Raw genomic sequence first — 57,671 nt, forward strand, 5'->3', positions numbered from 1 at the left:
GGCGCAGCGGGCGCGGCGTCGGCCGGCGGGCGGCGGGCGGGGCGCGAGGCATCGGGGGGGCGGCGGGAGCGATCCATGCGCGACTGTTCGCCGATCGCGCGGGCGCGGTCAACTGCGCGTGCGGGGATGCCGAATCTCTTCCGCCCGTCACAGCTTCGCCCTAGTGTGGTGGCTCCTGCCCCGCGGTGGGGCGAAAGCCGCGCGACGACCGCTCGTTCGATCCGGCCCGGTGATCGGGATCCCGCGTCACGCCCTCCCCACCCCATGCACCCCGCCGCTCGAGGCTCCTCGATGTTCGAATTCCGCCGCAACCTGTCGCCGCTGCTCGCCGCCCGTCTGGAGCGCGTCGCCCGCTTCGCGATGACCGGCGGCATCGGCTTCGTCGTCGATGTCGGCCTGTTGTCCTTCCTCACCGTGGTCTTCGACGTGAACCCCTATGTGGCGCGGGTGTTCGCGATCCTGGTGGCCATGACCACCACCTGGGTGATCAACCGCCGCTACACGTTCAAGGTCCACGACCGGGTCACCGAGACCCGCGACGTGGTCGCCGAGGGCGGGCGCTACGGGCTGGTGGCGGTGGCCGCGGCGCTGGTCAACTACGCGGTCTATGCCGCGACGCTCTATTCGCTGCCCGAATACATCCTCGGCACCGACGATCTGTCGCCGCCGCTCGCCGCGGTGGTCGGATCGGGCGTGGCGATGTTCTTCTCCTATTACGGTTACTCGCGCTTCGCCTTCCGCGCCGGCGCCGTGACCGCGACCCGCGATCCCGCCTGAGCCGGTCGGCACGGGAAATCTCGAAACCGGCCTCCTCACCGTCGTTTCGGCACCGTCCCCACCGTCGTCCTCGGCGAGCCCGAAGGGCGAGGGAAGAGGACCCACGGTTCCTCGGGAGACGCCGGAGGCTCACGAGCATGTTTCCTCGATCCCCTTCCCCTCCGCCGGCTGACGCCGGCTCCGGCCGGGGATGACGGCCGAGGGTCGGTCGGGGTCGAGGGCGCCCCCGCCTGAGCCCGTTCGACGCATGCCTTGACGCCCCGCGCCGCACCCTCGAGGATCGGCGGCGAATCGGGAGCGGAGACATGCGCATCGCCGGACTGTTCGCCGGGATCGGCGGCCTCGAGCGGGGGCTGGCGGAAGCCGGCCACGAGGCTCGCGCCTTCGCGGAAGTGTGGGCGCCGGCGGCGGCGGTGCTCGCCCGGCGCTTTGCCGACGTCCCCAACCTCGGCGACGTGCGCGAGGTTGCGGCACTGCCCGCCCACGACCTGCTCACCGCCGGCTTTCCCTGCCAGGACCTCAGCCAGGCCGGACGCACCGCCGGCATCGGCGGCGCCAAGTCGGGGCTGGTCGATCACGTCTTCCGCCTGACCGACGCCGGCCGCCCGGCCCATGTGCTGCTTGAGAACGTCTCGTTCATGCTCAGCCTCGACCGCGGCGCGGCGATGGCCCGGCTGGTCGCGGCCTTCGAGGAGCGCGGCTATCGCTGGGCCTACCGGATCGTCGATACGCAGGCCTTCCTGCCGCAGCGGCGGCGGCGGGTGTTCTTCCTGGCCAGTCGCAGCCTCGATCCGGCCGAGGTGCTGTTCGCCGACGCGGTCGAGCCACCGGCCGAGCGGCCGGGCGATCTCGCGGGGCGAGCCCACGGCTTCTATTGGACCGAGGGCATCCGCGGCCTCGGCTGGGGCATCGACTGCATTCCGACGCTGAAGAACGGCTCGACCATCGGCATTCCCTCGCCGCCGGCGATCCTGCGGCCGGACGGCACGGTGGTGACCCCGGACATCCGCGACGCCGAGCGGCTGCAGGGCTTTCCCGCCGACTGGACCGCCCCGGCGACCGCGACGTCCCCGGCGGCACGCCTGCGCTGGACGCTGGTCGGCAACGCCGTCAGCGTGCCGGTGGCGGCGTGGATCGGCGCGCGGCTGGAGCGGCCGGGCGCCCACGACGCGACCCGCGACCGGCCCTTCGACGGCGACGGCCGTTGGCCACCGGCGGCGCGCTCGATCGGCACCGGCGCTGCGGTCCGGCGGGTCGCGGTGGAGATCTCGCAGTGGCCCGGGCATCACCCGCGGGCGCCCCTCGACGCCTTCCTGGAGCACCCCGGCAAACCGTTGTCGCTGCGCGCCACCTCGGGCTTCCTGGAGCGCCTGGGGCGCACCCGCCTGCGCCTGCCGCCGGGCTTCGCCGATCGCATCGCCGATCACCTCGCCCGGATGCGCGGCCTCGCCGAGGCCCCCGCCGCCGCCGCGGAGTGAGCGCCATGGCGCCGCCGATCCCTCGCCCCGTCGCCCCGTCGCCCGAGCGCTCGCGCCTGCTCGGCCGGGTGCGCCAACGCGGTACGGCGCCGGAAGAAGCGGTGGCCGCGGCGCTGCGGGCGGCCGGGCTCGCCTATCGCCGCAACGTGCGGGCGCTGCCGGGCTCGCCCGACTTCGCCAATCGGCAGCGCGGCTTCGCGATCTTCGTCAACGGCTGTTTCTGGCACGCCCACCGCGGCTGCCGCCGGGCGACCGTGCCGAAGAACAATCGGGACTTCTGGGTCGCCAAGTTCGCCGCCAACCGCCGCCGCGACGCCGCCGCGATCCGAGCCCTGCGTCGCCTGGGGTTCCGGGTCCTGGTGATCTGGGAATGCGAGGTCGCGACCTGCGGCCCGCGGCTCGGGCGACTGGCGTCGCGTCTACCGAAGGCCGGCGCCCGCCGCAGTCAGCGGAAGCCCCAGCCGCGATTGGGAATCTCGTCGCAGTAGCCCCAGTCGCCGGAGATCCGCCGGGTGCCGATGTCATAGATCACGAAACGCCCCCAGGCGTAGCTGCCGCCGCGCGGGCGCACACAGGGGTGATCGCTGCGCGGTTGGGTCCAGAGGCCGGTGGCGGTGCCTTCCGGCCCCACCCGGCCGCGGATCACGCCCTCCTGCTTGGGATAATGGCCGGACACCTCGCCGTCGCCGCGCAGCGAATAATAGAGCACGCCGCAGCAGCTCGAATCGACCGCGAAGTCGCGCGCCGCGGCTTCGCCGGCGACGACGGTGGCGGCCGCGATCAGGCCCGCCCGCATCCATGTGGCGATCATCGTCTGTCCTCCCTCGACCCGTCGGATCCCGACGGTCTCGTGCTCTGCGGCACGATCGCGGCTCGCCGGGGCCGCGCCGAGGCGCCGACGCCCGGCGATCCGCGCCGATGATGCGTCGTCTCGGGGGCGATTCCCAGTTGGCCGCTCGGCGGAGACGACGCGGCGAATCGCCGTCGTCCGCGTCAGCTGCCGCGGCGATCGGGTGGGCCGGGCGACGGGATCGGGTGACGTCGCGGCGACGATGACCGAGGCGCGACCTCCAACCTCGGAAGAGTGGCGATGTCTTCGGGGAAGCCCAGAAACGACGAAGCCGCCCGAAGGCGGCTCGCGTGACTCGTCGGTCAGAGGAGAGATGGTGGAGCCAATCGGAATCGAACCGACGACCTCTTGAATGCCATTCAAGCGCTCTCCCAACTGAGCTATGGCCCCACGCTGCTCTCACCGGAGGTTTGGGTTCCCCCGGCCGACGGCGGCGAGACTTAAGGCCTCCTCGCCGTTCGATCAAGCCCCTTTCTGTCGACACCGTCTTTTTTCCGAGCCGGCGAAAGGAGATGTGGAAAACTTCTCGTTCGCGCGGCCGAATTCGGTCGCGCGAATCGGCGCCTTTCAGCGCTCTTCGTCCTCGCCGGCGACATCGATGTCGATGCCGTCGATGTCCTCGTCGTCGTCTTCCGGCTCGAGGAAGGTGTCGTCGTCGGGGACCTCGATGTCGGCGATCTCCTCGTCCTCGATCTCCGGCACTTCCTCGCCGCCGGCCACTTCGGCATCGGCCTCTTCGAGGGAGACGAAATCGACGGCGGGGGCTTCTTCGACCTCGACCTCGTCCTCTTCCACCGGCGCCACCGCCTTGGCCCGCAGCTGCACGGCCGCAGCCGTGAAGGCGGTGCCGCACTTGGGGCACAGGATCGGATCACGATCGAGATCGTAGTACTTGGTGCCACAGTTCGGGCAGAGGCGTTTGGTGCCGAGTTCGGGTTTCACCACGGAGCGTCTCGCGAAGATGAGGAAAACGGTGTTCCCCTCTAGTCCGAAGCGGAGCCTCTGTCAAAACCGAATCGGCATCGATCGCAAGACGATCCACGGACCGGCGCAACGACGCCACGCTTCGACCCTCGCGCCGCCGGTCGCGTCGCCCGAGATGACGGCCGCCGCGCATCCGTGATAGGAGAGGCGCCTCGCTCGTCCCCGCCCCCTCGTCGGTCCGGATCCGTCATGGCGCACGCCCTCCCGCCTTCCCCGCTCGCCGCCCGCGCCGGCCGTCCGCTCGTCGGCCGGATCCGCGTGCCCGGCGACAAGTCGATCTCCCATCGTTCGCTGATGTTCGGCGCCGTCACCGTCGGCGAGACGCGAATCGACGGCCTGCTCGAGGCCGAGGACGTGCTCGGCACCGCGACCGCGATGCGGGCGCTCGGCGCGACCGTGACCCGCGACGGCGACGGGCGCTGGCGCGTCACGGGCCTCGGAGTCGGCGGCCTGTTGGAGCCCGAGGGCGTACTCGACTTCGGCAATGCCGGTACCGGCTCGCGCCTGGCGATGGGCCTGATCGGCGGTCATGCCGTCGCCGCGACCTTCGTCGGCGACGCCTCGCTGTCGCGCCGGCCGATGGGGCGGGTGCTCGATCCCTTGCGCCAGATGGGGGTGGCGGTGATCGCCCGGGCCGGCGACCGCCTGCCCTTGACCCTGAAGGGGCCGCAGACGGCCTTGCCGATCACCTACCGGGTGCCGATGCCCTCGGCGCAGGTCAAGTCGGCGGTGCTGCTGGCGGGCCTGAACGCGCCCGGCGTGACCACGGTGATCGAGCCGGTCGCCACCCGCGACCATACCGAACGCATGCTGCTCGGCTTCGGCGCCGACCTCACGGTCGAGATCGGCGCGGCCGGCGAACGCATCATCCGTCTGACCGGCCGGCCCGAGCTGAAGCCGCAGACCATCGTGGTGCCGGGCGATCCGTCGTCGGCGGCCTTCGCGGTGGTCGCCGGGCTGATCGTGCCGGGCTCCGACGTGACCATCGAGAACGTCCTGCTCAATCCCTTGCGCACCGGCCTGTTCACCACCCTGATCGAAATGGGCGCGGACCTGACCATCGAGAACCCCCGCCGCTCGGGCGGCGAGGAAGTCGGCGACGTGCGCGTCCGGGCCTCGCGCCTGACCGGCGTGGTGGTGCCGCCGGAGCGGGCGCCGAGCATGATCGACGAATATCCGATCCTCGCCGTGGCCGCCGCCTTCGCGCAGGGGCCGACGGTGATGGAAGGGCTCGAGGAGTTGCGCGTCAAGGAGAGCGACCGGCTCGCCGCGGTGGCGCGGGGGCTGGCCGCCAACGGCGTCGAGGCCCGCGAGGGCGAATCGAGCCTGACGGTCCTGGGCCGCGGCACGGGGCCGATCGGTGGCGGCACGGTGGTCACCGACCTCGACCATCGCATCGCCATGGCCTTCCTGGTGCTGGGACTGGCCGCCGACCGGCCGGTGACCATCGACGACTCCGCGGTGATGGCGACCTCGTTCCCGTCGTTCCGGAGTCTGATGGAAGGGCTGGGCGGGGAGTTCGCCGACGCCTGACGCGGACGCGGCGCCGCCCGGCGTCGTGACGCGCAAAAGCTTCCGGATTCCGGTCGAGCGGCGGAGTTGGTCGGTGATCGGCGGCCGCGCCCACCCCGAAGGGCGGCGCGGCGGCGCCTCAGACGCGCATCGGCATCAGCACATAGAGCGCGTTGGTCTGGCCGAGATCGTGGATCAGCGTCGGCGAGCCGGAATCGGCGAGGCGGAACACCGCCGTCTCGGTCTCGAGCTGCGAGGCGATGTCGAGCAGGTAGCGGCTGTTGAATCCGATGTCGAGCGTGTCGTCGTCGTACTCGACCGCCAGTTCCTCGCTCGCCGAGCCGCTGTCGGGGTTGGTCACCGACAGGATCAGCCGGCCGTCGCCGACCGTCAGCTTGACCGCCCGGCCGCGCTCCGAGGAGATCGTCGAGACGCGGTCGACGGCGGTGGCGAAGTCGCGGCAGTCGACCTTCAGTTCCTTGTCGTTGCCCTGCGGGATGACGCGGCCATAGTCCGGGAAGGTGCCGTCGATCAGCTTCGAGGTCAGCACGATTCCGGCCGAGGCGTCGTCGCGCTCGGCGGCGGGGGCGAAGGTCAGGCGGATCTTGCTGTCGGAGAGCTCGACCCGGACCACCGCGCCGGGGTCCTCGACCAGCTTCTGGATCTCGCCGACGGTCTTGCGCGGCACGATCACGCCGGGCATGCCCTCGGATCCGTGCGGCGCCACCACCTCGGCCTGGGCGAGGCGGTGCCCGTCGGTGGCGACGGCGCGGAAGCGCAGGTCGCCGCCGACCTCGACGGTGTGGAAGAAGATGCCGTTGAGATAGTAGCGCGTCTCCTCGGTGGAGATGGCGAACCAGGTGCGGTCGACCAGGCGCTTCAGATCGGCGGCGGGCAGCGTGAAGCTGTGGCTGAAGGTCCCGGCGGTGAGATCGGGGAAGTCCGATTCGGGCAGGATCTGCAGCGCGAACTTCGAACGGCCGGAACGGATGTCGAGCGTCGCACCGTCGGGACGGGTGGCGAGTTCCACCTGGGCGCCGTCGGGCAGCTTGCGCACGATGTCGTGGATCATGTGGGCCGGCACCGTGGTGGCGCCCGGCTCTTCGACCATCGCCGGCACCGATTCGGAGATCTCGATGTCGAGATCGGTGGCCTTGAGCTTGAGCTCGCCGCCTTCGGCCCGAATCAGCACGTTGGAAAGGATCGGAATGGTGTTGCGCCGTTCCACGACCCGATGCACATGGGCCAGGGACTTGACGAGTTGCGCCCGCTCGACTGTCACTCTCATCGATCTTTTCCGAAGGCTGTTCACGTTGGGGCGCCGCTGTATACGCGACGGCCCAGACTTGCGGAAGGTCACCTGGACCGGGGCAGAAGACCTTGGCCTCTCCGGCGATCGGACGCAAGTCCCGCTTTCGACCACACGTGCTTTTCCTCGGGTCTCGCGGCCCCGCTCAGTGGGCGATGCCGGAGGAGGCGTCGTGGGTGACCTCGCGGGGAATGGTGTGGCCGGCGGCGGCCATCGCGTCGAGCAGCACGTACATCTCGGCGGCGGTCAGCGCGTCGTTGAAGGCGTCGTGCAGCGGCAACTGGCGCAGGCCCAGATCGCGGGAAATGGCGGCGAAGGTCAGGTCTATCTGCGTGCCGGGCGGCGCGCCGCGATACTTCAGATCGTAGTACAGGCTCGACACTTCGATCCGCCGGTTGGGCAGGCCGAAACCGTAGGCCGCGCGGACGGAACGATCGAGCATCGTCACGTCGTAGTCGATCCAGTAGCCGACCAGCGGCCGGCCGCCGACGAAGTCGAGGAACTCCGGCAGCACCTCGGCCATCGGCCGGCCGGCCTCGACGTCGACGGCGCGCAGCTGGTGGACGCGGATAGCGTCGGCGCGCATCGCCGCTTCCGGGCGCACCACCGCCTCGAAGGCGGAGGAGGTGACGATGCGGTTGGCAGCGATGCGAATCGCCGCGATCGAGATGACGTCGTCCTTGCGGGTGTCGAAGCCGGTGGTCTCGCAGTCGACCGACACCACCTCGCCCGACGGGTGCTCTTCGAACATCGACGCCCAGCGCGGGTCCTTCAGACGCCAACGGTCGAGGCGGCGGCGCAGCCATCGGTGCATCGGGACTCTTCTCCTCCGGCGGGCCTCAGAACATGCCGAGCTTGTAGTGGTTGCGGACGATGTCGCGGAAGCGCTTGACCACCCGCAGGGCGTCGCGCAGCAGGTCGCGGTCGAGGGTCGAGAGATCGGACAGGCGGACCAGGCTCTCGCCCTCGGTGGTGCCGGCGAGATGGGCGCGGATCTGCGACTTCAGCCGCAAACCGACGAACCAGCCGAAGGCCCCTTCCAATTCGCGGGCGAAGGCCTCGTCGAAGAATCCCTGTTCGCGCAGCCGCTCGATGCGGTCGACCGTGCCGGTCTCCGACAGGCTCTTCTCGATCGCCAGCGACCGGATGCCGTGGACGATCGGGAAGATCCCCGATTTCTTGATGTCGATCGGCTCTTCGCGACCGACCGTCGCCAGGATCGTGCCGAACACCCCGCCGGGACCGGGGAACTGGTCGATCGCCTGGGCGAAATGGGCGAGCGCCGCGGTCTCCCCGGCCATCAGGTCGATGAATTCCGCCTTGGCGCGGGCGAGCAGCTCCGGGTTGCCGGCGACCGACACCGCGTCGAAGAAGATGCCGAGATGCATCGGGCTCTCGGCGTCGGGCATCCGGACCCAGCGGCGCAGCTGGGCGACGAAGTCGTCGACCGGCTGCGACCAGATCGGATTGGACACCATCACGTTGCCCGGGCAGGGCGGGAAGCCGAAGCCGGCGAGCGCCCCCTGGAACTCGCGGCGGAACCGCTCGAGATCGGCCGCCGGTACCGGCCCGGCCAGCAGCAGCCCGTTGTCCTGGTCGGTGCGGATGGTCTGTTCGCCGCGGCCTTCCGAGCCCATGACGATCAGGCAGCCGCTCGACCGGATCGACTCCGGGGCGATCATCGCGAACAGCTTGGCGAACAGGTGGCGGTTGAGATCGGAGGTGATCGCGGCGATGTCGCGCACCCGCACCCCCTGACGATGCAGGCGCTCGACCTGGGACTGGATGTCGGCCGCTGCGGCGGTGAGATCGTCGAGCCCGCGCGCCCGGTCGATCCGCCCGGGGATCAGCTGCGAATTGCCGGCGAACAATCCGAGGATGTCGATGTCCTCGAGGATGCCGCTCGGCTCGCCGTCGCGGGTCACCATCAGCCGGCGCTTGTTGTGACGGGTCATGGCGATCAGCGCGTCGAAGACGAAGTCCTGCTCGTCGACCGCGACGATCTCGTAATGGGCGACGTCGCGCACCGCCATGTCGAGCGGCTTGGCGTCGAGGATCACCGCCTTGGCGAGGTTCATGCCGGTGACGATACCGACCCGCTCGCCGTCGTGCACGAACAGCGCGTTGGAATCGACCTCGGCCATGCGCCGGCCGGCCTCGCGGATGGTCGCCGCGGCCGAGATGAACGAGGGCGGGCGCAGACGCGCCTCGGCGATGCGGGCGCGCAGCACGCCGTCGATGCCCTGCCCGTGGTCGGCGCGGGCCACTTCGGCGAGCTTGCGCGACAGATCGGAATAGAAGAACGCCGCGAAACCCGGGTTCTTGTGCATCAGCGCGAGCAGTGTGGCGCGCGGGATCAGATAGGTCAGCGTCTCTTCGACCGCGACATAGCGGGCGCCGGCGCCGCCGTGGACCACCGCGCGGCTGCCGAAGGCCTCCTTGGGGCCGAGCACTGCGACGGCATGGCCGTCGTCGTCGAGCTCCTCGACCTGACCCTTGAGGACGACGTGGAAATGCTCGGACGCCGCGCCGCGCTCCAGGATCACTTCGGCCGCGCGGAAATAGCCGATGTCGAGGGCGGCGACGAGTTCGGCGGCTTCCGCCTCGCCGAGGCGATCGAAGGGCGGGCTGCGGGTATCGAAGGATCTCGGCATGGCGGCACCCGGTTCGGCGATCGTCCGGCTCGGACGCCCCGGTGGGATCGGTCGGCGGCGGGTCTCGCGTCGGACGCGGACCGCGCGCGGGGAGACGGCGGGAAGGACGGCCCGGCGGCGGTCGGTGGGCCGACGCGGGCCCCGATGGACGAACGGCCGGACGGCTCACGACGGAGCGGCCCGGCCGATCGAGGCAGGAGACGCGGCGGGCGGGCCGCCGCGTCCGATCGAGGTCGCTCAGTGCGCGGACGCACCCGAGGCGCCGATGCCGGTCTGGCAGCGGATGTACTGGGCCTCGAAGCCGTCCTTGTCGACCTGCGCGCGGGCCGAGTTGTCGAGCAGCGAGAAGATCCAGATGCCGATGAAGGCGATCGGCATCGAGAAGATCGCGACGTTGTCGTAGGGGAACGGGTTGGAGCCCTTGGCGTTGCCGAGCACCGCCACCCACACCGTCGGACCCATCACCACCATGGCCACGGCGGCGATCAGGCCGATGAAGCCGCCGATGAAGGCGCCGCGGGTGGTCATGCCCTTCCAGTAGATCGACATCAGCAGGACCGGGAAGTTGCACGACGCCGCGATGGCGAAGGCGAGACCGACCATGTAGGCGACGTTCTGGTTCTCGAAGGCGATGCCGAGGCCGACGGCGAGGATGCCGAGGCCGACGGAGGCGATCTTCGAGACGCGCATCTCGTCGATCTCGTTGACCCGGCCGCGGCGGAACACCGAGGCGTAGAGGTCGTGGCTGATCGCCGAGGCGCCGGCCAGCGCCAGACCCGAGACCACCGCGAGGATGGTGGCGAAGGCGATCGCGGCGATGAAGCCGAGGAAGTATTCGCCGCCGACCGCGTTGGCCAGATGCATGACCGCCATGTTGGAGCCGCCGCGGATGGCCGTGATCACGTCCTTGCCGGCCGCCACCAGCGACTGGTCGAGGAACGGATTGTCGGCCGGGGAGGCGGTGTTGCCGGCGATCAGGGCGATCGCGCCGAAGCCCATGATGAAGGTCAGGATGTAGAAGTAGCCGATGAAGCCGGTGGCGTAGAACACCGACTTACGCGCCGCCTTGGCGTCCTTCACGGTGAAGAAGCGCATCAGAATGTGCGGCAGACCGGCGGTTCCGAACATCAGCGCCATGCCGAGAGAGATCGCCGAGACCGGATCGGTGACCAGCGAACCCGGCCCCATGATCGCCACGTGCTTGGGATGGATCTCGACGGCGCGCTTGAACAACGCCTCCGGCGAGAAGCCGTACTGCAGCATGACCATGAAGGCCATGAACGAGGCGCCGCCGAGCAGCAGGCAGGCCTTGATGATCTGCACCCAGGTGGTGGCGGTCATCCCGCCGAAGGTGACGTAGACGATCATCAGCACGCCGACGATCAACACCGCCCAGAGGTAGGGCAGGCCGAACAGGATCTGGATCAGCTTGCCGGCGCCGACCATCTGCGCGATCAGATAGAAGGCCACCGTGACCAGCGAGCCGCAGGCCGCCAGCGTCCGGATCGGGGTCTGGGCGAAGCGGAACGAGGCGACGTCGGCGAAGGTGAACTTGCCGAGGTTGCGGAGCTGTTCGGCGACCAGGAAGGTGACGATCGGCCAGCCGACCAGCCAGCCCACCGAGAAGATCAGACCGTCGTAGCCGGAGCCGTAGACCAGGCCGGTGATGCCGAGGAAGGACGCCGCCGACATGTAGTCGCCGGCGATGGCCAGACCGTTCTGACCGGCGGTGATGCCGCCGCCGGCGGTGTAGAAGGACGCCGCCGACTTGGTGCGCTTGGCGGCCCAGTAGGTGATGCCCAGCGTGATGCCGACGAAGATCACGAACATGATGATCGCCGGGAAGTTGGTGGCTTGGCGCTTGATGTCCGAGGCGTCGACACCGGCCGCGAAGGCGAGCGTCGGGAGGGCGGTGACCACCGCCGTGGTGAGGAGGGTGAGAATACGGCTCATCACTTCATCTCCTCGACGATCTCTTTGGTCAGGGTGTCGAACTCGGCGTTCGCCTTGGTGACGTAGATGCCGGTCAGCACGAAGGCGGCGAGGATCACGCCGATGCCGAGCGGAACACCGAGGGTCATCAGGTTCGCGCCGAGCGGCGTCGCCAGCAGGCTCTTGTCGAAAGCGACGAGAATAATGAAGCCGTAATAGATCACCAGGATGGCGATCGTCAGGGTCAGGGCGAGGCTGTTGCGCTTCCTGACCAACTCGGCGAATTTCGGATTGGCTCTCACTTGTGAAATGACGGTACTCACCTGCATTCCTCCCCTGAACGTTCTGCAAAATGGGTCGGGTCCCGGCGCACGATCGACACGGCGCCGCAGTGCGGTCACTCGAAGTGTCCGCACCACGGTCGGCTCGTCTCTTCGCGTCGTGTGCCGGTCTCCCCCCAGACACGAGCGGGTTCGCTCTCCCGAAGCGAACCGCGATGGCAGAAATGTGCCCCGGACCGGAAGGCCGCGATAGCCCGCCCTTCGTATAGCTACTTAAGACGCAGGGATTGAACCACAATTTGTCTGTGCTGCACTGCAGCTGAAACTCTATTGCGCTGCTTTATGAATGGGCGACTTCTCTCGATCAGCGTTTTTCACATGCCTCGGCGAGGTCGGCGACGATCGCCACCGCCGCGGCGCGACGGTCGGGGGCGGCGAGGATCGGTCGACCGACCACCACCAGGTCGGCGCCGGCGCGGATCGCCTCGCCGGGGGTGGTCACCCGCTTCTGATCGCCGGCCGGCGACCCCGCCGGACGCACCCCCGGCGTGACCAGGACCAGATCGGGGCCGACCGCGGCGCGCAGCCTTGCGGCTTCCGCCGCCGAGCAGACGATGCCGTCCATGCCGGCGGCGACGGCGTCGCGGGCGCGGGCGAGGACCAGATCGTCGACCCGACCGGTGTAGCCGGCGGCGGCGAGGTCGGCGTCGTCCATCGAGGTCAGCACGGTGACGCCGAGCAGTCGGGTGCGGGCCGCCGGCATCGCGGCCTTGGCGGCGACCGCGGCGCGCATCGCCTTGGGATAGGCGTGCAGCGTCACCCAATCGACGCCGGTGGCGAGGATCGAGGCGATGCCCTCGGCGACGGTATTGTCGATGTCGAGCAGCTTGACGTCGAGGAACACCTTCTCGCCTTCGGCCACCAGCCGCTCGGCCAGCGCCAGACCGCCGGCGAACACCAGGCGATAGCCGATCTTCCACACGCCGACCGTGCCGCGCAGCTCGGCGATCAGGCGTTCGGCTTCCGCGACCGTCGCCACGTCGAGGGCGAGGATCAGGCGGTCGCGGGGGTGGGCGGCGACGAAGGGCATGGCGGGTCTCCTCGGATCTCGGCGCGACCGTCATAAGCGGTTCGCGGCGATTCGGCACGTCCGAAGCGACGGTGACGATCGCGCCGTGAGCGGCGCCCGGTCGGCGGGCTCACCGCGGGGTCAGGCCGGACGGCGATAGATCCACACCCGGGCCGGCGGCAGATTGCGCACCACCCACGAGCTGCGTTCGATCTCGAATCGCGCCGCGCCCTTGGGCACCGGCGGCACCAGGGCATAGGAGAACTGGATGAACGGCGCGCCGGGCGGCATCAGCGCGAAGGAGTCCTCGAGCAGCCGCAGGCGCTCCGGCAGGGGCCGGGTGAACAGCGGCAGGCTCGACACCACCGCCGCCAGCGGATGAGCGAGCGTCGGGTCGAGCCACGGCGCGATGCCCTGGCGCAGCCGATAGGCGTCGCCGTGGACGAAATGCACGCCGGGAAAGCGCTGGTGGAGGACATGGTAGAAGTCGCCGTCGAACTCGATCGAGGCGATGCGCGACGGCGCGACCCCGCGCTCGATCAGCGCCTGGGTCACCACGCCGGTGCCCGGTCCGAGCTCGGCGACCAGTCCCGGGCGGGCGGGATCGACGTAGGAGGCCATCAGCTTGGCCAGTTGCGGGCTCGACGGCGCCACCGCGCCGACCATCAGCGGCCGGTCGATCCAACTCCTCAGAAACCGGACCTCGTCGAGAACCTTGTGGCGCATGACGGCGACGGCGCTGCGCTTCTTCGCATGATCCATGAGAGGCTCCGGGAACGGGCGGGAGGAGGGATGCCGACACTGCCCGAGGGAGACGACATTAACATGGCAGCGGCCGTGCCACACCCCTCGCCGATCCCCGGCGGGACGCGCGTCACCCGCCGAGATTGTCGAAGAAATCCTTGACCTTGGCGAAGAAGCCGGTCGATTCCGGATGGGTCTCGCCGGAGGCCGAGGCTTCGAACTCCTCGAGCAGCTCCCGCTGGCGCTTGGTCAGGTTGCGCGGAATCTCGACGGTCACCTGGATGTACATGTCGCCGTGACCGCGGGTGCGCATCACCGGCATGCCCTTGCCCTTGAGATGGATCTGGCGGCCGGTCTGGGTGCCGGCCGGCACCGGCACCTTGGTCTTGACGCCCTCGAGGGTCGGCACCTCGAACTGGCCGCCGAGCGCCGCGGTGGTCATCGAGATCGGCACGCGGCAGAACACGTCGGCGCCGTCGCGCTGGAAGAAGGCGTGCGGGCGGATCGAGATGAAGATGTAGAGGTCGCCCGGCGGGCCGCCGCGGGTGCCGGCCTCGCCCTCGTTGGCCAGCCGAATGCGGTTGCCGTCCTCGATGCCGGCGGGGATCGACACCGCCAGGGTCTTCTCGGTCGAGGTCTGGCCGGAGCCGCCGCACTTCTTGCAAGGGTCGGGGATCACCTGACCGCGACCCTGACAGGTCGGGCAGGTCCGCTCGATGGTGAAGAAGCCCTGGACCGCCCGCACGCGGCCGTGGCCGCCGCAGGTGCGACAGGCCTGGGCCGAGGTGCCGGGCTTGGCGCCGGTGCCCGAACAGGCGTCGCAGGTGATCGAGGTCGGCACCCGGATCTCGACCTGTTTGCCGGCATAGGCCTCCTCGAGGGAGATCTCCATGTTGTAGCGCAGGTCGGCGCCGCGTTCGCGCCCGCCCGCCCCACGCCCGCCGCCGCGCCCGCCGAATTCACCCCCGAAGAAGTTCTCGAAGATGTCCGACATGGTCTGGGCGAAGTCGCCGTTGAAGCCGGGGCCGCCCGGGCCCCCGCCACCGCCGCCGTTCTCGAAGGCGGCATGGCCGAAGCGGTCGTAGGCGGCGCGCTTCTGGCCGTCCTTCAGACAGTCGTAGGCCTCGTTGATCTCTTTGAACTTCGACTCGGCCTCGGAATCGCCGGGGTTGCGGTCCGGGTGGAACTGCATGGCGAGCTTGCGGAAGGCGCCCTTGAGCTCCTTCTCGTCGGCCGTCTTGCCCACTCCGAGGACTTCGTAATAGTCGCGCTTGGCCATGTCGGGTCCGTATCCGGCGGAAGGTGGGGGCGGGCCCCGGCATGCGGTGCGACCCGACGCGTCTCCACGTCGGGTCGCCTGCGATCAGGATGCGAGTCCGAGGATCAATGGCGCTTCTTGTCGTCCTTGACCTCTTCGAAGTCGGCGTCGACCACGTCCTCGCGATGCGGCTTGGCCTCCGCTCCGGGAGCATCTCCGGGCGCGGCGCCATCGGCCTGACCCGCGGCGTACATGGCTTCGCCGAGCTTCATCTGGGCCTCGGCGAGCTTGTCGGCGGCGGCCTTGATCGCCGCCACGTCCTCGCTCTCGAGGGTCTTGCGGGTATCGACGATCGCCGCCTCGATCACCGAACGATCGGCGGCCGAGACCTTCTCGCCATAGTCCTTCAGGGCCTTCTCGGCGGAATGGGCGAGGCCTTCGGCATGGTTCTTGGCCTCGACCAGCTCACGCCGCTTCTTGTCTTCCGCGGCATGGGCCTCGGCGTCCTTGACCATCTTCTCGATGTCGGCGTCGGAGAGACCACCGGAGGCCTGGATGCGGATCTGCTGCTCCTTGCCGGTGCCCTTGTCCTTGGCGTGGACGTTGACGATGCCGTTGGCGTCGATGTCGAAGGTCACTTCGATCTGCGGCACGCCGCGCGGCGCCGGCGGGATGCCGACGAGATCGAACTGGCCGAGCACCTTGTTGTCGGCGGCCATCTCGCGCTCGCCCTGGAACACCCGGATGGTGACCGCGGTCTGGCCGTCTTCGGCCGTCGAGAACACCTGGCTCTTCTTGGTCGGGATGGTGGTGTTGCGGTCGATCAGGCGGGTGAACACGCCGCCCAGCGTCTCGATGCCCAGCGACAGCGGGGTCACGTCGAGCAGCAGCACGTCCTTGACGTCGCCCTGGAGCACGCCGCCCTGGATCGCGGCGCCGATGGCGACCACCTCGTCCGGGTTGACGCCCTTGTGCGGCTCGCGGCCGAAGAACTGCTTGACGATCTCCTGGACCTTGGGCATGCGCGTCATGCCGCCGACCAGCACCACTTCGTCGATCTGACCGGCGGTGAGGCCGGCATCCTTGAGCGCCGCCTTGCAGGGCTCGACGGTGCGCTGGATCAGATCGTCGACCAGCGCCTCGAACTTCGAGCGGGTCAGCTTGATGTTGAGATGCTTCGGCCCACTGGCGTCCATGGTGATGAACGGCAGGTTGATCTCGGTCTGGGTGGCGCTCGACAGCTCGATCTTGGCCTTTTCCGCGGCTTCCTTCAGCCGCTGCAGCGCGAGCTTGTCGTTGCGCAGGTCGATGCCGGACTCCTTCTTGAACTCGTCGGCGAGATAGCCGACCAGCCGCATGTCGAAGTCCTCGCCGCCGAGGAAGGTGTCGCCGTTGGTCGACTTCACCTCGAACACGCCGTCGCCGATCTCCAGGATCGACACGTCGAAGGTGCCGCCGCCGAGGTCGTAGACGGCGATGGTGCCGGCGGCCTTCTTGTCGAGGCCGTAGGCGAGCGCCGCGGCGGTCGGCTCGTTGATGATGCGCAGGACTTCCAGGCCGGCGATGCGGCCGGCGTCCTTGGTGGCCTGACGCTGGGCGTCGTTGAAGTAGGCCGGCACCGTGATCACCGCCTGGGTGACCGGCTGGCCGAGATAGGCTTCCGCCGTCTCTTTCATCTTGCCAAGGGTGAAGGCCGAGATCTGAGAGGGCGAATAGGGCTTGCCGTCGGCCTCGACCCAGGCGTCGCCGTTGGACGCGCGGCTGATCGTATAGGGGACGAGCTTCTTGTCCTTCTCGACCATCGGGTCTTCGTAGCGGCGGCCGATCAGGCGCTTGACCGCGAAGAAGGTGCGCTCGGGGTTGGTCACCGCCTGACGCTTGGCGGCGACGCCGACCAGCCGCTCGCCGTCGTCGTTCATCGCGACGATCGACGGCGTGGTGCGCGCGCCTTCGGAATTCTCGATGACCTTGGCGGTCTTGCCGTCCATCACGGCGACGCACGAGTTGGTCGTGCCGAGGTCGATACCGATCACCTTACCCATCATGCTTCTCCTCTGCGGCAGGCCGTCCGGACCCCTGCACGGGCGTTCCGACGGGCGCGTCACCGCGCCACGGCCCCCAATCGCCGATGTCCGTCGCGTGGACGCCGGCCGTTGATCTGCGGGACTTCGTATGGTCGACCCCGAAACTCGGAACCACCACACGCTTCGTCGGGGTATATAAGTGGGGCGATCCGGGGCCGCAAGGCCGGGAAAGCCGCCGCCGTCGCGCGACTTCACCCGGGCCGACCGCGTCACGCCGGCGCGCGGCGCCGATGCGGCGGGCCGCGGCGACGCGGCAGGGACCGATCGATGCCCTCGACCGGCCGGCGATCATCGGCGAAGATCGGCTCTCCGCGGATCCGGACACTCGAGGTCGCCATGCCGTCGCCGCTGCGTCGCCCCGCCCCCGAGGCTCCGCTCCCCCCCACCCGCCCGTTCGGGCGGGTGTTCATTCTGTCGCTGTTCGCGCTCTACGTCGCGGTGATGGCGACGCGGGCGCTCGATCTGCCGCGCCTGTTCGAGGTCCGCCTCCCCGACCTCGCCGGCACGGCGGTGCGGATCGCCGAAGGCGCGGCGATCTTCCTCGCCTTCCTGGCGTTGCTGTTGGCGATCGACGACCGGGTCGGCGACCGCACCGGCGGCGACGGGGGCGGCGGCGACCTCGGCTTCGACTGGGGCGGGGACTCGAGCGACGGTGGCGACGGCGGAGGGGACGGCGGCGGCGACTGATGCCGCGCCGCCGCGCCCACGGCCCGTCGTGGCCTCACATCGGCAGCGGCTTCATCAGGCCGATCACCGCGCCGACCGGATCGGCGACGATGGCGAAGGTGCCGACTCCGGCGATGTCGAACACGTCGCGATGGACGGTGCCGCCGGCGGCCCGCACCGCCGCGACCGCCGCGGCGACGTCGTCGACGCCGGCATAGGCGAACCAGTCCTCGGCGCCGGGCGTGGCCGCGGCCCAGGGCATGAAGCCGGCGACCGGGCGGGGCTCGCCGGGGCGGCGGGCGAGGGTGTAGGGTCCGACCGCGCTGTCGACGGTCTCGAAGGTCCAGCCGAGGACGGCGCCGTAGAAGGCCTTGGCCGCCTCGACGTCCGAGGTCATCAGTTCGTTCCAGATGATGGTGCCATGAAAGTGCATGACGTCTCCTCCCGTTCGGTCCTGCCGACGGCGTCAGGATACATCGCCGTGGGGATCGGAACATGACTACGGAGGCCGATTTTGCGCGCACGCAGCTGCTCCCCGGCCTCGTGCTCTACCCCGGCCGGCTGGCGCGCGACGAGCAGGTCGCGCTGCTCACCGAGATCCGGGCGGTGATCGCCGCCGCCCCGCCGTTCACCCCGGTGATGCCGCGGACCGGCAAGCCCTTCTCGGTGGCCATGACCAATTGCGGGCCGCTCGGCTGGGTGTCGGATCGCGCCGGCTATCGCTATCAGCCGACCCACCCGGTGACCGGCGCCCGCTGGCCGGCGATCCCCGAGCGGCTCATCGCCCTGTGGCGGGCGGTCGCCGGTTACGCCGCGCCGCCCGAGGCCTGTCTCGTCAACTTCTACGATCCGACCGCCAAGATGGGCCTGCACCAGGACCGTGACGAAGCCGACTTCGACGCGCCGATCGTCTCGGTGTCGCTCGGCGACACCTGCCGCTTCCGCTTCGGCGGCACCGCACGCGGCGATCCGACGCGGTCGTTCCCGCTCGCCTCGGGCGACGTGGTGGTGTTCGGCGGCCCGGCGCGGCTCGCCTTCCACGGCGTCGACCGCATTCTGCCCGGCACCTCGACCCTGCTCCCCGAAGGCGGGCGGATCAACCTGACGCTGCGCCGGGTGACCGAGCCGTCGGCGGCCTAGCGACCGCGGTCGCTTCTTCCGGACGGCTCACGGTCGCTTCTTCGGCGCCGGCCGGCGAAGCGCGCCGACCGGCGCGCGGCTCGGGCCGGGCCGGGCGGCGGGGTCGCGGCCGAGCGGGTTCATCGGCCGGTCGGAGCCCTTGGTCAGGAACACCTGCTCGCCCTTCTTGGCGCCCATCCGCTTGCCTTCGCCGCCGGTAAGCCCGGTGCCGGCCGGCTGCCAGGTCGGGATCAGCTGGTGTTTACCCGGTCCGATCAGATCGGCGCGGCCCATCGCCTTCAGCGCTTCGCGCAGCAGCGGCCAGTTCTCGGCGTCGTGGTAGCGCAGGAAGGCCTTGTGCAGGCGGCGCTGGCGGATGCCCTTGACGGTGTCGACCGCTTCCGAGGCGCCGTGGCGCACGCCCTTCAGTGGATTGACGCCGGAGTGGTACATCGCGGTCGAGATCGCCATCGGCGAGGGCAGGAAGGTCTGGACCTGATCGGCGCGATACTTGTTCTTCTTCAGCCACAGGGCGAGGTTCATCATGTCCTCGTCCGACGTGCCGGGATGCGCGGCGATGAAATAGGGGATCAGGAAATATTCCTTGCCGGCCGCCTTGGCGGCGGCGTCGAACAACTGCTTGAAGCGGTCGTAGGCGCCGATCCCCGGCTTCATCATCTTCGCGAGCGGGCCGTCCTCGGTGTGTTCCGGGGCGATCTTGAGATAGCCGCCGACGTGATGGGTCACCAGTTCCTTGATGTAGGCCGGCGACTTGACCGCCAGATCGTAGCGCACGCCCGAGGCGACCATCACCTTCTTGATGCCCGGCAACTCGCGCGCCTTGCGATAGAGCTGGATCAGGCTGTCGTGGCTGGTGTTGAGGTTCGGGCAGATGTCGGGGAACACGCAGGAGGGCTTGCGGCACAGGCTCTCGGTGCGCTCGTCCTTGCAGGCCATCCGGTACATGTTGGCGGTCGGGCCGCCGATGTCCGAGATGATGCCGGTGAAGCCCGCGGTCTTGTCGCGGATGGTCTCGATCTCCTGGAGGATCGAACCTTCCGAGCGCGACTGGATGATCCGGCCCTCGTGTTCGGTGATCGAGCAGAACGAACAGCCGCCGAAACAGCCGCGCATGATCGTCACCGAATGGCGGATCATCTCCCAGGCGGGAATCTTGGCGTCGCCGTAGGCCGGATGCGGCGCGCGGGCGAAGGGCAGGCCGTAGACCGCGTCCATCTCCGGCGTGGAGAGCGGGATCGGCGGCGCGGTCAGCCACAATTCGCGGGTGCCGTGGCGCTGGACCAGCGGCCGGGCATTGCCGGGATTGCTCTCGCGATGGAGCACGCGCGAGGCCCGCGCATAGGCTTCGCGATCGCCGACCACCTGTTCGAACGACGGCAGGCGCACCACCGACTGCTCGCCCGAGCGGCGGGCGCCCTCGTCGGATGCGTCGAGGTCGTCGGCCGGCACTTCGGTCCAGCCCTCCGGCACCGCCGGCTTGACCAGGGCGACGCCGCGCACGTCGTCGAGCTCGGCGACCGGCGTGCCCTTGGCGAGGCGATGGGTGACCTCGACCAGCGCCCGCTCGGCGTTGCCGTAGAGCAGGATGTCGGCCTTGGCGTCGATCAGGATCGAGCGGCGGACCTTGTCCGACCAGTAGTCGTAATGGGCGATGCGGCGCAGCGATCCTTCGATGCCACCGAGCACGATCGGCACGTCCTTGTAGGCCTCGCGCACCCGCTGGGCATAGACGATCACCGCGCGGTCGGGGCGCTTTCCGCCCTCGCCACCCGGCGTGTAGCTGTCGTTGTGGCGCAGCCGCCGATCCGAGGTGTAGCGGTTGACCATGGAATCCATGTTGCCGCCGGTGATGCCGAAATAGACCGTCGGCTTGCCCAGCACCGTGAAGGCCTCGGGGCTGGTCCAATCGGGCTGCGCGATGATACCGACGCGGAAGCCCTGGGCCTCCAGCAGGCGCCCGACGATCGCCATGCCGAAGCTCGGATGATCGACATAGGCGTCGCCGGTGACCAGAATCACGTCACAGGCGTCCCAGCCGAGCAGGTCCATCTCGGCCCGGGACATCGGCAGGAACGGCGCGGTGCCGAAGCGGTGGGCCCAGTGCTTACGGTGGGCCCAGTGCTTACGGTGGGCGAAGAGCTGTGTGGCGGTTTGCATGGGCGGATCCATAGGGCCAGCCCATGGCCAGTCAATGGCGAAACCGGAGGAAAGCGCCGCGAGGCCCACTTTCATCCGTATTTTCGCGCATTCGAGCCTCAGGCGCTCGGCTGCGACGCCTCGTCGACCAGGGCGAGGAGCGATCGCCAGCGCCGCCCGGAGTGGCTGGCGAGGCCGATCTCGCAGGTCCGGCTGGTCGAATAGCCGTCGCGGCAGCGTTCGGGCAGCGCCTCCGCGAGGTGGCGCAGGGCATGGGCGTTGAGCTCCGGCAGCGTGAAGCCCTTGTCGCCGGCGAAGCCGCAGCAGGTGACGTCGGGCGGCACGATCACTTCGCTCGCACAGGCGCGGGCCACCGCCAGCGTCGTCTCGGCGAGGCCGCCGCGGCGGGTCGAGCAGGTGACGTGGACCGCCACCGTCGCGGGAACGGGCGTCAGCGTCAGGCGCGGCAGGACCGAGCCCGCCAGGAACTCGACGAGATCGAGCGGCCGGAACTCGGGCCCGGCAAACCCCTTCATCCGCGACGCACAGGGCGCGGTGTCGAACACCACCGGTACGCTGCCGCGCCCGGCGAGCGCCGCCTTCAGCTCCTCGGCTTTTGTCCCGGCCGCGGCCTCGAGACCGCGCGAGGCGAAGGGTTGGCCGCAACAGAGGCTGCCCAGATCCTCGGGCAGCAGGACGCGGAAGCCGGCGCGTTCGAATACCCGCCGAGCGATCACCGCGACGTCCTCGCCGTCGCCGTCGTCGCGGGCGGCGCCGAAGGTGCGGGTGGCGCAGGACGGGAAGAACACCACCGGATCGCCGGCCGTGATCGTCGACGGGCTCGGCAGGGGGCCGGCGGCACGCGGCATCGCCGGCGTCCAGCCGGGCAGGCCGACGATGCCCGCGAGCGCGCCCGAAACCGCCGCGACCGGCCGCGCCCCGATCAGGTCGGCGATCCCGTCGGCGGCAGCGAGACCGCGGCGCAAACCGCCGGCGACCAGACCGAAGTGGTCGCCGATCCCCCCGGCGACGGTCTTCGCCAATGACCCGCGGCCCTCGGCGCGCAAGGTCTTGGTCAGCGCCCCGGTGTCGATGCCGACCGGGCAGACGGTGGCGCACAGCGAGCAGGCCGCGCAGGTCGCCTCGCCGGCGTAACCGTAGTCGGCGACCATCGAGGCCAGCGCCGGATCGTCGGGGCTGTCGCAGGTCAGCCGGGCGATCTCGCGGCGCGCGGCGATGCGCTGGCGGGGCCCCAGCGTCAGGCCCATCGACGGGCATTGCGGCTCGCAGAAGCCGCATTCGATGCAGCGATCGACCAGCGGCGACACCGCCCGCATCGGCTTCAGATTCTTCAGATGCAGGCTCGGATCGTCGGTCAGCACGACCCCGGGATTGAGCAGATCTCCGGGGTCGAGCAGGCGCTTGATCCGGCGCATCAGGTCGGTGGCGGCCGCCCCCCATTCCCGCTCGACGAAGGGTGCCATGTTGCGCCCCGTCCCGTGCTCGGCCTTGAGCGAGCCGTCGTAGCGGTCGACCACCAGGGCGGCGATCGCCTCCATGAAGCGGGCGTAGCGCGTCACCTCCGCCGGGTCGTCGAAGCCTTGCGCGAAGACGAAATGCAGATTGCCCTCGAGCGCATGGCCGAAGATCACCGCTTCGCCGTAGCCGTGCTCGGCGAACAGTCGGCGCAGATCGGCGGTCGCCTCGGCGAGGCGGTCGACCGGGAAGGCGACGTCCTCGATGATCACCGTGGTCCCGGCCGGACGGTTGGCCCCGACCGCCGGCAGCGTGCCCTTGCGGATCGCCCAGAACCGCGCGCATTCGGCCGCGTCGCGCGAAAACCGGATGCCGGTCAGGGTCGCGGCCGGATCGATCGCCGCCGTCGCAGCAGTGATCGCCGCGTCGAGCCCGGCGGCGTCGCTCGCACGCACCTCGATCAGCAGCGCCGCGGCTTCCGGCCCCAGCGTCGCCGGATCGACCGGCATGCCGGGGAGATGGGCGACCGATGTGAGCGACGCCCGGTCGAGCAGTTCGACCGCTGCCGCCTCGGCGGCGCGCAGACCCGGCACGGCGCGGGCCGCACCGGCGACGTCGGCGAACACCACGAAGGCCGAAGCCTTGGCCGGCGGATCGTCGACGGTGCGGTAATCGACCCGGGTCATCACGCCGAGCGTGCCTTCCGAGCCGATCATCAGGCGGTTCAGGATCTCGACGGGGTCGTCGAAGTCGACCAGCGCGTTGATCGCGTAGCCGGTGGTGTTCTTCAGCCGGTATTTGCGGCGGATGCGGGCGGCGAGCGCGGCGTCGCTCTTGGCGTCGGCGGCGATCGCCCCGAGGCCGGAGAGCAGCTCGGCGTGCGAGGCGCGGAAGGCGGCGACGCTCGCCGGCTCGGCGGTGTCGAGCACCGTGCCGTCGGCGAGCACCAGCCGCAGCGCATGGAGCGTGTGGTAGGAGTTGCCGCCGACCCCGCAGCACATCCCCGAGGCATTGTTGGCGGCGATGCCGCCGATCTTGGCGGTGGCGATCGACGCCGGGTCGGGGCCGATCTTGCGCCCGAAGCGGGCGAGCGCGGCATTGGCGCGGCCGCCGACCACCGCCGGGCCGAGGCGCACGGTCGCGGCGTCGGCGGCGATCTCGATTTGCCCGAAGCCTTCGCCGAGCACCGCCAGGATGCGGTCGGTCACCGCCTGGCCGGACAACGAGGTGCCGGCGGCGCGCATCGTCACCGAAGTGGCGTGGCGGCGGGCGAGGCCCAGCAGCGCGACGATCTCGGCCTCGCTCTCGACCTTGACCACCACCCGCGGAATCAGGCGGTAGAAACTGGCGTCGCCGGCATGGGCGAGCTTCATCAGCGGGCTGGTGAGGATCCGCGACGCGGGCAGGATCGCCGCGAGGTCGGTGACCAGCGGATCGGCGACCAGGGGATCGGCAGGCGGGCGCGGCACCGTCATCGCGTCGTCCGGTGCGACGGCGCGGTGGTCGTCCCGGTGTCGAGCCTCGGTCGCGGCATCCGTCTCTCCCCTCCCGGGCGCGCTCGTCGGCATCGGTCGATGCAGGCGGCGCGCCTCTCTCGGCCATCCTCACCGAAGGGCGCGGCGACCGCAAGCCGGCGCGACGCCGACACGCGACGAGCGGTCGGCCGACGCGTCCCCCGCAGACGACGACGGCCCCGGGTCGCCCCGGGGCCGTCGCGAGAATCACGTCGTTCGGTCAGGCGAACCGGCGGCTCAGGCCACCAGTTCCCACACCGGCGCCGACCGCTCGAGGCGGGCGACCAGCAACTGCCGCTCGAGCTCCATCTCCTTGGGGAGATGCGACCCGAACTGGGCGAAGTGCTTGATCTGGTCCTCGGCCTCGGCGAGGCCCTTCTCCCGGTCGACCGTGACGATCGCGTCGTACTTGGCCTTGGGGAAGTCGAGCCCGGTCCAGTTCAGATCGCTGTAGCGCGGCACCCAGCCGTAGGGGCTCTCGACCGCACCGGCCCGGCCCTTGACCCGGTCGATGATCCACTCGAGCGCCCGCATGTTGTCGCCGAAGCCCGGCCAGATGAACTTGCCGTTCTCGTCCTTGCGGAACCAGTTGACCCGGAAGATACCCGGCGCCTGCGGCAGCTTGCGGCCGAGATTGAGCCAATGCGCCCAGTAGTCGCCCATGTTGTAGCCGCAGAACGGCAGCATGGCGAAGGGATCGCGGCGCATCGCCGCCTGGCCGACGGCAGCCGCGGTGGCCTCCGAGCCCATGGTGGCGGCGAGATAGACGCCGTGCGCCCAGTCGAACGACTGGAACACCAGCGGGAAGGCCTTCGACACGCGACCACCGACGATGAACGCCGAGATCGGCACGCCCGACGGGTCTTCCCAGGCCGCGTCGATCGACGGCACCTGAGAGGCCGGCGCGGTGAAGCGGCTGTTGGGATGGGCCGCCGGACGCGGGCTCGCCGGCGTCCAGTCCTTGCCGGTCCAGTCGATCAGATGGTCCGGCGGGGTTTCGGTCAGGCCTTCCCACCAGACGTCGCCGTCGTCGGTCAGCGCGACGTTGGTGAAGATCGAGTTGGCATAGAGCGTGGCCAGCGCGTTCGGGTTGGACTTCTCGTTGGTGCCGGGGGCGACGCCGAACAGGCCGTTCTCCGGGTTGATGGCGCGCAGCTCGCCCTTGGCGTTCGGCTTGATCCAGGCGATGTCGTCGCCGATCGTGGTGATCTTCCAGCCGGCGTAGGACTTCGGCGGGATCAGCATGGCGAAGTTGGTCTTGCCGCAGGCCGACGGGAACGCCGCGCCGACATAGGCCTTCTCGCCCTTGGGGTTCTCGACGCCGAGGATCAGCATGTGTTCGGCGAGCCAGCCTTCGTCACGCGCCATCACCGAGGCGATGCGCAGCGCGAAGCACTTCTTGCCGAGCAGAGCGTTGCCGCCGTAGCCCGAACCGAACGACCAGATCTCGCGGGTCTCGGGGAAGTGGACGATGTACTTGGTCTCGTTGCACGGCCAGGCATGGTCCTTCTCGCCGGCGGCGAGCGGCGCGCCGACCGAATGGACGCAGGGCACGAAGGCGCCGTCGCCGAGCACGTCGAGGACCTTCTGGCCCATGCGGGTCATGATCCGCATGTGCACCGCGACATAGGCGCTGTCGGAGATCTCGACGCCGATGTGGGCGATCTGCGAACCGAGCGGCCCCATCGAGAAGGGGATGACGTACATCGTCCGCCCCTTCATGCAGCCGTCGTAGAGGTGTTCGAGCGTGTGCCGCATCTCGGCCGGATCGGCCCAGTTGTTGGTCGGGCCGGCGTCTTCCTGCTTGGTCGAGCAGATGAAGGTGCGGTCCTCGACGCGGGCGACGTCGGAGGCGTCGGAGCGGGCGAGGAAGCTGTTCGGGCGCTTCTCGGGGTTGAGGCGGGTGAAGGTGCCGCAGTCGACCAGTTCCTGGCACAGGCGATCGTATTCTTCCTGCGATCCGTCACACCAATAGATGCTGTCCGGCTTCGTCAGCTTGGCGACTTCGTCGACCCAGGCGATCAGCTTGGCATTCTTGGTAGGTGCTTTTGACATCAGCGTTCTCCAATGGACGTGTCGCACGCGGTTTCCGTCGTCTGTCGCGAGGAGGAAATCGTGAAGCGTGGGCCGTCAGGTGCAGGTCAGGTTCGCAGCCGGAAGAAAGAGGGGACGAGGAACGGCGCCGGCACCGTCACGCGGGAAGGCCGGGGCCGATTGGTCCCCTACTCCGTCTCCATCCCCGCTCAGAGGGTCGACTTGTGTGCCCGTCACTCCATCGTGAGCGCACAGAAATTACTACGCGGCGAGCCACGGTAACAAGACGATCTAAAGTCTGATCGAATGCGTATGTCTTCAATCGTTTTAGGTAAATTCAGACCCCTTGCCGTAGTTCTCCCATGTGGAAAGTTCAGTACGCAGTCCTGCCGCGTCGGCGGCCGGGACATCGAGGGAAATCCGCGCGAAGGCTCGGGAATCACTCGAAGAGGCGACGAGGTCGACACCGCGCGGATCGACCCCGACGACGTGCCAGTCGCCGTCGCCCGCCAACTGCCGGCCCCAGGCGGCGACTCGCGCCCGATCGGCGTCGAGCGCCGCCACGATCTCCGCTTCCCCCGCGACGAGCGGATGGGCGGAGTCGAGCGGGTCGATCAGGTCGGTGGATTCGATCTCGGCGATGCGCCCGAAGCCGGCCACCAGATGGCCGCCCTCGACGATCAGCCGATGGAAGGCGAAGTCGGAGAACCCCGCCCAGGCCGCCGCCGCCGGATGGCGGGCGAGGAAGCGCCGCCGCGCGAGGCCGTCGTCGGCGAGGCGTTCGATCCGCCCGAACACCGTCACCCGGGCGCGGGTCAGGGGATCGCCGCCGCCGTCGCGGTCATCGAACAGCAGCGAGGCACGGTCGTCGCCGTCGAGATTGCGGGTGTGGGCGGCGAGGCGCGACAGATGCAGCACCGGCGAGCCGTCGGCGAGCGTCGCCACCGTCACCAGCGAGGCGAAGGGATGGCCGCTGCCCGCGCGCGTGGTCGCCAGCGTCGCCGTCGCGGCCCGCCGGACCAGCGTCCGGGCCTGCGTCGCGGCGGTGGCCTCTCGCGCACTGTCGGTCATCACCGCTCCCGATCCGGGCCACACTCGCTCACCGCGGCGCGCGGAGCACGCGGCGCGGGTGCGGAGCCCCGTGATCCTCGTCCCGCGCCGGCCGGGGGGCAATTGGACGAGAGACCAAGACGAAACGTCGCATGGTCGATGCCGGTCGCCCGACGTGGCGCGAGGCTGGCGGTCGGACGGTGGACCGACTATCATCCGTCATGATTTGCACGCATTTGCGGCGCTCGAACACGGTCTGTCCGCATCCTCCGGAGAACAGTTCGGCATGCCCACCATCGCCCTCGTCGACGACGACCGCAACATCCTGACCTCCGTGTCCATTGCGTTGGAATCCGAAGGTTATCGCGTGCAGACCTACACCGACGGGGCCTCCGCCCTCGACGGGCTGAAGGCCAGCCCGCCGGATCTGGCGATCTTCGACATCAAGATGCCGCGGATGGACGGAATGGAGCTCCTGCGCCGCCTGCGCCAGAAGTCCGAACTGCCGGTGATCTTCCTGACCTCCAAGGACGACGAGATCGACGAGCTGTTCGGCCTCAAGATGGGCGCCGACGACTTCATCCGGAAGCCCTTCTCCCAGCGTCTGCTGGTCGAGCGCGTCAAGGCGGTGCTGCGCCGGGCGATCCCCAAGGGCGAAGGCGTGGTCAAGCCGACCGACGCCGCGCGCATCCTCGACCGCGGTCCGCTGTCGATGGATCAGGAGCGCCACACCTGCACCTGGAAGGGCGAGCCGGTCACCCTCACGGTCACCGAGTTCCTGATCCTCTATTCGCTCGCCCAGCGTCCCGGCGTGGTCAAGAGCCGCAACGCCCTGATGGACGCCGCCTACGACGATCAGGTCTATGTCGACGACCGTACCATCGACAGCCACATCAAGCGCCTGCGCAAGAAGTTCAAGGCGGTCGACGACGACTTCGAGATGATCGAAACCCTCTACGGCGTCGGTTATCGCTTCAAGGAAATGTGACGGGAGCGTGGACAGTCTCGGCGAAGACCTCGTGACGGTGAAACCCCGCCGCCGGCCGTTCCGCTGGGTGAGGACGCTTCGTCTCGTCCTCGTGCGACTGATGCGGGGATTTGCGGATACCGCCTTCTCGAGCCTGACCCGCCGCATCGTCCTGCTCAACCTGTTCGGCTTGGCGACCCTGGTCGCCGCCATCCTCTACCTCAACCAGTTCCGCGCCGGCCTGATCGACGCCCGCGTCGAGAGCCTCGAGACCCAGGGCGAGATCATCGCCGCGGCGATCGCCGCCTCGGTGTCGAGCGAACCGGGCTCGACCTCGATCGATCTCGACGAGTTCTTGCGCGCCCAGATCGGCGAGGATCGCCAGAAGGCCGAGGAGAAGCCCGACGAGGACCTCGCCTCGCTGGAGTTCCCGATCGATCCGATGCGGGTCGCGCCGATCCTCCGGAAGCTGATCTCGCCGGCCAAGACCCCGGCCCGGGTGTGGGACCGCGACGGCTTCCTGGTGCTCGACAGCCGCGTGCTCTATCGCCGGGGCGACTTCTCGCCGCGCACCGCCGAAGACGGCGGCGTCGACACCGCCACCGAGACCGGCACCTTCCACCGCACCATCGAGAATCTGTCGCGCTGGCTGCGCGGCGGTCGCGATCTGCCGGTCTGGCGCGATCTCGGCATCGCCGCCGGCAAGGACTACCCGGAGGTCGCCGCCGCCCTCGACGGCGAGACCACGCCGATCGTCCGCGTCACCCCCGGCGGCGACATGATCGTCACCGTGGCGGTGCCGATCCATCGCGGCCGCGCCGTGCTCGGCGCGCTGCAGCTGTCGACCCAGGGCGGCGACATCGACGCCATCGTCCGGGCCGAGCGGATGGCGATCATCCGCGTCTTCCTGGTCGCCGCCGGGGTCATCGTGCTCCTGTCGATCCTGCTCGCCGGCACCATCGCCGCGCCGTTGCGCCGCCTCGCCGCCGCCGCCGACCGGGTCCGCCGCTCGGTCAAGGCGCGCGAAGAGATCCCCGAATTCGCCGACCGCGCCGACGAGATCGGCCATCTGTCGCGGGCGCTGCGCGACATGACCAATGCCCTCTACAACCGCATGGACGCCATCGAGAGCTTCGCCGCCGACGTCTCGCACGAGTTGAAGAACCCGCTGACCTCGCTCCGCAGTGCGGTGGAGACCTTGCCGCTGGCCCGCAACGACGTTTCGCGCGGCCGCCTGATGGAGGTCATCCAGCACGACGTCCGCCGCCTCGACCGCCTGATCTCCGACATTTCCGACGCTTCGCGCCTGGATGCCGAGCTGGCCCGCGAGGACGCCGAACCGGTCGATCTGAAGGCCCTGGTGACCGCGGTGGTCGCCCTGCAGAACGACCTCGCCGGACGCCGCGGCCAGCGGGTGACCCTGGAGATCCGCCCGGCGGGTGCACCCCACCTCGCCTTCGTGGTGATGGGCCACGACAGCCGCCTCGGTCAGGTGGTCACCAACCTCGTCGACAACGCCCGCTCGTTCTCCGCCGAAGGCGCCGAGGTGCGGGTGATTCTGGCCCAGGAGGGGCGCCGTATCGAGGTGACGGTGGACGACGACGGGCCGGGCATCCGCGCCGAGGCGCTGGAGCGGATCTTCGAACGCTTCTACACCGACCGCCCCGACGGCGAGAGCTTCGGCAACAATTCCGGCCTCGGCCTCGCAATTTCACGGCAGATCGTCGAGGCCCATCGTGGCAGCATCACCGCCGCGAATCGCCATCGCCCCGACGGGACGGTGTGCGGCGCGCGTTTCGTCGTCAGCCTGCCGGGGGGAGGGGCGATTGCCTGACCGCACCGTCGCCGCCGCACCGGTCACCGTCCATGCCACCGCCGTGGTGGTGGGCGCCGATACGGTGTTGCTGCGCGGACCGTCGGGATCGGGCAAGTCGCGCATCGCCCTGGAGTTGATCGCCGAGGCCGAGCGCCGCGGCCGCTGGGCGGCGCTGATCGGCGACGACCGGGTGGTGTTGTCGGCGGTTTCGGGCCATCTCGTCGCCCGACCGGCCCCGACCATCGCCGGCCACGTCGAATTGCGCGGCGTCGGCATCCTCGCGGTGCCCCATGAACCGGCCGGCGTGGTGTCGCTGGTGGTCGACTTCGTCAGCGATCCGCCCGACCGTCTGCCGCTGCCGGAAGACACCACCGAATTCGTCGACGGTGTCCTGTTGCCGCGTCTGGCGATGTGGCGGGAGGATCGTTCGGCGGTCCTCAAGGTGTGGATGGCGCTCGCCGTGGCGGCCGAGGCGCGGACGGCGCGCCCACAATTCGTCGGCCCCTTCGACAAAGACACTTGAACTTCGTCACGGACCCGCCCATTTTTCCGGCCGGCCGAGGGTCGGGGCGTGGGGGCTCCGAAGGCGTGCGTCTCGCGACGTCCGTCACGCCTCGTCGAAGGAGCGTGCTGGATGATCGGTCTCGTCCTCGTGACCCACGGGGATCTCGCCAAGGAATTCGTCAAGGCGTTGGAACATGTCGTCGGACGCCAGGAACGGATCGCCACGATCTGTATCGGCCCCGAGGACGACATGGAAAGCCGCCGGCAGGAAATCCTCGAAGCGGTCGCCTCCGTGAACGACGGATCGGGCGTGGCCATTCTCACCGACATGTTCGGCGGGACCCCGTCGAATCTGGCGATTTCGGTGATGAACGGCGGATCGATCGAGGTGGTGGCGGGGATGAACCTGCCGCTGCTGGTCAAGCTCGCCAAGGTGCGCAGCGAGCGCGGCCTGCTCGAGGCGGTGGTCGAGGCCAAGGAGGCCGGCCGCAAATACATCAACGTCGCCAGCCAGGTCCTGCAGGGATGAGGCCGACGATCGCCGCCGCGGGGCGCTCCGCGACGACACGGTACGGCAGACCCGGCTTCCCGGGCGGTGACTCGGCCACGGGGGAGGCGGCATGACCGACGACGGCTCGGGCGGGATCGTCCGCGACCTGCCCATCACCAACAAACGTGGCCTGCACGCGCGGGCCTCGGCCAAGTTCGTCCAGACGGTGGAATCCTTCGACGCCGAGATCGAGGTCTCCAAGGACAACCAGACGGTCGGCGGCACCTCGATCATGGGCCTGATGATGCTCGCCGCCGGGATCGGCACCTCGATCCGGGTGCTGGCGCGCGGCCCCCAGGCGGCCGAGGCGATGCAGGCGATCGCCGACCTCCTCGAAGCCAAGTTCTACGAAGAGTGAGGCACAGTCCGGGCCGACGGCCCGGACGCCGTCGTCCGGTGGACGATGGCGAGTGTCGAACGCTCACGACGCCCCCGCGAGGGGCAGCGGCGGTCCGGGGCGACTCCTCCCCGAACAGCGACGGGCGTTCAGGTAAGCGTCCTCTCCCCCTCGAGGGGGAGAGACAGAGTGGGGGGGCTGAGTCTCGCCCGCTCGCTCGCGTCGAGATTCGTCACCGCCGCGCCCCCCTCCCTGTCCCTCCCCCTCGAGGGGGGAGGGGACGCGATGGCGGCGCTTCGGACCGGCACGACGCGCTTTCGGCACCCCGCCGCCGTCCTCCCGCTCCTCCGATCAGTTGAGGAACGAGATCAGGAAGTCCGGGTGCAGCGCCGTCCAGCCGTTGAAACCGGCGACCCCGAACACCGCCCCCGACAGTGCCGCGACCGAGGCGACGCCGAACAGCCAGCGCACCCGGGTCAGCGCGGTCACCGCGAACATCGCCAGCCCGATCGACAGCAGCGCGTCGGACAGATCGAACAGGTCGTCGCGGTCGTTGCCGGCGTTGTAGTCGGCCTCGCGGGCCTTGGCCTTGGTCGCCGATTCCTCGGCGCGCGCCTTGTAGACGTCAGCCTGCTTCTTCCAATCGGCGAGCTTGGCCTCGAGCTCCGGCGTGACCGCCTGGGTCGCCCGGGTCTGCTCGATCGCCAGTTCCACCCCGAACTGCCGTTGGCGGCGCGCCTGATACTCGTTCCAGTAGTCGACGCTCTCCGCCTGGGCCTTCTGCATCGCCTGGACGATGTTGTCGTCCTTGATCTTCGACACCGCCATGAAGGCCGACACCAGGGCCACGGCGATGGCGATCGAATTGTTGAAGCTGTCGCGGCTGCTCTGGCTCTCGCCGGTCGGAATCTCGATGTCGGCCATGTGGTCGTCCTCCCCTGGGAATCACGTCGCGCACGATGATCCACCGATTTCGGCGGCCGTGTGACGTCGCCGACGGCAAAGTCATCGCTTCGCATTCATATAAAGAAATCTTTATATCGTTATTGAGATCGCAAGTCGCCTCCTCTATAAGGACCGCGGAGCCGAGATCCGGTCCCGAGCGCGTTCCTGCGCCGGATCGTCCGCCACCCCGATCCCCGCGCGCCGCGTCGCGCCCCGATTTCCGGAGACCATTGATGACCAAGAGCCTCGATTATGCCGTCCGCGACCTCTCCCTCGCCCCCTGGGGCCGCAAGGAGATCGACATCGCCGAGACCGAGATGCCCGGTCTGATGGGCGTGCGGTCGGAATACGGCGCGGCTCAGCCGCTGAAGGGCGCCCGCATCGCCGGCTGCCTGCACATGACCATCCAGACCGCGGTGCTGATCGAGACCCTCCAGGCGCTCGGCGCCGAGGTGCGCTGGTCGTCCTGCAACATCTTCTCGACCCAGGATCACGCCGCCGCGGCGATCGCCGCCGCCGGCACCCCGGTGTTCGCCCACAAGGGCGAGAGCCTGGAAGAATATTGGGCCTTCGTCGCCCGCACCTTCGACTGGCACGACGGCGGCGTTCCCAACCTGATCCTCGACGACGGCGGCGACGCCACCATGTACGTCATCCTCGGCGCCGAAGCCGAGAAGGACGCCGCGGTGCTGGCCAACCCGGGCAACGACGAAGAGGTCGCCTTCTTCGCCGAGATCAAGAAGCGCATCGCCGCCCAGCCGGGTTGGTTCGCCCGCGTCCGTGACGCGATCCGTGGCGTCTCCGAGGAGACCACCACCGGCGTCCATCGCCTCTACATCCTGACCGAGCAGAGCCGTCTGCCGTTCCCGGCGATCAACGTCAACGACAGCGTCACCAAGTCGAAGTTCGACAACCTCTACGGCTGCCGCGAGAGCCTGGTCGACGGCATCCGCCGCGCCACCGACGTGATGCTCGCCGGCAAGATCGCCGTGGTCGCCGGCTACGGCGACGTCGGCAAGGGCTCGTCCGCGTCCCTGCGCAACGGCGGCGCCCGCGTGCTGGTCACCGAAGTCGATCCGATCTGCGCCCTGCAGGCGGCGATGGAAGGTTACGAAGTGGTGACCATGGAAGACGCCGCCCCCAAGGGCGACATCTTCGTCACCGCCACCGGCAACAAGGACGTCATCACCATCGAGCACATGCGCGCGATGAAGAACAACGCGATCGTCTGCAACATCGGCCACTTCGATGCCGAGATCCAGATCGGCGCGCTGCGCAACTACACCTGGGAGAACATCAAGCCCCAGGTCGACCACGTGGTGTTCCCGGACGGCAAGCGCCTGATCGTCTTGTCGGAAGGCCGCCTCGTCAACCTCGGCAACGCCACCGGTCACCCCAGCTTCGTGATGTCGGCGTCCTTCACCAACCAGACGTTGGCCCAGATCGAACTGTGGACCAACGGCGCGGCCTACCAGAACCGCGTCTACACCTTGCCCAAGAAGCTCGACGAGAAGGTCGCGGCCTTCCATCTCGCCAAGCTCGGCGTGCGGCTGTCGACGCTGTCGAAGGAGCAGGCCGACTACATCGGTGTCCCGACCGCCGGCCCGTTCAAGCCGGACCACTATCGCTACTGATCGTATTCGTCGGGAATACCAAATGTTGGGGCGCGTCTCGAAAGAGACGCGCCTTCGACTTTTGCGGACGACGACTCTCCTCAGCCCCCGTCCGAAGAGGTATCTTCGGAGTGATTCGGGGGGCTTCGAACGCGTTTTTCGACGAAGTCCGGGCTAGCGTCGTCACGAATTCGATGCGGGAGAGGACCTTCGACATGGTGGGGCGGAGGGGAGCGCGGATTCACGCGGCGCTCCGAGGGGGACTCGTGGGCCTGACGACGGCGTCGTCGGCCCTGGTCGCGGCGATCGCTCCGGCGTTCGCGGTCACCGGCGAAGAGACGTTGGCCACACACCAGATCGTCCTGACCGCGTCGATGATCGGCGTGGTCTGCGTCGCCGTCGCCTCCGCGGTCGGCATGATGCGCCAGCGTGCCCGCGCCGACGCCACCATCCGCCATCTGCGCGACGACAACGCCGATCTCAAGGCCCGCGCCGACCGGGCCGAAGCCCTGCTCGACGCCGAGGATCAGCTGATCCTCGCCTGGAGCCTGCCCGGCGATCCGCCGCTGGTGCTCGGCCGCCTCGGCGAGGCCGCCGCCGCGCCGCGGGCCCGGGCCGAGTTCCTCGCCTTCGGGGCCTGGCTGGAGCCGAACGGCGCCGCCGAGCTCGATCGTGCCGTGGTCTCCTTGCGCGAACGCGGCACCCCCTTCGACCTCGAACTCGGCACCCGCTCCGGCACCCACGTCGAGGCCGCCGGCCGCATCGCCGGTGGGCGCCCCTTCGTCCGCTTCTGCGACCTGACCGGCGAACGCCGCCGCTACGCCGAGCTCGCCGAGCGCCACCGTCGCCAGTGCGACGAGGTCGAGGCGATGCGGGCGCTGTTCGAGGCGGTGCCGATGCCGATGTGGCTGCGCGGCCCCGACGGCCGCCTCGCCTGGGTCAACCGCGCCTATGCCCAGGCGGTCGACCTGCCGACCGCCGAGCGCGTCCTCGAGGGTGGCCACGAGTTGCTCGACACCGCCGGGCGCAAGGCGATCCGCCAAGTCCGCTCGAGTTCGCTGGCCGTCGATCTGCGCCTGCCGGTGGTCGTCGCCGGGCGCCGCCGCACCTATGACGTCGTCGACGTCGCCTCCGCCCAGGGCGAGGCCGGTATCGCCATCGACGTCACCGACCTCGAGCAGATCCAGGCCGAACTGCGCCGGACCATCGACTTCCACGCCCGCACCCTCGACCAACTGGCCACCGCCGTCGCCACCTTCGGCGCCGACAAGCACCTGCAGTTCCACAACGCCGCCTTCCGCGAGCTGTGGGGCCTCGACCCGGCGTTCCTCGACTCCGCCCCCGAGGACGGCGCCGTGCTCGACCAGATGCGGGCCGGCCGCCGTCTGCCCGAACAGGCCGACTGGCGCGCCTGGAAACGCGACGTTCAATCGGCCTATCGCTCGCTCGAAGGCAAGGAACACTGGTGGCACCTGCCCGACGGGCAGACGCTGCGGGTCATCGCCAATCCCCACCCACAGGGCGGCGTGACCTACGTCTACGAGAACGTCACCGAGAAGATCGAGCTCGAGAAGCGCCACAACGCCCTGGTGCGGGTCCAGGGCGAGACCCTCGACCACCTCTCCGAGGGCGTCGTGGTGTTCGGTTCCGACGGCCGCCTGCGCCTGTCCAATCCGGCCTTCGCCGCGCTGTGGCGCCTCGACGAGGCGGCGGTCGCCGCCCGCCCGCACATTTCCGAAGTGATCGAGCGGCTGTCCTGTATCCACGAGGATCCGGCCGCCTGGAACCGCCTGAAACTGGCGGTCACCGGTCTCGCCGAGAATCGCGATCGCCTCGACGGCGCGATGGAACGGCGCGACGGCGTGGTCCTCGAATTCGCCGCGGTGCCGCTGCCCGACGGCGCGACGCTGGTGACCTTCGTCAACGTCACCGACACGGTCAACGTCGAACGGGCCCTGATGGAGAAGAACGAGGCCCTGGAACAGGCCGACCACATCAAGACCGACTTCGTCGGCCTCGTCTCCTACGAGTTGCGCTCGCCGCTGACCAACATCATCGGCTTCGCCCATCTCCTCGCCGACGGCCGCACCGGCCCGCTCAACGACAAGCAGCGCGACTACACCGGCCACATCATGTCGTCGAGCCAGGCCCTGATGGCGATCGTCGACGACATCCTCGATCTCGCCACCATCGATGCCGGGATCATGCGGCTGCAGGTCGGCGACGTCGACGTCGCCACCACCGTCGCCGCCGCCGTCGAGGGGGTCAAGGATCGACTCGCCGCCCACAACGTCAGCCTCGTCACCGAGATCGACCCGGCGGTCGGCAGCTTCGTCGCCGACGAGAAGCGGGTGCGTCAGGTCCTGTTCAATCTCTTGTCCAACGCCGTGTCCTTCTCGACCGAAGGCGGCCGGGTGATCGTCTCGGCGCGGCGCGACGGCGACCGCATCCTGGTGGCGGTCGGCGACGACGGCGTCGGCATTCCCGCCGAGCATCTGCGCCAGGTGTTCGAACGCTTCTACACCCGCCGTCAGGGCCCGCACCGCGGCGGCGCCGGCCTCGGATTGTCGATCGTCAAGAGCTTCGTCGAGCTGCACGGCGGCGTCGTCGAGATCGAATCGACCGAAGGCCGCGGCACCAAGGTGGTCTGCCGCTTTCCCCTCCGTCCCGAGACCGACGATCGCCCGGGCCTCGAAGGCGGACGCTCCGCCGCCGGCGAGTGACCGCGCCGCCCCGTCCGTTCGCCCGCCCGGGCCCGAGGATCCTGTCATGGACGAGCCCCTTCCCGCGGCCCTCGACGAGATCGAGATCCGGATCGAGCGCGATCTCGCCGACGAATCGGCGACCGTCGCCTTCGCCGAGGACCTCGCGGCGATCCTGCGCCCCGGCGACGTCGTCGCCCTGGTCGGCGACCTCGGCGCCGGCAAATCGACGCTGGCCCGCGCCCTGATCCGGGCGGTCGCCGACGACGCCGCGCTCGAAGTGCCGAGCCCGACCTTCACTCTGGTCCAGGCCTACGAGACGGCGCGCCTGACCGTCGCCCATTTCGACCTCTACCGCCTCGCCGACCCCGACGAACTCGACGAACTCGGCTTCGACGAGGCGATCGCCGCCGGCGCGGTGCTGGTCGAGTGGCCCGATCACGCGGGGCCGCGCCTGCCCGACGACGCCCTGATCGTCGCCCTCGCGCAAGGCGCCCGCCCCGAGGCGCGGCGGCTCACCGTGGTCGGCGACCGCGCCCGCTGGGGCCTCCGGCTCGAGCGCAGCCTGGCAGTGCGGGCCTTCCTCGCCGCCGCCGGCCACGGCGCCTGGCATCGCCGCCATCTCCAGGGCGACGCCTCGTCGCGCAGCTACGAGCGCCTCTCCCTCGGCGCCGCCGCGGTGGTGCTGATGAACCATCCGCCCGAGCCGGAAGACGCCGCCGGCCGGGCGCGCATCGCCGCCCGCGCCGCCGCCCGCCTCGCCGAAGGCCCGCGCCCCTTCCTCGCCTTCGCCCACGGCCTCGCCGCGGCCGGCGTGCGGGTGCCGGCGGTGCTCGCCCAGGATCTCGATCGCGGCTTCCTGCTGCTCGAGGATCTCGGCAGCGTCCCCTGCGTCGCGGGCATGCCCCCGCGACCGATCCCCGAGCGCTACCGCGCGGCGGTCGAACTCCTCGCCGAACTCCATGGCCGTGCGCTGCCCGACCGCCTCGACGACGGCGCCGGCGGCAGCCACGAAGTGCTCCGGTGCGACGCCGCGGTGCTCGCCGCGGAAGTCACGGTGTTCCTCGACTGGGGCCTGCCCCATCTCCTCGGCCGCCCGGCCGGCGCCGACGAGCGCGCCCGTTTCGCCGCCCTGTGGGCGCCATTGTTCGACGAGGTCCTGGCCGCGCCGGCGACCTGGTGCCTGCGCGACTACCATTCGCCCAACCTCCTGTGGCTCGCCCACGAGAGCGGCACCCGCCGCGTCGGGGTGCTCGACTTCCAGGACACCATCTTCGGCCCGCCGGCCTACGACGTCGTCTCGCTCGCCCAGGACGCCCGCGTCGACGTGTCCCCCGAGCTCGAGGCCGAGCTGATCGCCGCGTATGTCGCGGCCCGCCGCGCCAGCGCCCCGGACTTCAACGAAGCCGCCTTCCGCCGCGCCTATGCGATCCTCGCCGCCCAGCGCAACACCCGCATCCTCGGCGTCTTCGCCCGGCTCGATGCCCGCGACGGCAAGCCGCAGTACCTCGCCCATCGGCCGCGCCTGTGGGCCTACCTCGATCGCGTCCTCGACGAACCGGTGTTGCGGCCGTTGAAGCTCTGGTATGAGGAGGCCGTGCCGCGCGAGCGGCGTGCCGCCCGTCCGCCCGCCTGAATGCCGGAACCCTTCGATGTCCCCGAGTCCCTCGCGCCCCCGGGCGCCGATCGTCCGCCCGACCCGCGCCATGGTCCTCGCCGCCGGTCTCGGCAAGCGGATGCGGCCGATCACCGCCACCACGCCCAAGCCGCTGGTCGAAGTCGCCGGTCGCTCGCTGATCGACCACGGCCTCGAGCGGCTGCGCGTCGCCGGGGTCGAACGGGCGGTGGTCAACGTCCATTATCTCGCCGATCTGGTCGAGGTCCACGTGCTCAAATGCGCCGAGCCGAGGGTGACCATCTCCGACGAGCGCGAGACCCTGCTCGACACCGGCGGCGGCATCGTCAAGGCCCTGCCGCTGCTCGGCGGCGCGCCCTTCTACGTGATCAACTCCGACAGTTTCTGGATCGAAGGCATCCGCCGCAATCTCGATCTCCTCGCCGAGCGCTGGACCGACGCCGAGATGGACGGGCTGCTGCTGCTCGCCCCGACCGTCGGTTCGGTCGGCTATTCCGGCCCCGGTGACTTCCTGATGGACCATCTCGGCCGGCTGACCCGCCGCGCCGAACGGCGCATCGCCCCCTTCGTCTATGCCGGCGCGGCGATCCTCCATCCCCGCCTGTTCAAGGACGCCCCCGCCGGGGCCTTCTCGCTCAACACCCTGTTCGATCGCGCCCTCGACGCCGGCCGCCTCTACGGCCAGCGCATGGAGGGAATCTGGTTGCACGTCGGCACGCCGCGCGCGATCGTCGAAGCCGAGGCGGCGATCGCCGAGAGCGCCGACTGAAAGCACCGGGGGAGGGCGAGCGCGTGACCCGATCGAGCGATCCCGCGCCCGCCGCCGCTTCGGCGCGCTTCCCGCGTGTCCTGTCGATCGACGCCGGCCGGCCGTTCCTCGCCACCCTCGCCCGCGCCTTCCTCGATGGGACCCTGGTCCCCGGTACCGCCTTCGATCCCGCCGATCCGACGGCGATGGCCGATGCGCTGATCCTGGTGCCGACCCGGCGCGCCGCCCGCGCCCTGCGCGACGCGCTGCTCGCCGAACTCGCCGCCGGCGGCGGCGAAGCGGTGGCGCTCTTGCCGGAGATCCGGCCCTTCGGCGACGTCGACGAGGACGGCGACTTCGGCGAGGCCGACGACGACCTCGCCCCGGTCGCCACGCCGCTCGAACGCCGCCTCGCCATGACCCGGCTGGTGCTCGGCTGGACCGCCGGCCTCGCCGCCGGCAGTCGCAATCCGGCGACCGGCGCCGCCCCGACCGTGCCGGCGACCCCGGCCGAAGCGGTGCGATTGGCTTCGGCGCTCCTGGTGCTGATGGATCAGGTGGTCGCCGAGGGTGCCGACTGGTCGCTCCTCGACGGGCTGGTGCCCGAGGACCACGCCGCCTGGTGGCAATTGACCCGCGACTTCCTGGCGATCGCCACCCGTGCCTGGCCGGCTCATCTCGCCGAGCGCGGCCTCGACGATCCGGCGGTGCGCCGCCACGCCGCGATCCGCCGCACCGCCCGCCGCCTCGCCGAAGCGCCGCCGAAAGGTCCGGTGATCGCCGCCGGCTCGACCGGTTCGGTGCCCTCGACCGCCGAATTGATCGCCGTGGTGAGCCGGCTCGAGACCGGCGCGGTGGTGCTGCCCGGCCTCGACTTCGACCTCGACGCCGCCGCCTGGGACAGCCTCGAACCCGAGACCGGCGATCCCGTCCCCGGCCATCCGCAATACGGCCTGCGCCTGCTCCTCGACCGGCTCGGCGTGACCCGCGACGACGTCGCCCGGCTCGGGGCCCCGCCCACCCCGAACGAAGCTGCGCGCCGCCGTCTGCTCTCCGAGGCCCTGCGCCCCGCCGCCACCACCCAGGACTGGCGAACCTTCGCCGCGGCGATCGCCGAGGGCCGTTTCGACCTCCCTGCCGCCCTCGCCGGCGTCGGCCTGATCGAGGCCCGCAACGACGCCGAAGAGGCGCTCGCCGTGGCCCTGGTGTTGCGCGAAGCGATCGAGGATCCGGCCGCCACCGCGGCGCTGGTCACCCCCGACCGCAACCTCGCCCGGCGCGTCGCCGCCGAGCTCGGCCGCTGGGGCCTGGAGATCGACGATTCGGCCGGCCGCCCCTTCGGCCACACCCGCCCGGCGGTGCTCGCCCGGCTGATCGCCGAGACCGCGCTCGGCGGCTTCGATCCGGTCACCGTCGCCGCGCTGCTCGCCCATCCGCTCGCCCGCTTCGGCCGCCGCGCCGCCGCGGCCGCCCGCCTCGCCCGGGTGATCGAGCTGATCGCGCTGCGCGGTCCCCGCACCGTGCCGACCGGCGCCGGCCTGATCGAGGCCTTCGACGAGGCGGCCGCCGAGATCGCCGCCCATCCCGGCCGCACCGCCGCGGCGCGCGCCCGCATCCGCCCCGCCGAACGCGCCGAGGCCCGCGCCCTGCTGGTCGATCTGGTCGACGCGCTCGCGCCGCTCGAGGCGCTCGGCGACCGCGCCACCGTCGATCTGCCGACCCTGGTCGCGACCCATGTCGCGGCCCTCGGCGCGATCGCCGCCGATGCCGACGGGTCCGACGCCGCCCTCTATGCCGACGAGGACGGCGAGGCGCTGGCCGCCGCCCTCGCCGGTCTGGTCGAGGCCGCGGCCAGCGAGGGTGCGGCGATCCGCTTCGCCGCCGCCGCCTGGCCCGGCTTCTTCGAGGCGTTGCTCGGCGACGTCGCGGTCAACCGCCGCACCGCGCCGGGTGCCCGCCTGTTCGTCTACGGCCCGCTCGAAGCGCGCCTGCTGTCCTTCGATCTGGTGGTGCTGGCCGGGCTCGACGAAGGCATCTGGCCGGTGCCGGCCCGCGCCGATCCCTGGCTGTCGCGGCCGATGCGCCGCGATCTGGCGCTGGAGGCCCCGGAACGGCGCATCGGCCTGTCCGCCCACGACTTCGCCCAGGCCGCCGCCGCGCCGCGGGTGATCCTCGCCCGTGCCGCCCGTGCCGGCGGCAGCCCGACCGTGCCCTCGCGCTGGCTGCAACGCCTGTCGACCCTGATCGGCGCCGCCGGCACCGCCCGCATCAAGGCGCCGATGGCCGCACCGCTCGCCTGGGCTCGCCGCATCGACCGGCCCGACGCGCCGCCCCGGGCGGTCGCCCGGCCGTCGCCGCGTCCCCCCGTCGCGCTGCGGCCGAACCGCCTGTCGATCACCGAGATCGAGACCTGGATCCGCGATCCCTACGCGATCTTCGCCCGCCACGTCCTGCGCCTCACCGCGCTCGATCCGCTCGGCCGCTCGATCGGCGCCGCCGAGCGCGGCACCTTCGTCCACGACACGCTCGCCGCCTTCCTGCGCGAGGGCACTTCGGTGCGCGGCGCCGTCGCCCCGGCGCGGCTGAGCGAATTGGCCGAGATCGAACTCGCCCGCTTCGCCGCCTTCCCGGAAGTAGTGGCGCTGTGGCGGCCACGACTGGCGGCGATCGGCCGCTGGTGGCTGGCCGTCGAGGCCGAGCGCGACCCGCTGGTCGCCGAGCGCCACGCCGAGATCGCCGGGCGCTGGGTGTTCCCGGTCGACGGCGTCGACTTCACCCTGTCGGGACGCGCCGATCGCATCGACCTGATGACCGACGGCCGCCTCGCCCTGCTCGACTACAAGACCGGCCGCCCGCCCTCGGAAAAGGCGGTGCAGGCGCTGATGGCGCCACAATTGCCGCTCGAGGCGGCGATGGTCCGGGCCGGCGCCTTCGGCCCCGATCTCGTCGGCAAGGCGATCGCCGAGATCGCCTATCTCCACCTCACCGGCGGCGCCGCCGGCGGCTCGTGGGAGAGTCGCGGCCGCGGCGGCACCGAGGCCCGCGACGCCGAAGCCCTCGCCGACGCCGCCCGCGACCGGCTCGAGGAGCTGGTGCGGCTCTTTCGCCGGCCCGAGACCGGCTATCCGTCACGGCCGCGGGTGCAGTTCGAGAAGGACCGTGGCGGCGACTACGATCACCTCGCCCGCGTCGCCGAATGGGCGGCCGGCACCACCCCGGAGGCGACCGACCCGTGACCTCGCCCTTCGTGGTGCCCGCCGAAACGATCGATCGCCAGCGCCGCGCCTCGGCCCCGGAGTCCTCCGCCTGGGTCTCGGCCAATGCCGGCTCGGGCAAGACCTGGGTGCTGGCGCGACGGGTGATCCGCCTGTTGCTGGCCGGCACCCCGGCGAGCCGCATCCTCTGCCTGACCTTCACCAAGGCGGCCGCCGCCACCATGTCCAACCGCGTCTTCGCCGAACTCGGCCGCTGGACCCTGCTCGACGACGAGGCGCTCCGTTCGGCGATCGCCGAGGTCGAGGGGCCGGCGGTCGACCGGGGCCCACGCGCGGTGGCGCGGCTCGATCGCGCGCGGCGCCTGTTCGCCGAGGCGATCGAGACCCCCGGCGGCCTCAAGATCCAGACCATCCACGCCTTCTGCGAACGCATCCTCCAACAGTTCCCGCTCGAGGCCGATCTCGGCGGCCATTTCGACATCCTCGACGAGCGCCTGGAGCGCGAACTGGTCGCCGCCGCCCGCGACGCCGAGCTGGTTTCGGCGAGCCGCGCGCCGCTCGGCGATCCGGTCGCCGACGCGCTGGCGATCCTGCTCGACACGGTCGGCGAGTTCGCGCTGGCCGGCGCCCTCGACGCGGTCATCGCCGCCCGCGACGATCTGCGCAACGCTCTGCGCGCCCATGGCGATCTCGACGGGGTGATCGCGGCGATCCGCGCCGCCCTGGCGGTGCCGGACGGCGAGCGCGACGCCCGTCTGGTCGCCGAAATGCTCGCCTCGCCGGAGTTTCCCGCTCCGGTCCTCGCCGAGCTGATCGATACTTTCGCCGGCTCCGGCCGTCAGGACGCCGCCCAGGCCGAGCGCCTGCGCCGCGCGGTCGCCCCGACCGTGCCGGCGAACGATCGCCTCGCCGCCTGGTGGTCGGTGTTCTTCACCAATGCCGACGCGCCGCGCGCCACCCGCAGCCTCGCCACCAAGGCGGTGTGCGAGCGCCATCCCGACTTCCTCGACCGGGCGGCCCGCGAGACCGCGCGGCTCCAGCGTCTCGCCGACGCCCGCGCCGCGCTGGCGTCCGCGACCACCACCGCCGCCCTGTTGCGCCTCGGCGACCGCGTCGTCGGTCGCTATGAGCGGGCAAAACGCGCCCGCGGCGCCCTCGACTTCGACGATCTGGTCACCCGCACCGCCGATCTCCTGTCGCGCTCCGACGCCGCCGCCTGGGTCCAGTACAAGCTCGATCGCGGCATCGACCACATCCTGGTCGACGAGGCCCAGGACACCAGCCCGCGCCAGTGGGCGATCGTCCACGGTCTGACCGAGGAATTCTTCGCCGGCGAAGGAGCGCGACTCGGCGTGCGCACCGTCTTCGCGGTCGGCGACGAGAAACAGTCGATCTATTCCTTCCAGGGCGCCGAGCCGCGCCGCTTCTCCGAGAGCCGCAGCACCTTCGCGGCCCGCGCCCGCGCCGTCGATCGACCCTTCGCCGACGTCCAACTCAACCTGTCGTTCCGCTCGACCGACGACGTGCTCGCCGCCGTCGATCGGGTGTTCGAAGACCCCGCCCTGCGCGCGCGCCTGCTCACCGACCCCAGCGACTACGGCACCCACGCCGCCGCCCGCGCCGGCGCGCCGGGGTTGGTCGAGATCTGGCCGATGATCGTCGCCGACAAGGAGGTCGAGCCCGACGACTGGGCCGCCCCCCTCGACCGCGCCACCACCGCGGCGCCGTGGATGCGGCTCGCCGCCCGCATCGCCGACGAGATCGAGCACCTGCTCGCCCCCGGCTTCCGCCTGGAGGGCACCGGCCGGCCGCTCGGTCCGCGCGACATCGTCGTGCTGGTGCGCAAACGCGGCGTCTTCGTCGACGCGATCAACCGTGTCCTCAAGGAGCGCGGCCTCGCCGTCGCCGGCCACGACCGCCTGCGCCTCACCGATCACATCGCCGTCGCCGACCTGATGGCGCTCGGCCGCACCCTGCTGCTGCCCGAGGACGATCTGGCGTTGGCCTCGGTCCTGAAGTGCCCGCTGTTCGATCGCAGCGACGACGATCTGGTCGATCTGGCCTGTACGGATCGCCGCGAGGGCGAGAGCCTGACCGCCGCACTCCACCGGGCGGCGGACGCTTCGCCGGCCTGGCGCGCGGTCGCGAGCCGGCTCGAGGATTGGCGCGAGCGCGCCCGCCGCCTGCCGCCCTTCGAGCTCTATGCCCGCATCCTCGCCGCCGACGGCGGCCGCCGCCGCTTCGTCGCGCGCCTCGGCTCGGAAGCCGAGGACGTCCTCGACGAGTTCCTGGCGCTCGCCGCCGCCGCCGATCGCGGCCCGGCACCGAGCCTCGGCCGCTTCCTCGCCGATCTCGAGGCCGACGCCCCGGAGATCAAACGCGAACTCGACGAGACCCGCGACGAGCTGCGGGTGATGACCGTGCACGGCGCCAAGGGCCTCGAGGCGGCAGTGGTGTTCCTGGTCGATCCCGGCTCCGGCCCGGTCCATGCCGCCCACGACCCGACCCTGGTGCGCCTCGCGGTGCCCGATTCGCCGCCCGGCGCACCGCCCGTGCCGGTGTGGAGCCGCGGCTCCGCCGATCCCGCCGTGGTGGTCGCCGCCCGCGCCGCCCATCGCGACGCGGCGAGCGCCGAATATCTCCGTCTCCTCTATGTCGCCATGACTCGCGCCGCCGATCGCCTCTATGTCTGCGGCTTCGCCGGGGTGCGCGGGGCCAGCCCGGAATGCTGGCACGCCCGCATCGCCGAGCGCCTGCTGCCCGACGCCGAGGAAGTCACCGACGCCGCCGGCACCGTCGTCGCCCATCGCTGGCGCACCGGCCGCGGCATCCCGCGCCCGCCCGAGCCGCCGGCCCCCGCCGTCGCCGCCGCGAATCCCGACCTGCCGGCCTGGATCGATCGCCCGCCACCGGTCGTTCCGACGATTCTCCGGGCCACGCCCTCCGCCCACCCCGACGCGCCCGCGGCGAAGGGCCGCGGCGGTCCGGCCGCCGCCGCCGAACGCGCCGCCCGCCGCGAACTCGAGCGCCTGCGCGGCACGCTCGCCCATCGCCTGCTCGAGGTCCTGCCGGGCCTCGCCGTCGATCGCCGCCGGGCCGCCGCCACCCGCTTCCTCGCCGCCCGCGCCGCGGCATGGCCGGAAGACGCCCGCACCGGTCTCCTCGCCGAGGTCGAATCGGTGCTCGCCGCGCCGGACTTCGCCGCCGTCTTCGCCGCCGGATCGCGGGCCGAAGTGCCGATCGTCGGCCGCCTGGTCGCGACCGACGCCACGCCGATCGAGATCTCCGGCCGCATCGACCGCCTGGCGATCACCGCCGACGCCGTGCTGCTGGTCGACTTCAAGACCGATCGCCGCCCGCCGCCCGTCGGGGCGCCGCCGGCGAGCCATGTCGAACAGCTGGCGCTCTACCGGGTGCTGCTGGCGCGGCTGTTCCCCGGGCGGGCGATTCGCTGTGCGCTCCTGTGGACCGCCCTGCAGCGCCTCGACGAAATCGCGCCGGTGCTGCTCGACGCCGCGGCGCGACGGCTCGCGCTGTCGTGATCCTGTGGTTCGGAGCGGAGATACCTACAGCATCTTGACGCTAGGCCCTCGCCTACCTACGTTCTCACCCCGAAAGATCGGCGCCGCTCCCGCGCGCCCCGCAAGAGGTTTTCCCATGGCGACCGTGAAAGTCACCGACGCGTCCTTCGATACCGACGTCCTCGCTTCGTCCGAGCCGGTCGTCGTCGACTTCTGGGCGGAGTGGTGCGGACCGTGTCGGATGATCGCCCCGGCGCTCGAGGAGATCTCCACCGAGATGGCCGGCAAGGTGAAGGTGGTGAAGCTCAACATCGACGAGAACCCGGACGTCGCGATGAAGTTCGGCGTCCGTTCGATCCCCACCCTGATCGTCTTCTCCGGCGGCAAGCCGGCGGCGATGCAGGTCGGCGCCGCCCCCAAGGGCAAGCTGGTCGACTGGATCAACGGCGCCATCGCCTGATTTCGAGGTCTCGCCCGCGACGACGCCCCGCCCTCCCGACGGAGACGGGGCGTCGTCGTCGTCGCGTCTGCGACGAAGGGGCTTGAAATGCCGCGCCGAAACCCTCAAATCCGGGTCGAGTTCCCGAACCTTCGAGGCAGACCATGAGCGACGAGTCCGCGATCGCCCCCCAGGCCGACGCCGCCCCCGAAACCGCCCCCGCGACCGAGACGCCCGCCGTCGATCCGATCGCCGCGGCCCAGGCCGAGGCGGCCGAGCTGAAGGATCGCCTGTTGCGGACCTTGGCCGAGATGGAGAATCTGCGCCGGCGCACCGAGAAGGAAGTCCGCGAAGCGCGCGACTACGCCGTCTCCGGATTCGCCCGCGATCTCCTGGCGGTCGCCGACAACTTCGACCGCGCCCTGTCGCACGTCCCGGCGGAGCTGCGCGAGAGCACGGTGTCCGGCGCCGCGGCGCTGATCGAGGGCGTCGAACTGACCGGCCGCGAGTTGCTCAAGGTCATGGAGAAGCACGGCGTGCGCAAGCTGTCGCCCCAGGGCGAGCGCTTCGACCCCAACCTGCATCAGGCGATGTTCGAGATCGCCAACCCGGACGTTCCCGCCGGAACGGTGCTGCAGGTGCTCCAGGACGGCTTCGCCATCGCCGGCCGGGTATTGCGCCCGGCGCTGGTCGGCGTCGCCAAGGGCGGTCCGCGCATCGCCGCGGTGGACGCGAGCGCACCGGCCCCCGGGACCTTCGAAGGCATCGATCGGACCGTCTGAGCCCGGCGGCTCACGGGTTCGAGCGCCCGGCATTCCTCACGATTTGCAGGCTCCGCCGCCCCCTCGGGCGGCGAAGCCGTCTCACGGCTCGTCTGACGGCGCCTCGGGGCGCCGATCGTTCATTGATCGTCGGGGACGAATCGCTCGATCGAGGCCAGCTCGCGCCGGCGCGCTTCGACCAGCGCCTCGGCCAGCCGCCGCAGTTCCGGATTGTGGCCCTGCACGCGTTCCTTGTCGGCCAGCGCCAGCGTATCCTTGTAGCGCGAGATCAGCGCCTGGACGAACTGGCGGTCGAGTTCGCGCCCGGCCGGATCGCGCACCGCGACCGGCGCCGGAGTCCCCCACATCTGGGCGAAGTGCATCCCTTCCATCGCCAGCAGGCTGGCGATGATGGCGGCCGTCAAAACGTCTTTCCTCGTCATCCTGTCCGCTCGCGTCTGATTGGCGCTCGCCGTCGTGATTCGACGCAGCGAGTTCGCCGGAGCGGCAGATTGCCTCACTTCGCGTCGGCCGACAATGACCTCGGGCCGGGTCGTTGCGGCGATGGTGAAGGGCGGCCCCGGTGCCCCGCCCGGTTCTGCGGTGGGCTCAGATCGGCAGGGCGGTGGTCGCCTTGACCTCCTCCATCACCGCATAGGTGCGGGTCTCGCGCACCCCCGGCAGCGGCAGAATGACCTCGGCCAGGAAGCGCCGATAGGCCCCCATGTCGCGCACCCGCGCCTTGAGCAGATAATCGAAGCCGCCGGCCACCATGTGGCACTCCAGCACCTCGCCGGCGCGCTTCACCTGGGTGGCGAAGGCGTCGAACACGTCGGGGCTGGTGCGGTCGAGCAGCACCTCGACGAACACCAGGAGGCCGCGGCCGAGCTTGCCCGGATCGAGCTCGGCGCGGTAGCCGCGGATGAAGCCGTCGCGGGTGAGCCGCCGCACCCGGTCGGCGGTGGCGGTCGCCGACAGGCCGATGCGTTCGGCGAGATCGGCGTTGGTGATGCGGCCGTCGCCCTGCAGCGCCGCGAGGATCTTGCGGTCGAGACGATCGACGCCGTCGATTTCACTGCCGATCATGGAAACCTCGAAGAAATACCCGGATCTAGAGATCGATAACCCGGAAAAAGCCGGTTGAAAAGCGGTTATCATGGGCAATCGACGGTCGACGCCCGACCGCTCCCTTCCGTGGCTCCTCGCCGAGCCGTCACAGGACGACGCCCATGACCGCTTCCCGTGCCCTGGTTCCGCAGCCGCCGACGATCGCCCCGTTCCGTGCCGCCTATGCCCCCGACGACGTCGCGCTGGTGCGCGCCCTGATCGTCGAAGCCCGCTTCGACCCGGCCGCCGACGCCCGCATCGACGCCCACGCGACGCGGCTGATCGACAAGATCCGCGCCGAGACCGGCAGCTTCGGCGTCGAAGAATTTCTGCGCGAATATTCGCTGACCACCCGCGAGGGCCTCGCCCTGATGGTGCTGGCCGAAGCACTGTTGCGGGTGCCGGATTCCGAGACCGCCGACAAGCTGATCGAGGACAAGCTCGCCGAAGCCGAATTCGAGAACCACGAGCGGGTCTCCGACGCTTGGCTGGTCTCGGCCTCGGCCTGGGCGATGGGCCTCACCGCCCGCATCTTCCGTCCCGGCGAGACCCCCCTCGGGGTCATCTCCGGCATGGTCAAGCGTCTCGGGCGGCCGACCATCCGCACCGCGGCGCGCCAGGCGATGCGGGTGATGGGCTATCAGTTCGTGCTCGGCGAGACCATCGACAGCGCCCTGTCGCGCGCCGCCTCCTGGGAGGCCAAGGGCTACCGCTATTCCTACGACATGCTCGGCGAGGGCGCGCGCACCGCCGCCGACGCCGACAAGTATTTCGCCGACTATGCGCTCGCCATCGAACGCATCGGCAAGGGCGCCGCCGGCAAGGCGGGTCTGCCGAGCCGCGCCGGCATCTCGGTCAAGCTGTCGGCGCTGCACCCGCGCTACGAGGCGGTCAACGGCGAGGCGGTGATGCGCGAACTGGTGCCGCGCCTGCTCGATCTCGCCCGCGCCGCCAAGGCCCACGACCTCGCCTTCACCGTCGACGCCGAAGAAGCCGATCGGCTGGAGCTGTCCCTCGACGTCTTCGCCGCCACCCTGGCCGATCCGTCGCTCAAGGGTTGGGACGGCTTCGGCCTCGCCGTGCAGGCCTATCAGAAGCGCGCGGTCGAGGTGGTCGACTGGATCGGCGCCCTCGCCGAGGCCCACGATCGCCGGCTGATGGTCCGTCTGGTCAAGGGCGCCTATTGGGATACCGAGATCAAGCGCGCCCAGGAACGCGGCCTCGTCGACTATCCGCTGTTCACCCGCAAGGCGGCGACCGATCTCTCCTATCTCGCCTGCGCCCGCAAGCTCCTGCGCCTGCGCCCGCGCATCTATCCGCAGTTCGCCGGCCACAATGCGGTGACCGTCGCGCAGGTCCGCGAGATCGCCCGCGAGGGCTGGTCCGACACCGATCCCGGCTTCGAGTACCAGAAGCTCCATGGCATGGGCGACGCGCTGCATCGCGGCGTGGTCGAGGACGACGGCATGGCCTGCCGGATCTATGCGCCGGTCGGCGGCCATCGCGATCTGCTCGCCTATCTGGTCCGCCGCCTGCTCGAGAACGGCGCCAATTCCTCCTTCGTCGCCAAGGTCGGCGACACCAATATCCCGGTCTCGGCGCTGCTGACCCGCCCGGCCGAGGAACTCGGCCACGGCGCCCGCGCCCGCCATGCCCGCATCCCCGTCCCGGCCGCCCTCTATGGTGACGCCCGGCGCAATTCCGGCGGCCTGGAGCTCGGCTGGACCGCCGACCGCGAGACCCTGGAGCGCAAGGTCGCCGCCGCCGTCGCCACCCCGCGCGACGCCGCCCCGGTGATCGACGGCACCGCCCGGCCCGGCACCGCGCGCGCCGTGGTCTCGCCGGTCGACGGCACCACCGTGGTCGGCCGCGTCGTCGAAGCCGACGCCGCCCTCGCCGGCGACGCCATCACCCGTGCCGTCGCCGCCCAGGCCGATTGGGACCGCACCCCCGCCGCCACCCGCGCCGAGGCCCTGGAACGGGCCGCCGACGCCCTCGAGGCCGAACGCGAGAGCCTGATGGCCCTGCTCGCCAGCGAAGCCGGCAAGACCTTGCCCGACGGGCTGGCCGAGGTCCGCGAGGCTGCCGACTTCTGCCGCTACTACGCCGCCGAGGCGCGGCGCCTGTTCGGCGAGGATCGCATCCTCCCCGGCCCGACCGGCGAGGAGAACCGCCTGCACCATCGCGGCCGCGGCGCCTTCGTGTGCATCTCGCCGTGGAACTTCCCCCTGGCGATCTTCGTCGGCCAGATCACGGCCGCGCTCGCCGCCGGCAACACCGTGATCGCCAAGCCGGCCGAGCAGACGCCGCTGATCGCCGCCCGCGCCGTAGCCCTGCTCCACGCCGCCGGCATCCCCGCCGGCGCGCTCCATCTCGTCCCCGGCGACGGCACGGTCGGCGCCGCCCTGGTCGCCGACCCGCGCATCGCCGGCGTCGCCTTCACCGGCTCGACCGAAACCGCCCGCCGCATCAACCGCACGCTGGCCGCCAAGGACGGGCCGATCGTGCCGCTGATCGCCGAGACCGGCGGCATCAACGCGATGATCGTCGACGCCACCGCGCTGCCCGAACAGGTCGCCGACGACGTCGTGCTCTCCGCCTTCCGCTCGGCCGGTCAGCGCTGCTCGGCGCTGCGCCTGCTGTTCCTCCAGGAGGACGTCGCCGATCGGGTGCTGGAGATGATCGTCGGCGCTGCCGCGACCTTGCGGCTCGGCGATCCGCGGTTGCTCGCCACCGATCTCGGCCCGGTGATCGACGCCGAAGCCAAGGCTCGCCTCGACGACCACCTCGCCGCCTGCCGCGCCGCCGGCCGCATCGTCTGGGAAGGCAGCGTGCCCGACGGCGCGCTCGCCGCCGGCACCTGGGTGGCGCCGACCGTGGTCCGCCTCGACCGCGCCGCCGATCTGACCACGGAGGTGTTCGGCCCGGTGTTGCACGTGGTGCGCTGGAAGGCCGACGAGCTCGACGCGGTGATCGCTTCGATCGTCGGCTCCGGCTACGGCCTGACGCTCGGCCTCCACAGCCGCATCGATGCCACCGTGCGCCGGGTCTGCGACGCGGTCTCGGTCGGCAACGTCTACGTCAACCGCAACATGATCGGCGCGGTGGTCGGGGTGCAGCCCTTCGGCGGCTCCGGATTGTCGGGCACCGGCCCCAAGGCCGGCGGCCCGAGCTACCTGCCGCGCTTCGCCCTCGAACAGGTGATCTCGACCAACACCGCGGCGGCCGGCGGCAACACCACCCTGATCGCCATGGGCGAGGAGTGAGCCGCCGCCCGGCCGGTCACACCGCGTCGGGCAGCGGTTCGGTGGGAACGCCGGCGGGCTTGGGATGGCGCGCGGCGATCACCTCGAACAGGGCGCGGATCGCCTGCGCCTCGCCGCCTTCCGGGCGACCGGGCCGGGCGGCCGGGGTCCAGCCGTAGACGTCGACGTGGACCCAGCTCTCCGCCGCCTCGACGAAGCGCTGCAGGAACAGCGCCGCCAGGATCGATCCGGCGAAGCCGCCGGTGGCGACGTTGTTGGTGTCGGCGATCTTGCTGTCGAGCATCGACCGATAGGCCGGCCACAGCGGCATCCGCCACAGGGGATCGAACACCCGGACGGAGGCCTCGGCGATCGCCTGGGCGAGCTCGTCGTCGGCGGTGTAGAACGGCGGCAGATCGGGCCCGAGCGCCACCCGCGCCGCCCCGGTCAGGGTGGCGAGGTCGATCAGCAGGGCCGGCGCCTCCTCGTCGGCCAGCGCCAGTGCGTCGGCCAGCACCAGCCGCCCCTCGGCGTCGGTGTTGCCGATCTCGACGGTCGGCCCCTTGCGGCTCGCCACCACGTCGCCGGGGCGATAGGCGCGGCCCGACACGGCGTTCTCGACCGCCGGCACGATCAGCCGCAGGCGCACCGGCAGGTCGGCGGCGAGGATCATCGCGGCCAGCGCCAGCGCCGAGGCCGCGCCGCCCATGTCCTTCTTCATCAACAGCATGCCGGCGTCCGACTTGATGTCGAGGCCGCCCGAATCGAACACCACGCCCTTGCCGACCAGGGTCACTTTCGGCCGATCGGTGCGGCCCCAGGTGGCGTCGATCAGGCGCGGCGCCCGGTCGGAGCCGTGACCGACCGCATGGACCAGCGGGAACCCGTCGCGCAGATCGTCGCCGACGATCTCCCGCACCTGCCCGCCGGCCGCCATGAACACCGCCTGGATGGCATTGGCCAATTCCGCCGGGCCGAGGTCGTTGGCCGGGGTGTTGATCAGGTCGCGGGCCAGCCACACCGCCTCGATCGTCGCACCGAGTCGGTTGCGGTCGACCGAAATCGGCAGCCGCAGCCGCACCGCCCGCTGCGGCGCGTCGCGATAGCGCCCGAAGCGATAGGCCTCGAGGCCGAAGGCCAGCGCCGCCAGCGTCTCGTCCTCGAGCGGTCCGTCGATGTGCCAGTCGCCCGGCGGCAGCAGGGTGGCGAGCCGCCCGGGCAGGAACGGCGTGCGCGCCGGATCGCCGCGCCGGCCGAGCCCGAACAGCGCCCCGGCGATGCCGCCCTCGGCGTCCGGCACGACGATCAGCGCACCGGCGGTCGCCTCGAAACCGCAGGCCCGGGCGAAGGCGGCTACGGAGCCGCCGAGCTCGTCGAGGCGGGCGGCGAGGCCCTCCGGCGTCACCGTCCACACCGGAAGCGAGGTGAGATCGAAGTCGAGCGGCAGGAAGGGCAGGGGCAAGGCGATTCTCCGGGCACGGCGGGAACGGGATCGATCGCTGCAATCTAGCCCCCTCGGCGGCCGCGTCCACCCCGGGACCGCGCGACGGCGCCCGGCTTAACCGTCCGTTAGGGTTAACGAAGCATAACGAGAGGGTGACGACCGAGCGCCGACCGCCGCTCGCGTTCCCGAGAGACCCGCCAGATGCCCCAGCGCCCGCGCTCCTCCCGCCTCCTTCTCGCTCTCGCGCTGGTCGCCGCGACCGGGCTCGCCGGCTGCGCCACGCCGCGCCGCACCGACGATCCCGCCACCACCGGCTCGATCGGCACCGCGCCCCAGGACGATCGGGCGACCATGGAGGCCTGGACCGCGCGCTATCGCGAGCGTCCCGACGATCCCTCGGTGGCCATGAACTTCGCCGCCGCGCTGCGCGCCGACGGCCGCTTCGCCCAGGCCGTCGAGGTGCTGCAGAAGACCATGCTGCAGGCGCCCGGCGACACCGGCGTCGCCGCCGCCTACGGCAAGGCGCTCGCCGAGAACGGCGATTTCGCCGAGGCCCTCAAGGTGATCCGCGCCGCCAATCCGCCGCGCACCCCCGACTGGCGCCTGACCTCGGCCGAAGGCGCGATCCAAGATCAGCTCGGCAACACCGCAGAAGCCCGCCGCCTCTACGGCGAGGCGCTGAAGATGGTGCCCGACGAGCCGTCGGTGCTCAACAACCTCGGCCTGTCCTTCGTCTTCACCAACGAACTGGCCAAAGCCGAGGCGACCTTGCGCCGCGCCGCGCAGAATCCGCGTGCCGACAGCCGGGTGCGCCAGAACCTCGCCCTGGTGATCGGTCTCGCCGGTCGCTTCGACGAGGCCCGTCGGGTCGCCACCGCCGAGCTGCCGCCCGACGAGGCCGAGGCCAACATCGCCTATCTCAAGGCGATGTTGAGCCAGCCCGACACCTGGAAACAGATCCGCGCCGCCGACCGCAAGCCGGCGGCCGGCTGACCGGACGGCGTGCCCGTCATTCGCTCTTCGGCGCGAACTGGTCGAAGGCCTCGACGGCCTGGGCCGCATACATGAAGGCCGGTCCCGCCGCCATGTAGATCGCCGTCGCCACCGTCTCCATCACCTCTTCGCGCGTGGCGCCGGCGGCGCGCGCCGCCTTGGCGTGGAAGGCGATGCACGGATCGCAGCGCACCGTCACGCCGATCGCCAGCGAGATCAGCTCCTTGGTGCGGGTGTCCAGCGCCCCGGCCTTCAGCGCCCCGGCCGACATCTGGCCGAAGCCCTTGATCGTCTCCGGCGCGCCGATCCGCACCTCCTTGAGGAGCACCGACATCTCCTCGGCGATCTTCGGCCAATCCTTGTGCATCGCGGGTCTCCGGGTTCGCGAATTCGCCCGTCCCGGCGGCGGGGAAGGGCGATGGGGACCGCGACCCTGGGCCGCCGCAATACATTAGTCAATTCTAATAAATACGAATGGGCATCCCGTCGCAGGCCGCGATCGCGGCCGCCCGCACGTTCACTTCCAGCCGAACAGCTGGATCATCGCCGGCCCGATGATCACCGCGAACAGCACCGGCAGGAAGAACACGATCATCGGCACGGTGAGCTTGGGCGGCAGCGACGCCGCCTTCTTCTCGGCTTCGGCCATGCGGGTGTCGCGGCTCTCTTGCGACAGCACCCGGATCGCCTGACCGAGCGGCGTGCCGTAGCGCTCCGCCTGGATCAGCGCGGTGACCACCGCCCGCACCGCTTCGAGCCCGGTGCGGGTGGCGAGGTTCTCGTAGGCCTTGCGCCGCTCCTGCAGGTAGGACAGTTCGGCCGCGGTCAGCGACATCTCTTCGGCGAGCGCCAGCGACTGGGTGCCCATCTCCTCGGCCACCTTGCGGAACGCCGGCTCCACCGACATGCCGGATTCGATGCAGATCAGCATCAGATCGAGCGCGTCGGGCCAGGCGCGACGGATCGATTGCTGGCGCTTCTGGATGGCGTTGGAGACGTAGAAGTTCGGCAGGTACATGCCGACGCCGGCCGCCAGGAACGAGAAGGCGAGCTTCATGCCCGGCGGCTGCTCGGTCATGCCGAGGCCGAAGAAATAGAACAGCGCCACCATGAAACAGACGAAGGGCATGATGAAGCGTGCGAACAGGAACACCGTCAGCGGTGCCTGACCGCGAAATCCGGCCATCCGCAACTGATCGGCGGTCTTGTCGTCGGACAATGCGTTCTTCAGCTGCAGCTGGTCGACCAGCCGCTTCATGTAGGCCTTGGGCTCGACCCTCAGGCTGACCGGCTTTTCGGTGTTCATCCGCGCCCGCTCGCGGATCCGGATCTTGTCGCGTTCGACCGACACCGCCTTCATCCGCGTCGCCAACTGCTCCTTCTCGAGGAAGGGGATCGCCACGGTGAAGATCGTCGCGGCCACCCCGATCGCCGTGAAGGCGCCGAGCAGGATCTGCGGATCGGCCAGCATCGCCAGGAAGTCGCCCATCGGTGGCCCTTTTCAGAAGTCGAAGCTGATCATCTTCTTCATCACCAGGATGCCGACCAACATCACCAAGCCGCTGCCGACCAGGATGACGTTGCCCGCCGTGGTGCGGAACAGAAGCATGATGTAGTTGGGGCTCGTGAGGTAGACGAGGCCGCCGACGATCAGCGGCAGCGAGCCGATGATGCCGGCCGAGGATTTGGCCTCCATCGACATCGCGATGATCTTCGCCTTCATCTTCTTGCGGTCGCGGATCACCTTGGAGAGGTTGGCGAGCGCCTCCGACAGGTTGCCGCCGGCCTTCTGCTGAATGGCGATGACGATGCCGAAGAAGTTGGCCTCCTGGACCGGCACCCGCTCGTAGAGCTTCTGGCAGGCCTCGCCGACCGGCAGGCCGAGCTGCTGCGATTCGATGATCTGGCGGAATTCCCAGCGCACCGGATCCTTGGTCTCGGTCGCCACCATGCGCAGGCAGTCGCCGAGCGGCAGGCCCGAACGGATGCCGCGCACGATCAGATCGACGGCGGTCGGCAATTCGTCGACGAAGGCCTTCTGCCGCCGCTTGGCGAGATGGTCGATCAGCCAGCTGGGCAGGCCGAGGAAGCCGACGACGGCGGCGCCGAGGCCGACGAACGGATTGCCCGACAGGACGAAGGCGCCCATCGCCACGCCGACGCCGATGCCGATCGACACCAGGATGTAGGTCTTCTTGGTCCAGGAGAGCCCGGCCCGGGTCAGCCGAAGGCTCAGCGGCGGCCGCTTGGAGCGCTCCTCGAGCGCCTTCTGCTTGTCCTCGAAGTCCTTCAGCGCGTCCTGCAGCGAACGTTTGCGGCCGGCGATCTCCTCGACCTTGGTCGCCGGGTCGACGATCCGGCCGACCCGCTTCTGCGCGGTCTTCTCGCCCTGGAACCGGTCGTAGAGCAGCGCATAGGCGATGCCGGCGGCACTCGCCATCGCCAGACCGATCATCGCCAGGACGATCACGTTGGTTTCGAACACGCTGCCCCCTCCATGCCCGCTCAGGCGTTGCCGACTTCGGCCGCGTCGAGCGCTTCGGCGAGGCGCCGCTCCTCGTTGAAGTACCGCGCTCGGTCCCACATTCTCGGCCGGCCGATGCCGGTCGAGCGGTGGCGCCCGACCACCCGGCCGAACTCGTCCTCGCCGAGGATCTCGTAGATGAACAGGTCCTGCATGGTGATCACGTCGCCTTCCATGCCGAGCACTTCGGTGATCGCGGTGATCCGGCGCGAGCCGTCGCGCAGGCGCGCCGCCTGGACCACCACGTCGATCGAATTGACGATCATCTCGCGGATGGTGCGGGCCGGCAGGGCGTAGCCGCCCATGGTGATCATCGATTCCATGCGCGACAGGGCCTCGCGCGGGCTGTTGGCGTGGAGCGTGCCCATCGAACCGTCGTGGCCGGTGTTCATCGCCTGGAGGAGGTCGAAGGCCTCCGGTCCGCGCACTTCGCCGACGATGATCCGCTCCGGCCGCATGCGCAGGCAGTTCTTGATCAGATCGCGCATCGTCACCTGACCCTCGCCCTCGAGGTTGGGCGGCCGGGTTTCCAGGCGCACCACGTGCGGCTGCTGCAGCTGCAGTTCGGCGGCGTCTTCGCAGGTGATGATGCGTTCGGTCTGGTCGATGTAGCGCGTCAGGCAGTTCAGCAGCGTCGTCTTGCCCGAACCGGTACCGCCGGAGACCAACACGTTGCAGCGCGACCGGCCGATGATCTGCAACACCGTCGCCCCTTCCGGGGTGATCGTGCCGAACTTGACCAACTGATCGAGGGTCAGGCTGTCGCGCTTGAACTTACGAATGGTGAGCGCCGGCCCGTCGATCGCCAAGGGCGGGGCGATGACGTTGACGCGCGAGCCGTCGGGTAGGCGCGCGTCGCAGATCGGGCTCGATTCGTCGACCCGGCGGCCGACCTGACTGACGATCCGCTGGCAGATGTTCATCAGCTGCTGATTGTCGCGGAAGCGGATGCCGGTCAACTGCACCTTGCCGGAGACTTCGATGTAGGTCTTTTCGCAGCCGTTGACCATGATGTCGGCGATGTCGTCGCGGGCCAAGAGCGGCTCCAGCGGACCGTAGCCGAGCACGTCGTTGATGATGTCGGCGAGCAGGTCCTCCTGCTCGGCGATCGACATCACCAGACTCTTGAGATGGATGATCTCGTTGATGACGTCGGAGATCTCCTCGCGCGCCGATTCGGCGTCGAGGCGAGCGAGCTGGGCGAGGTCGATGGTGTCGATCAGCGCCGAGAAGATCGATGACTTGGTGTCGTAATATTCCTCCGAACGGGCGCGCTCCTGGGCGGCGCGGCCCGGCGGGATCGGCGTGTTGGGATTGGCGGCGGCCGACGGCGGGGCCGCCCGGCTCGGGGTCGGGGCGCGGCTCGGCGCAGGCGCGCGCGTCGGCGCGGCCGGTGTCGGCTCCGACCGTCCCCCGCTTCCGGCGCCCTGTGCTCCACCGCGTCGTCCGAACATCTGTGACCTTCCTCGTTCCGGTCGGGTTTCACGACGCCTTGCGGGCGCGCAGTTTGTCGATGAGCGGTGCGAAGGCCGAGCGGCGGGCCTTGCGGACCTCGGTCCGTCCGGTCACCGCGGCGGCGAGCGCCCGCATCAGTTCGGTGGTCGCGTGTTTGGCGTCGATCTCGCCGATCATCAGACCCTTGTTGGCGGCATTGCC

46 protein-coding genes and 1 tRNA gene (1 of these 47 running past the window's edge) are annotated in these 57,671 nt (G+C 70.5%); 21 read left to right on the forward strand and 26 right to left on the reverse strand.

From position 1 onward, the window contains the following. The first annotated feature begins 291 nt into the window (after window positions 1–291). From EYW49_RS06725 to vsr, 3 genes are all read left to right on the forward strand, one after another. Window positions 292–777, forward strand: coding sequence for a GtrA family protein (locus EYW49_RS06725; RefSeq protein WP_407695463.1), 486 nt, complete (start codon window positions 292–294; stop codon window positions 775–777). Between the two features lie 305 nt (window positions 778–1,082). Then, window positions 1,083–2,255: a DNA cytosine methyltransferase gene (locus EYW49_RS06730; RefSeq protein ID WP_131307507.1), complete on the forward strand. Its 1,173-nt coding sequence runs from the start codon at window positions 1,083–1,085 to the stop codon at window positions 2,253–2,255. A 5-nt stretch (window positions 2,256–2,260) separates the two neighbouring features. Continuing rightward, window positions 2,261–2,743 carry a DNA mismatch endonuclease Vsr gene (gene vsr, locus EYW49_RS06735; RefSeq protein ID WP_131307509.1) on the forward strand — a complete coding sequence of 161 codons (483 nt, stop codon included), beginning with the start codon at window positions 2,261–2,263 and terminating at the stop codon, window positions 2,741–2,743. Here vsr and EYW49_RS06740 read toward each other — a convergent pair. From EYW49_RS06740 to EYW49_RS06750, 3 genes are all read right to left on the reverse strand, one after another. Next, on the reverse strand, window positions 2,701–3,066 hold the full coding sequence (locus EYW49_RS06740) for a hypothetical protein (RefSeq protein ID WP_131307511.1): 366 nt from the start codon (window positions 3,064–3,066) through the stop codon (window positions 2,701–2,703). The two genes, vsr and EYW49_RS06740, sit on opposite strands and share 43 nt — an antisense overlap. A 353-nt stretch (window positions 3,067–3,419) precedes the next feature. Beyond that, window positions 3,420–3,495: transfer RNA gene (locus EYW49_RS06745), tRNA-Ala, on the reverse strand. Window positions 3,496–3,672: 177 nt separating this feature from the next. Further along, window positions 3,673–4,050, reverse strand: a complete 378-nt coding sequence (locus EYW49_RS06750) for a TIGR02300 family protein (protein WP_131307512.1) — start codon at window positions 4,048–4,050, stop codon at window positions 3,673–3,675. Between the two features lie 228 nt (window positions 4,051–4,278). Here EYW49_RS06750 and aroA point away from each other — a divergent pair, with 228 nt between their 5' ends. Further along, window positions 4,279–5,622: a 3-phosphoshikimate 1-carboxyvinyltransferase gene (gene aroA / locus EYW49_RS06755; RefSeq protein WP_131307514.1), complete on the forward strand. Its 1,344-nt coding sequence runs from the start codon at window positions 4,279–4,281 to the stop codon at window positions 5,620–5,622. Between the two features lie 118 nt (window positions 5,623–5,740). Here aroA and dnaN read toward each other — a convergent pair whose 3' ends face one another. The 9 genes from dnaN to dnaK all read right to left on the reverse strand — a co-directional run bounded on the left by dnaN (window position 5,741) and on the right by dnaK (window position 16,890). Next, a complete protein-coding gene (gene dnaN / locus EYW49_RS06760; protein WP_131307516.1) occupies window positions 5,741–6,889 on the reverse strand; it encodes a DNA polymerase III subunit beta in 1,149 nt (382 codons plus the stop codon). 166 nt (window positions 6,890–7,055) lie between these two features. Then, complete coding sequence (locus EYW49_RS06765) at window positions 7,056–7,724, reverse strand: 3'-5' exonuclease (RefSeq protein ID WP_131307518.1); 669 nt, start codon at window positions 7,722–7,724, stop codon at window positions 7,056–7,058. Between the two features lie 25 nt (window positions 7,725–7,749). Further along, entirely contained in the window at window positions 7,750–9,564 is a 1,815-nt protein-coding gene (locus tag EYW49_RS06770) for a putative nucleotidyltransferase substrate binding domain-containing protein (RefSeq protein WP_131307520.1), read from the reverse strand. Between the two features lie 237 nt (window positions 9,565–9,801). After that, on the reverse strand, window positions 9,802–11,517 hold the full coding sequence (locus tag EYW49_RS06775; RefSeq protein ID WP_131307521.1) for a cation acetate symporter: 1,716 nt from the start codon (window positions 11,515–11,517) through the stop codon (window positions 9,802–9,804). After that, window positions 11,517–11,819: a DUF485 domain-containing protein gene (locus EYW49_RS06780; protein ID WP_206365406.1), complete on the reverse strand. Its 303-nt coding sequence runs from the start codon at window positions 11,817–11,819 to the stop codon at window positions 11,517–11,519. The genes EYW49_RS06775 and EYW49_RS06780 overlap by 1 nt, the downstream gene beginning before the upstream one ends. Window positions 11,820–12,141: 322 nt before the next feature. After that, complete coding sequence (gene pyrF / locus EYW49_RS06785; protein WP_131307525.1) at window positions 12,142–12,867, reverse strand: orotidine-5'-phosphate decarboxylase; 726 nt, start codon at window positions 12,865–12,867, stop codon at window positions 12,142–12,144. Between the two features lie 120 nt (window positions 12,868–12,987). Further along, window positions 12,988–13,608 (reverse strand): class I SAM-dependent methyltransferase, encoded by a 621-nt coding sequence (locus EYW49_RS06790; RefSeq protein WP_131307527.1) that lies wholly within the window; start codon window positions 13,606–13,608, stop codon window positions 12,988–12,990. Between the two features lie 112 nt (window positions 13,609–13,720). Further along, window positions 13,721–14,869 (reverse strand): molecular chaperone DnaJ, encoded by a 1,149-nt coding sequence (dnaJ, locus tag EYW49_RS06795; protein WP_131307529.1) that lies wholly within the window; start codon window positions 14,867–14,869, stop codon window positions 13,721–13,723. A 104-nt stretch (window positions 14,870–14,973) separates the two neighbouring features. Next, entirely contained in the window at window positions 14,974–16,890 is a 1,917-nt protein-coding gene (dnaK, locus tag EYW49_RS06800) for a molecular chaperone DnaK (RefSeq protein ID WP_131307531.1), read from the reverse strand. A gap of 378 nt (window positions 16,891–17,268) precedes the next feature. Between dnaK and EYW49_RS06805 the strand changes: the two genes are divergently transcribed. After that, window positions 17,269–17,619, forward strand: coding sequence for a hypothetical protein (locus EYW49_RS06805; RefSeq protein WP_131307533.1), 351 nt, complete (start codon window positions 17,269–17,271; stop codon window positions 17,617–17,619). Window positions 17,620–17,653: 34 nt separating this feature from the next. On the opposite strand, the gene EYW49_RS06810 is transcribed toward EYW49_RS06805, so the two are convergent. Further along, window positions 17,654–18,031, reverse strand: a complete 378-nt coding sequence (locus EYW49_RS06810; protein WP_131307535.1) for a VOC family protein — start codon at window positions 18,029–18,031, stop codon at window positions 17,654–17,656. 62 nt (window positions 18,032–18,093) lie between these two features. On the opposite strand from EYW49_RS06810, the gene EYW49_RS06815 reads away from it, so the two are divergent. Further along, a complete protein-coding gene (locus tag EYW49_RS06815) occupies window positions 18,094–18,738 on the forward strand; it encodes an alpha-ketoglutarate-dependent dioxygenase AlkB family protein (protein WP_131307537.1) in 645 nt (214 codons plus the stop codon). A gap of 27 nt (window positions 18,739–18,765) precedes the next feature. On the opposite strand, the gene EYW49_RS06820 is transcribed toward EYW49_RS06815, so the two are convergent. The 4 genes from EYW49_RS06820 to EYW49_RS06835 all read right to left on the reverse strand — a co-directional run bounded on the left by EYW49_RS06820 (window position 18,766) and on the right by EYW49_RS06835 (window position 26,969). Continuing rightward, window positions 18,766–20,895, reverse strand: coding sequence for a YgiQ family radical SAM protein (locus EYW49_RS06820; RefSeq protein ID WP_131307539.1), 2,130 nt, complete (start codon window positions 20,893–20,895; stop codon window positions 18,766–18,768). A 98-nt stretch (window positions 20,896–20,993) separates the two neighbouring features. Continuing rightward, window positions 20,994–23,825 carry an FAD-binding and (Fe-S)-binding domain-containing protein gene (locus EYW49_RS06825; RefSeq protein WP_131307541.1) on the reverse strand — a complete coding sequence of 944 codons (2,832 nt, stop codon included), beginning with the start codon at window positions 23,823–23,825 and terminating at the stop codon, window positions 20,994–20,996. Window positions 23,826–24,101: 276 nt separating this feature from the next. Then, window positions 24,102–25,919 (reverse strand): phosphoenolpyruvate carboxykinase (GTP), encoded by a 1,818-nt coding sequence (locus EYW49_RS06830; protein ID WP_131307543.1) that lies wholly within the window; start codon window positions 25,917–25,919, stop codon window positions 24,102–24,104. Window positions 25,920–26,225: 306 nt separating this feature from the next. After that, entirely contained in the window at window positions 26,226–26,969 is a 744-nt protein-coding gene (locus EYW49_RS06835) for a HugZ family pyridoxamine 5'-phosphate oxidase (protein WP_165498159.1), read from the reverse strand. A 265-nt stretch (window positions 26,970–27,234) separates the two neighbouring features. Between EYW49_RS06835 and EYW49_RS06840 the strand changes: the two genes are divergently transcribed. The 5 genes from EYW49_RS06840 to EYW49_RS06860 all read left to right on the forward strand — a co-directional run bounded on the left by EYW49_RS06840 (window position 27,235) and on the right by EYW49_RS06860 (window position 31,143). Further along, complete coding sequence (locus EYW49_RS06840) at window positions 27,235–27,936, forward strand: response regulator transcription factor (protein WP_131307547.1); 702 nt, start codon at window positions 27,235–27,237, stop codon at window positions 27,934–27,936. Between the two features lie 37 nt (window positions 27,937–27,973). Next, the gene (locus EYW49_RS06845; protein WP_407695464.1) at window positions 27,974–29,749 is read left to right on the forward strand and encodes a stimulus-sensing domain-containing protein; all 1,776 of its coding nucleotides are present in this window, start codon (window positions 27,974–27,976) and stop codon (window positions 29,747–29,749) included. Further along, complete coding sequence (locus tag EYW49_RS06850) at window positions 29,742–30,254, forward strand: HPr kinase/phosphorylase (protein WP_131307549.1); 513 nt, start codon at window positions 29,742–29,744, stop codon at window positions 30,252–30,254. The genes EYW49_RS06845 and EYW49_RS06850 overlap by 8 nt, the downstream gene beginning before the upstream one ends. Before the next feature lie 111 nt (window positions 30,255–30,365). Then, window positions 30,366–30,764, forward strand: coding sequence for a PTS sugar transporter subunit IIA (locus EYW49_RS06855; RefSeq protein ID WP_131307551.1), 399 nt, complete (start codon window positions 30,366–30,368; stop codon window positions 30,762–30,764). Window positions 30,765–30,855: 91 nt separating this feature from the next. Further along, window positions 30,856–31,143, forward strand: coding sequence for an HPr family phosphocarrier protein (locus EYW49_RS06860; protein ID WP_131307554.1), 288 nt, complete (start codon window positions 30,856–30,858; stop codon window positions 31,141–31,143). 330 nt (window positions 31,144–31,473) lie between these two features. On the opposite strand, the gene EYW49_RS06865 is transcribed toward EYW49_RS06860, so the two are convergent. Further along, window positions 31,474–32,046 carry a DUF4337 domain-containing protein gene (locus EYW49_RS06865; protein WP_131307556.1) on the reverse strand — a complete coding sequence of 191 codons (573 nt, stop codon included), beginning with the start codon at window positions 32,044–32,046 and terminating at the stop codon, window positions 31,474–31,476. A 254-nt stretch (window positions 32,047–32,300) separates the two neighbouring features. Here EYW49_RS06865 and ahcY point away from each other — a divergent pair, with 254 nt between their 5' ends. The 8 genes from ahcY (at window position 32,301) to grpE (ending at window position 46,723) form a co-directional block, all read left to right on the forward strand. Then, the gene (ahcY, locus tag EYW49_RS06870; RefSeq protein WP_131307558.1) at window positions 32,301–33,701 is read left to right on the forward strand and encodes an adenosylhomocysteinase; all 1,401 of its coding nucleotides are present in this window, start codon (window positions 32,301–32,303) and stop codon (window positions 33,699–33,701) included. Between the two features lie 245 nt (window positions 33,702–33,946). Next, complete coding sequence (locus EYW49_RS06875; RefSeq protein WP_228259531.1) at window positions 33,947–36,403, forward strand: PAS domain-containing sensor histidine kinase; 2,457 nt, start codon at window positions 33,947–33,949, stop codon at window positions 36,401–36,403. A 46-nt stretch (window positions 36,404–36,449) separates the two neighbouring features. Next, the gene (gene tsaE, locus EYW49_RS06880) at window positions 36,450–38,018 is read left to right on the forward strand and encodes a tRNA (adenosine(37)-N6)-threonylcarbamoyltransferase complex ATPase subunit type 1 TsaE (protein WP_131307562.1); all 1,569 of its coding nucleotides are present in this window, start codon (window positions 36,450–36,452) and stop codon (window positions 38,016–38,018) included. A gap of 16 nt (window positions 38,019–38,034) precedes the next feature. Then, window positions 38,035–38,787, forward strand: coding sequence for a nucleotidyltransferase family protein (locus EYW49_RS06885; protein ID WP_206365407.1), 753 nt, complete (start codon window positions 38,035–38,037; stop codon window positions 38,785–38,787). Between the two features lie 23 nt (window positions 38,788–38,810). Then, complete coding sequence (gene addB / locus EYW49_RS06890) at window positions 38,811–42,002, forward strand: double-strand break repair protein AddB (RefSeq protein ID WP_206365408.1); 3,192 nt, start codon at window positions 38,811–38,813, stop codon at window positions 42,000–42,002. Further along, window positions 41,999–45,523 (forward strand): double-strand break repair helicase AddA, encoded by a 3,525-nt coding sequence (gene addA / locus EYW49_RS06895; RefSeq protein ID WP_165498160.1) that lies wholly within the window; start codon window positions 41,999–42,001, stop codon window positions 45,521–45,523. Before addB ends, addA begins: the two co-directional genes overlap by 4 nt. 115 nt (window positions 45,524–45,638) lie before the next feature. Next, window positions 45,639–45,962 (forward strand): thioredoxin, encoded by a 324-nt coding sequence (gene trxA / locus EYW49_RS06900; RefSeq protein ID WP_131307566.1) that lies wholly within the window; start codon window positions 45,639–45,641, stop codon window positions 45,960–45,962. A 143-nt stretch (window positions 45,963–46,105) separates the two neighbouring features. Further along, window positions 46,106–46,723 carry a nucleotide exchange factor GrpE gene (gene grpE, locus EYW49_RS06905; RefSeq protein ID WP_131307568.1) on the forward strand — a complete coding sequence of 206 codons (618 nt, stop codon included), beginning with the start codon at window positions 46,106–46,108 and terminating at the stop codon, window positions 46,721–46,723. A 119-nt stretch (window positions 46,724–46,842) separates the two neighbouring features. Here the strand turns inward: grpE and EYW49_RS06910 are convergent, their stop codons facing one another. Together EYW49_RS06910 and EYW49_RS06915 are read right to left on the reverse strand one after the other, a co-directional pair. Then, complete coding sequence (locus tag EYW49_RS06910) at window positions 46,843–47,127, reverse strand: DUF305 domain-containing protein (protein WP_165498161.1); 285 nt, start codon at window positions 47,125–47,127, stop codon at window positions 46,843–46,845. Between the two features lie 184 nt (window positions 47,128–47,311). Then, window positions 47,312–47,773 carry an Lrp/AsnC ligand binding domain-containing protein gene (locus EYW49_RS06915; protein WP_131307744.1) on the reverse strand — a complete coding sequence of 154 codons (462 nt, stop codon included), beginning with the start codon at window positions 47,771–47,773 and terminating at the stop codon, window positions 47,312–47,314. 158 nt (window positions 47,774–47,931) lie between these two features. Here EYW49_RS06915 and putA point away from each other — a divergent pair, with 158 nt between their 5' ends. Next, the gene (gene putA, locus EYW49_RS06920; protein ID WP_131307572.1) at window positions 47,932–51,075 is read left to right on the forward strand and encodes a bifunctional proline dehydrogenase/L-glutamate gamma-semialdehyde dehydrogenase PutA; all 3,144 of its coding nucleotides are present in this window, start codon (window positions 47,932–47,934) and stop codon (window positions 51,073–51,075) included. Between the two features lie 16 nt (window positions 51,076–51,091). On the opposite strand, the gene EYW49_RS06925 is transcribed toward putA, so the two are convergent. Continuing rightward, window positions 51,092–52,516, reverse strand: a complete 1,425-nt coding sequence (locus tag EYW49_RS06925) for a leucyl aminopeptidase family protein (RefSeq protein ID WP_228259532.1) — start codon at window positions 52,514–52,516, stop codon at window positions 51,092–51,094. A gap of 183 nt (window positions 52,517–52,699) precedes the next feature. Here EYW49_RS06925 and EYW49_RS06930 point away from each other — a divergent pair, with 183 nt between their 5' ends. Continuing rightward, window positions 52,700–53,491 (forward strand): tetratricopeptide repeat protein, encoded by a 792-nt coding sequence (locus tag EYW49_RS06930; protein WP_131307575.1) that lies wholly within the window; start codon window positions 52,700–52,702, stop codon window positions 53,489–53,491. Between the two features lie 16 nt (window positions 53,492–53,507). Here EYW49_RS06930 and EYW49_RS06935 read toward each other — a convergent pair whose 3' ends face one another. The 5 genes from EYW49_RS06935 to EYW49_RS06955 all read right to left on the reverse strand — a co-directional run. After that, complete coding sequence (locus EYW49_RS06935) at window positions 53,508–53,858, reverse strand: carboxymuconolactone decarboxylase family protein (protein WP_131307577.1); 351 nt, start codon at window positions 53,856–53,858, stop codon at window positions 53,508–53,510. A 150-nt stretch (window positions 53,859–54,008) separates the two neighbouring features. Beyond that, window positions 54,009–54,980 carry a type II secretion system F family protein gene (locus tag EYW49_RS06940; RefSeq protein ID WP_131307579.1) on the reverse strand — a complete coding sequence of 324 codons (972 nt, stop codon included), beginning with the start codon at window positions 54,978–54,980 and terminating at the stop codon, window positions 54,009–54,011. A 12-nt stretch (window positions 54,981–54,992) separates the two neighbouring features. Then, the gene (locus EYW49_RS06945) at window positions 54,993–55,976 is read right to left on the reverse strand and encodes a type II secretion system F family protein (RefSeq protein WP_323052982.1); all 984 of its coding nucleotides are present in this window, start codon (window positions 55,974–55,976) and stop codon (window positions 54,993–54,995) included. Between the two features lie 20 nt (window positions 55,977–55,996). Beyond that, window positions 55,997–57,469 carry a CpaF family protein gene (locus EYW49_RS06950; RefSeq protein ID WP_131307581.1) on the reverse strand — a complete coding sequence of 491 codons (1,473 nt, stop codon included), beginning with the start codon at window positions 57,467–57,469 and terminating at the stop codon, window positions 55,997–55,999. Window positions 57,470–57,497: 28 nt separating this feature from the next. Further along, on the reverse strand, window positions 57,498–57,671 hold the end of the coding sequence (locus tag EYW49_RS06955) for an AAA family ATPase (protein ID WP_131307583.1). It continues 1,083 nt past the right edge of the window; only the last 174 of its 1,257 coding nucleotides appear in the window; the start codon falls outside the window, past its right edge; the stop codon is at window positions 57,498–57,500.

The organism is Siculibacillus lacustris (assembly GCF_004328075.1).
Taxonomy (GTDB): Bacteria; Pseudomonadota; Alphaproteobacteria; order Rhizobiales; family Ancalomicrobiaceae; genus Siculibacillus; species Siculibacillus lacustris.

Coding starts and splice junctions, on each gene's coding strand:
- EYW49_RS06725 (WP_407695463.1), top strand. CDS start 292: ATGTTCGAATTCCGCCGCAACCTGTCGCCGCTGCTCGCCGCCCGTCTG.
- EYW49_RS06730 (WP_131307507.1), top strand. CDS start 1,083: ATGCGCATCGCCGGACTGTTCGCCGGGATCGGCGGCCTCGAGCGGGGG.
- vsr (WP_131307509.1), top strand. CDS start 2,261: ATGGCGCCGCCGATCCCTCGCCCCGTCGCCCCGTCGCCCGAGCGCTCG.
- EYW49_RS06740 (WP_131307511.1), bottom strand. CDS start 3,066: ATGATCGCCACATGGATGCGGGCGGGCCTGATCGCGGCCGCCACCGTC.
- aroA (WP_131307514.1), top strand. CDS start 4,279: ATGGCGCACGCCCTCCCGCCTTCCCCGCTCGCCGCCCGCGCCGGCCGT.
- dnaN (WP_131307516.1), bottom strand. CDS start 6,889: ATGAGAGTGACAGTCGAGCGGGCGCAACTCGTCAAGTCCCTGGCCCAT.
- EYW49_RS06765 (WP_131307518.1), bottom strand. CDS start 7,724: ATGCACCGATGGCTGCGCCGCCGCCTCGACCGTTGGCGTCTGAAGGAC.
- EYW49_RS06770 (WP_131307520.1), bottom strand. CDS start 9,564: ATGCCGAGATCCTTCGATACCCGCAGCCCGCCCTTCGATCGCCTCGGC.
- EYW49_RS06775 (WP_131307521.1), bottom strand. CDS start 11,517: ATGAGCCGTATTCTCACCCTCCTCACCACGGCGGTGGTCACCGCCCTC.
- pyrF (WP_131307525.1), bottom strand. CDS start 12,867: ATGCCCTTCGTCGCCGCCCACCCCCGCGACCGCCTGATCCTCGCCCTC.
- EYW49_RS06790 (WP_131307527.1), bottom strand. CDS start 13,608: ATGGATCATGCGAAGAAGCGCAGCGCCGTCGCCGTCATGCGCCACAAG.
- dnaJ (WP_131307529.1), bottom strand. CDS start 14,869: ATGGCCAAGCGCGACTATTACGAAGTCCTCGGAGTGGGCAAGACGGCC.
- dnaK (WP_131307531.1), bottom strand. CDS start 16,890: ATGGGTAAGGTGATCGGTATCGACCTCGGCACGACCAACTCGTGCGTC.
- EYW49_RS06805 (WP_131307533.1), top strand. CDS start 17,269: ATGCCGTCGCCGCTGCGTCGCCCCGCCCCCGAGGCTCCGCTCCCCCCC.
- EYW49_RS06810 (WP_131307535.1), bottom strand. CDS start 18,031: ATGCACTTTCATGGCACCATCATCTGGAACGAACTGATGACCTCGGAC.
- EYW49_RS06815 (WP_131307537.1), top strand. CDS start 18,094: ATGACTACGGAGGCCGATTTTGCGCGCACGCAGCTGCTCCCCGGCCTC.
- EYW49_RS06820 (WP_131307539.1), bottom strand. CDS start 20,895: ATGCAAACCGCCACACAGCTCTTCGCCCACCGTAAGCACTGGGCCCAC.
- EYW49_RS06825 (WP_131307541.1), bottom strand. CDS start 23,825: ATGACGGTGCCGCGCCCGCCTGCCGATCCCCTGGTCGCCGATCCGCTG.
- EYW49_RS06830 (WP_131307543.1), bottom strand. CDS start 25,919: ATGTCAAAAGCACCTACCAAGAATGCCAAGCTGATCGCCTGGGTCGAC.
- EYW49_RS06835 (WP_165498159.1), bottom strand. CDS start 26,969: ATGACCGACAGTGCGCGAGAGGCCACCGCCGCGACGCAGGCCCGGACG.
- EYW49_RS06840 (WP_131307547.1), top strand. CDS start 27,235: ATGCCCACCATCGCCCTCGTCGACGACGACCGCAACATCCTGACCTCC.
- EYW49_RS06855 (WP_131307551.1), top strand. CDS start 30,366: ATGATCGGTCTCGTCCTCGTGACCCACGGGGATCTCGCCAAGGAATTC.
- EYW49_RS06860 (WP_131307554.1), top strand. CDS start 30,856: ATGACCGACGACGGCTCGGGCGGGATCGTCCGCGACCTGCCCATCACC.
- EYW49_RS06865 (WP_131307556.1), bottom strand. CDS start 32,046: ATGGCCGACATCGAGATTCCGACCGGCGAGAGCCAGAGCAGCCGCGAC.
- ahcY (WP_131307558.1), top strand. CDS start 32,301: ATGACCAAGAGCCTCGATTATGCCGTCCGCGACCTCTCCCTCGCCCCC.
- tsaE (WP_131307562.1), top strand. CDS start 36,450: ATGGACGAGCCCCTTCCCGCGGCCCTCGACGAGATCGAGATCCGGATC.
- EYW49_RS06885 (WP_206365407.1), top strand. CDS start 38,035: ATGTCCCCGAGTCCCTCGCGCCCCCGGGCGCCGATCGTCCGCCCGACC.
- trxA (WP_131307566.1), top strand. CDS start 45,639: ATGGCGACCGTGAAAGTCACCGACGCGTCCTTCGATACCGACGTCCTC.
- grpE (WP_131307568.1), top strand. CDS start 46,106: ATGAGCGACGAGTCCGCGATCGCCCCCCAGGCCGACGCCGCCCCCGAA.
- putA (WP_131307572.1), top strand. CDS start 47,932: ATGACCGCTTCCCGTGCCCTGGTTCCGCAGCCGCCGACGATCGCCCCG.
- EYW49_RS06930 (WP_131307575.1), top strand. CDS start 52,700: ATGCCCCAGCGCCCGCGCTCCTCCCGCCTCCTTCTCGCTCTCGCGCTG.
- EYW49_RS06935 (WP_131307577.1), bottom strand. CDS start 53,858: ATGCACAAGGATTGGCCGAAGATCGCCGAGGAGATGTCGGTGCTCCTC.
- EYW49_RS06940 (WP_131307579.1), bottom strand. CDS start 54,980: ATGGGCGACTTCCTGGCGATGCTGGCCGATCCGCAGATCCTGCTCGGC.
- EYW49_RS06950 (WP_131307581.1), bottom strand. CDS start 57,469: ATGTTCGGACGACGCGGTGGAGCACAGGGCGCCGGAAGCGGGGGACGG.